Source organism: Algoriphagus antarcticus, assembly GCF_002150685.1.
Taxonomy (GTDB): Bacteria; Bacteroidota; Bacteroidia; order Cytophagales; family Cyclobacteriaceae; genus Algoriphagus; species Algoriphagus antarcticus.
Map to the genome: position 1 here is coordinate 1 of NZ_MSSW01000003.1, position 57,671 is coordinate 57,671.

A 57,671-nucleotide genomic window follows, 5' to 3' on the forward strand; every position below is an offset into this window, starting at 1 on the left:
TGCTCATCGTCATTCTTAACCCCCGGTTATACCGGGGGCTATTCATGGTTTGACCACTTCGTGGTCTGTGGAATAAAAACCAGCTGTATAGAATTTGTAATCTCGAACCTTGATCGAGGGATTTGCAATCCCAACACGATCAACAATTAATCGTTTTGGCGAACCCTCCTTTTCTTGATTGACCTCATTCCTGCCAAAACAAAAAACCAATGCCTTTCTTTTACCCGGGATTGAAACCCCGGGCTACCAATCTAGCGTCCCTACAGGACTTTTAATTCCCCGTCTAGGTGTAGAATGTTATCCTAAGCATAATCCGTACAGTAGTCGGACGTAAAACGCTTTAATATCCTTATATTAATTACAAGGGGAATTTTGCTCCCGGTGTTTTTTTGAAACTAGTGTGATTGGTTTTTTGCACGAATGTGCTTATCAAAGCTCATTCTTGCAAATAAAATCTTATAGCCTGCAAGAAATGTGAAATTCAAGGCTGTTTGATCTCCATACTTTTATTGGCACGATCTCAAGTCAATTATCTAACAGGTTCATTCTGTTGGTCTTGACTGAGGTATTTCAATTAAACATAACCCAAAATAGTATGGTAAAGACCTTTTACACATCCTGCCAAAAATTCCTCTTTGGAATGTTTGTCTGTTCAATGCTGCTAGTTACGAGCAGTTTTATTTCTTTAGAAAGGGACAATATCCCAGCTAAAGTAGGTAATGACAGTATTTTAAAAGAGTCGCTGTCATTGGATTTTTCCGCTTCAATTGCTGATTTTAACAAAGCGGAAATCACAATCACAGGAACCGTCTCAGACGATACCGGTCAGCCAATGCCGGGCACTTCAATTCTTGTTAAAGGAACTACCACAGGGGTTGTGTCAGATTTTGATGGGAAATACACTATTGCTGTGCCCAATGAAAATTCGGTTTTGGTATTTTCATTTATTGGCTATTCCACCCAGGAAAAAGCTGTTGGAAATCTTTCCAAGATTGACGTGACATTAATTGCAGATGCTTCCGATCTGGAAGAAGTTGTTGTGATAGGTTATGGTACTACCAAGAAGTCAGACTTAACGGGGTCAGTAATTTCTGCTCCTCTCAAGAATTTTGAGGAAGCACCAAATACGAATATTCTACAGGCATTAAATGGGACTACGCCTGGTGTAAACATCGGTCAGGTCTCTACTGCTGGCTCTGATCCAAGCATACAAGTGAGAGGGCAAACTTCCCTCAATGGTAATCAAAGCCCACTGATAGTCTTGGATGGAGTATTCTATCGCGGAAGAATATCTGATCTAAATCCAAGGGATATTCAATCCATTGACATTTTGAAAGATGCAAGCAGCAAAGCCATTTATGGAGCTCAGGCTGCAAACGGGGTAATTATCATTACTTCTAAAACTGGTAAAAAATCTCAAAAGCCAGTGATTAGCTATTCTGGTTTTATCGCTTCGCAGAATCCTGCGAATCAACTTACCCCATTAGGAAGAGAGGATTATTTGAAAAGTGCCCGGGATGTAGATTGGCAAAGAGGCTATGTTGCTCCTGACTATTTAACTGAGAATCCTGATTGGACATTGGATAATAATACAGGCTTTTTCCCGCCTTTGATGGATGGATTGCGAAATGGAACTGACTACAGCTGGTACGATGAAGTAACCAGTCCCGGATACATCAATGATCAAAATATCAGCATCCGAGGTAGTTCAGATAACACTTCTTATTTTATTTCAGGAGGCTATACAGATCAAACTGGCTGGATGTTAAATGATAAATTCAGCCGGGTAACCGGAAGAATCAATTTGGATACAGACATTACGAAGTGGTTGAAAATTGGAATAAATACCTTCGGTTCCTTTACAGATTATTCCGGAGATAGTCCTGAATTCAACATCATCCCTACCATGAGTCCGTTGGTTACTTCTCAAAAAGAAAACGGTGAGTATAACATAAATCCATTGGGTGATTTTAGATTGAATCCTTTTCTACAGGCTCAGTCTGATAATCGTGATCTGAGAAATAACATTTCAGCAATACTCTATGCAGATGTTAAGATTCCATTCATTGAAGGATTGAGCTATCGGGTAAATTTCAGCAATAACTATCGCTGGTCTAATTTCAGTACCTCCAATCCTTACGATGGTGGATTGGCAGGTCGAGCACAGAAAAACAATAGCTGGACACACGATTTACTTCTTGATAATATTGTGACTTACACTAAGGAGATCAATTCAAATCACAGATTGACTCTGACTGGCCTATATGGTTTCAATAAGATCGTTTTTGATGAAACCAGAGCGGTAGGTACAGATTTCACCAATCTCACCCTTTCTTACAATAGCTTGCAACAGGCATTGATTCAGCGTATCGGATCAAGTGCATGGGAGGAAAGTTACTTATATCAGATGGGCAGATTCGCATATGATTTTAAGCGCAGATACTTGTTCACTGCCACCATTCGAAGAGATGGATTTAGTGGGTTTTCTGAAAATAATAAGTTTGGGGTTTTCCCTTCTATAGGCTTGGGGTGGGTGATTTCGGAAGAATCCTTTCTTGCCAATGCAAAAAATATTGATTTTCTAAAGTTCAGAGCTTCTTACGGTGTCACTGGAAATCTAACGAGCCGCTATAGCTCGTTGGCGACAGTTTCTTCGGGAACTAACTCACAATATGTTTTTGGTGATGGGGCAAGTGCCGAAAATGGTCAGAGGATTGTTTCTCTGTCAAATCCGGATTTGTCTTGGGAGAGAACGGGCGGAGTAAACTTCGGTTTGGATGCAGATTTATTTGATGGGAGGATCTCAGCTAACCTTGATTACTACGAGTCCACCACTACTGATCTACTATGGAACTTTGTCCTGCCAAATGTCACTGGCTTTTCAAACATTGTCTCAAACGTAGGCGAGATCAATAATAAAGGTCTGGAACTGGTTTTGAATACAAAACTTATTCAAGCGCAAGATTTCTCCTGGGATTTTGGCTTTAATTTCTCCAGAAATACCAATAGAATTGACAAATTGATCGGACTGGATAGAGATGGAGATGGCAAAGAGGATGACCTGATAGCCAATAACCTGTTTATCGGAGAATCGATTGGGACTATTTATGGATTTGTAATAGATGGTATTTGGCAAGTCGAAGACGAGATACCAACAGGCTTTGAAGCCGGATTGTATAAGTTGAAGGATTTGGACGGAGATGGAAATATTACTCCTCAAGGTGATCGACAAATATTGGGAAGGACAGAGCCAGCGTATCGCTTTGGAATCCAAAATACACTCAAATACAAAGAGTTTACGCTTCGGTTTTTCATCAATTCTGTTCAAGGGGGCAGCAATAGCTACTTAGGGCAAAACAATCCTTGGGCAGGTGTGAATTATGGAACTGTGGGAACAGCGCAAAGCAGCAACTGGTATTCTGAAGTAGACTATTGGAGTCCATCAAATCCCGGTGCGACGTACAGAAGACCTGGCCCGGATGCGGGAATTGCAGGACAGAGATATTTTGACAGAAGCTTTGTCAGACTTCAAGACATCTCACTCTCCTACAGTTTCAACAGTACTATGTTGGATAAAATCGGCATGCAGTCTTTTAAGGTGTTTGTCTCAGGTAAAAACCTCCTCACTTTCACCGATTGGGAAGGTTGGGATCCGGAAACAGGTCAGGGATTGGGAGCGGAAGCAGGGCAAAGCTTACCAGTCATGAAAGGATTTTCCCTTGGACTAGATGTATCATTCTAACGCATTAATCTCATTCTTATGAAATCAACTATTAAAAATATACTTGCAATTATCCTCTTTTCAGCAATGACCAGCTCATGCGTAGAGGATGACTTTCTTAAAGAAACGCCTTTGGATTTCTATAGCACAGGCAATTCATTTGTAACCTATGAAAACTATCAGGGGGCGCTTACGGATATTTATGCTCAGGTTAGAAATCTGAAGTTTAACGCCAACGAAAACGGCTACGCTCATCTGTATGGTACCGATATGATGATCAATGCGAGGAGAACGAGTGACGGGTTACGATTTGGTAACTATAGCGTGGCACTAAATCCAACCAGCGGAATACCATTATATCATTGGAACGGATTGTATAAGATCATCACAAGCGCAAATAGTATCATAGATCGATTGGAAGAAAACACTGTCCTTACTGAAGAAGAAAAGAAATCGGTAGCTGCCGAAGCCCACTTTTTCAGGGCTTTTGGTTATCGAAATCTCGTTTACCTTTTTGGAGGTGTACCATTGCTGCTTAATGAAGTAACTGCACCTACCACTGATTTTGTACGAGCAACAAAAGTAGAGGTGATCAATCAAATCGTAAGCGACTTGCTGATTGCGAAAGAAAATCTTCCCGGCATCAATGCAGTGGAGGACGGGAAGCTTTCAAATCTGGTCGCAAATCAACTGATTGCTGAAATCTACTTGGAACAGGAGAAGTGGGATGAGGCAATTGCGGCATCATCAATTGTAATAGATGATCCTAGCACAGCATTGATGACTGAGCGTTTTGGTTCTTTGAAAAATCAGGACGGAGATGTTTTTTATGATCTTTTTCGAGTGGGAAATCAAAATAGAAAAGGTGGAAATACCGAGGCTATTTGGGTAGCTCAATTTGAGGTGGATATACTTGGTGGTGTTTTGTCTTCGACGAATTTGGGAGGAAATGTGTTGGAGCGCGTGCATGCCCCAGCCGTATTTACGCTAACTGATCCGAATGGAAAAAGGGGGTCAGCAGGTTCACTTTCCAACTTAAATGCAGGAGGTCGAGGCGTATCCTTCATGCGACCTACTCAATACATGGAGCAAACCGTATGGGCAGATGACTTTACAGGGGATATTAGAAATTCCAAATACAACTATGTGCGTGATTTCAAATACGATGAGCCAAGCTCAGCATGGTTCGATTCAAGTGCGGTTAAATATCCTGGCCCAAATCTGAAAGCTGAAAGCTGGAGATGGTATCCTTGGATTTCGAAAGTGACTACTCCTGGTCAGCATCCGGATAATCTATACGCCAATAAAGAAACAGGACTGTTGACAAATGGTGCCGGCTCTACTTATTCTGATCAGTATTACATGAGATTAGCGGAGACTTATCTGATCAGAGCAGAAGCTTATTTAGGGCAAGGTAATTTGGCAAAAGCTGCCGATGACATCAATATGCTTAGAAACAGAGCCAAGGCAAAACCTGTAATGCCCTCTGAAGTGACTATCGATTATATTCTGGATGAGCGGGCTAGGGAATTGAGTTTTGAAGAAGACCGAAGATTGACGCTGGCTAGATTGGGAAAAGTGGTAGAAAGAGTGAGAAAATACAATGATCTCAATAGCTCCAATATTTTGGATCATCATGGACTTTGGCCTATTCCTGCCAGAGAGATCGAGGCAAATATCAATGGTAAACTGGAGCAAAATCCAGGGTATTAATTAACTTAGGGTTTACTATAAATTTAAAAAGGGGAGGCTTTTGCCTCCCCTTTTTTTTTGCTCAAATTCAGCTGACCAGGTGTTTTCTTTGATATTGTTGAGGCGTAAGACCCAGCGTGTTTTTAAAAACTCGGTTGAAATAGGAGATGTTTTTGAATCCACACTCGTAGCCAATTCCTGATATATTAAGGTCTTCGCTTAGCAGCAATTTACAGGCGTATCCGATTCGTACTTCATTGAGAAACTGCGTGAAAGTTTTCAGCGTGCTGGATTTGAAATAGCGGCAAAATGCGGTTTCATTCATGTTGGCTACATCCGCAGCTTCTTTGAGTGAGATCTCTTCCATGAAATTGTTCATTACAAAATCATGCACTTTATTGATCCTCGTTGCTCCTTTGGATTGGTAAGAATCCATAAAACCTATACTGGATAGCTTTCTGTATTCCTTAGATTTTGAAATCAGATATAGCATCTGGATGAATTCCATCAACTTTTCTCCGCCTTCCAGCTCATTAAGTCTGACCAACCGAGTTGAAATTAACTCTCGTGTTTTACCAAGAATCTGTAAACCCTGGTTGGCATCATCCAATAATTCCTGGATGCAATTCATCTCTGGTAAGCTGAAAAATTCCTTTCCCACAAAATCCCTAGTGAATTGTGTGAGAGTTAATTCTATCTGAAGTTCAGGAATATCCTCGTAGTAAATTTTGTCAGAACGCCATACATGAGGTAAATGTGACCCAACCAAAACCATATCCCCGCTGGAAAATGCTTCAATGCTATCCCCAATAAATCGAGTGCCACTTCCATTGATTATATGCAAAAACTCCAGTTCAGCATGATTGTGCCAAATGTCATAGGTATGATTTACAAAGACTTTTCCAGTGTAAAATGACTGCTCAAAAGAGCGGGTGTTCTTTTTCAGGAATAGAGGTAACATAGCTTTTCAAATGGTTTTTGGGTTTACTCATTAGAAATATGTTTAATTCTTGCCAATTAGTAAAGAACTAATCGCTGAAATGCTAAAATAGTATTATAGGTAGCAAATTTCAGAGAATAGGGTTTTGCCAATTGCATGTACTTTAGGGTATTATTTAGTATAGGGAAGAGACTTTATGATTGCTTGATCTGGAGTTTTTTTCCAAATACAATAGACCCAAAATACATGAGGAAATTCATATTTAGTGTACTCCTATTCGTAGGGGTTCAAGTAAGTAATGCACAATCCATTGATACCTCAGCAGAAAGAGTTTGGACACCTCTGAAAGTTGAGATGAGGCGAATTGGAACTTTAAAGCCTAAATCCACTTCCGAAATAGTATCATCTAGAATAACAATAGGATGTGAAACGCTGGACAGAGATTTGGCTGTTTGGGATAATTATAAAGCCTACTTAGCGCCTTTAGGAGCAAAGAAAATCAGGCTTCAGGCAGGTTGGGCAAAGTGCGAAAAAGTAAAAGGGGAGTACGATTGGCAGTGGTTGGATGAAATCATTGATTATGCGATAGCAAATGATTTGGAACCTTGGCTTCAGCCATCTTATGGCAATCCCATCTATGAAGGCGGAGGAGGAAAAGGATTACTGAATTCACTGATGTCTTCTGAAGAAGCATATCAGGCATGGGATAACTGGGTTGCAGCATTGGTCAACCGATATCAAGATCGTGTGCAGGAATGGGAAATCTGGAATGAACCTGACCATCCTATGCAGGAAATCAGCCCCGAGACAACAGCGGCATTAAATATCCGCACTGCAGAAATCATTAAAAAAATTCAACCGGAAGCCCAAATAGCGGGATTAGCCTTTGCTTCCAATAGCGATCAGGAGTACTTAGATCGATTTCTTAAAGTGATAGCAGATCAGGATAAATTGAATTTGTTCCACTGGATATCGTATCATAGCTACACTATGCGACCTGAAGACGCGTATTCTGAAAAGCGGGTTTTAGGCCTCAGAAAGATCATTAGCAAATACTCCGACAAGCTACTTCTCAGACAGGGAGAGAATGGTGCGCCATCAACCTACATTCCAAGCTTTGCACTTTCAGAATATTACTGGACAGAATATACACAGGCAAAATATGACATGCGCCGATTGCTTGGGGACTTGGGAAATGATATCGAGACTTCAGTATTCACCATAATAGACATTTATTATAAACCTGTTTTGAATACCAAGGGATTGATTCAATCTGACATAACCATGGCGGCCATCCGTCCTAAAGTGGCCTATTATGCGATTCAAAATTTGACTTCATTGTTTGACGATACCTTGGTACTGGATGGGGATTTAGAGTTTGACACTGATGCCGATTCGTCTCTTTCGGTGTACAAATACCAAAGCAATGGAAAAGTCCCTTCCCCCTTAATTGCTATTTGGCTCGATGGACAAAATGCAACTAACTCATTTGATACGCAGAAGATTACTATAAACTTTTCTGATACAAAATTTCAGGAGCCTGTTTGGGTGGATTTATTGACAGGGAAGGTTTATGAAATAGCGGATGATCAATGGGAACAGAATGGTGAGAAAGTAGAATTTGAAATTCCAGTCTATGATTCCCCTGTGTTGATTGCCGAGAAATCAAGTTTAAATCTCCTGTGATCAGCTCCTAATCCTAAAAAATCAAGGGAAAAGAGATGAACATTTCTTACCTATATTTTGATATTTCTACCTTAACTATCCTTAACCCAAAATACTGACATGGAAAAACTTCAACAGCTGGATTACTACGCATTCATACTTTATATGCTGCTGATGGCTGGAGTAGGTGGTTTTTTCGGATGGTTTGTAAAAGACATCAAGCAGTATTTCAAAGGTGGAAATACAATTCCCTGGGTAATCGGTGCCATCAGTAATTACATGGGATTATTCAGCTCCTTTGTTTTTGTAGCTCATGCCGGGATAGCCTACCAATATGGATTGTTCGGAGTGATTATTCTCTGGAGTACCGTATTTCCCTGTTTGATCGCTGCGAGGTATTTGGGGAAAAGATGGAGAAGATCTGGCATCATTACTCCTGTGGAATACCTGGAAACCCGCTTTAATTCTGGGGTGCGACAAACGTTTAGCTGGATAGGTTTGGTGATCCGTTTTTTGGATAATATGGTGAGACTTTATGCCATTGGAATTTTCATCACGACGGCGACTTCCTTCTCCTTTTATGAAAGTATCCTGATCTCAGGATTTGTCATCACGGCTTTCACTATAGTTGGTGGAGTTTGGGCTGTAGTAGTGATGGACACGTTGCAGTTTGTGATCTTGATTTTCGCCTCCTTGATTTTGGTGCCTTTGTCACTGGAAGCAGCTGGCGGACTGTCTAACTTGATGGATGCGCATCCAGCTCATTTTAATATATTCAACGGGCCAGACGCGACACCACTTTGGATCTTGGTTTATTACGTGTTGATCAGTTTGAAATACAATGCCAATTGGGTTTTTATCCAGCGTTTTTACAGCGTAAAAGATGAAAAATCCTCCAGCAAGCTAGGCTATTTTACTGCCGCCTTATTCTTCGTTTTCCCTATTTTCTTCTTATTGCCCGCCATTGCTGCACAGGAAATTTTACCTGATTTGAGCAATCCTGAAATGGCTTACGTTGGGGTGGCGGTGAAATTACTCCCAACCGGATTGATGGGTTTGATGCTGGCAGCCATTTTTTCAGCCACCATGTCCTCGCTGAATTCTGAATTTAACGTCATGTCTGGTGTATTGACCAATGATATCTATAAGCGACTCTTCAATCCGAATGCTTCTGACATGCACTATATCTGGGTAGCAAGACTTAATATTATTCTGGTTGGAATCGTTGCAACCATCGGAGCATTATTTGTCGGACAGTTGGGTGGGGCTTTTGAAGCGAACAAACTGCTCACCGGCATCTTTTCTATTCCACTGGCAATCCCTTTGATTTTTGGGATAATATTCAAGAAACCCAGACCACTTGGCGCGATTGCTACCGTGATCGTAGGGATTGGATTGGGGCTAGTGTTGAATAGTATTGCTGGTTTGAGTTGGGAAATGGCGACCTTAATTGAAATCGTGGTTTGTTTCCTTATATTTTTCGGCTCAGGAATATTCGTTTCCAAAAGTCTGGAATATAAAACAAGGGTGGAGGAATTTTTCAAGCAGCTGAATACGCCGTTGCGGAAAGATGAAATCCCTGAAATCTCTGAACAATTCCAGAATATGCTATTCATGGTTTTTATCATTGCGCTTGCGATAAGTGGCTTACTTATTTTCGGAATGGCAATGTTTTCAGTAGGAACCCTGGGAAGTAAAATAGCGATCTACGGTGCCATATTTCTTATGTTGTTGGCTGTGATCCTGTTTTTCTATTACAAAAAAATCAAACCTAAAACCTATTGAATTTTATGAAAAACTTTATTGACGATAATTGGCTGATAGGAAATAAAACAGGGGTATCCTTATTTCATGAGGTAGCTTCTTCCTTGCCAATTATAGATTTTCATAACCATATCAATCCTCATAATTTGGCGGAAAATAGGTGCTTTGAAAACCTAGCCCAAATTTGGGTAAATGAAGATCCATACAAGCACCGGGCTATGCGGATCTGTGGAATTGCCGAAGAGGAAATTACCGGAAATGCCAGTGACCTTCAAAAGTTCTATAATTGGGCAGAAACGCTTCCAAAAACAATGGGCAATCCGCTTTTCCATTGGAGTGCATTGGAGCTGAAACGCGTATTTGGAATCGATGACTTATTGAATTCTTCAAATGCCCGGGAAATTTGGGATTCCTGCAATGAAAAGCTTCAACAAAATGAGTTCAGCAGTAGGTCACTTGTCAGCAGCTTCGGAAGTGAAATACTGATTACCTCAGACGATATTTTGGACGATTTGGAGTCTCACCATTCACTGCATTTGTCCCAATTCGAAACCCAAGTGCTTCCATCCTTACGGGCGGATAGTTTGGTTACTTTTTCCAAAACCAACTCCAAAAACTGGATTGAGAAATTGGGAACGGATACGCGAGTGTCCATCAACAGCCTGCAGGATTTTCTGGAGGCAGTCAAAATCCGACTGGATTATTTCGGTGAAAGTGGTTGCCTGTTCGCAGATCATGGCTTGGATGCGGGCTTTTCGTATATGCCTACTTCTGAAGAAGAAGCGTCCAAAATCTTCAAACAACTGATTTCAGAAGACTATCCAATAGAAATGGATCTGATCAGGTTGAAATCGTTTTTACTCCATTTTTTGGGAACCGAATATGGAAAACGAAATTGGATCATGCAGCTTCATATTGGTGCTCAGCGAAAAACCAGTTCCAGATTGCGAAAGTTGGCAGGAGCAGCAGGTGGATTTGCAAGTATTGGGAATGCTTGTGATATCAATTCGTTGACGCTGTTTTTGGATGGATTAGAGCAGGTAGGAGCGTTGCCAGAAACCATCTTGTACACCTTAAATCCAACTGACAATGCAGCATTTGCGAGTTTGACAGGTTCCTACACGGAAGATGGGATTATTGGGAAAATTCAATTTGGGCCTGCATGGTGGTACAACGATCATGAGGCAGGCATCCGAAATCATCTTAGCGATCTGTCTTCTTATGGCGTATTGAATTCATTTATTGGAATGACCACCGATTCCAGAAGCATTCTTTCGCTTTCCCGACATGAATATTTCAGAAGAATTCTTTGTGATCAAATTGGAGCTTGGGCAGAAGCTGGAAAAATTTCCAACGATACTGCCATGCTTACAGATTTGATCTCAAATATCTCATACCAAAACATCAAAACTAAGATTCAAAAAAGACAAGGAGTATGTCAGAAATAGATAAAACAAAACGCGTCGCTGTGGTGACTGGAGCAGGCGGAACACTTTGCTCTGAAATGTCAAAATCATTGGCCTCTCAAGGAATTGCTGTAGCACTTTTGGGAAGAGACCTGCAGAAACTGGAGTTGGTTCTTCGGGAAATAGAAGCTGAGGGCGGAACTGCTATTGCTATCAGCACAGACGTCACTTCCGCCGAGGAGGTAGAAAATGCCAGGTTACAGGTTTCAGAACAATTGGGATTATGCTCAATTCTAATCAATGGAGCTGGCGGGAATCAGGCTGAAGCGGTGACTAATTACTTGAAATACCATGAAGATGAACTGCAGGAAGCTCAGGAAGGAACGCGTGGTTTTTTTAACCTCAATCTTGATTCATTTCAGTCTGTTCTCCACACTAATACCATGGGGACTGTGATTCCCTGCCAGATTTTCGGAAAGGATATGGCGAAAAATGGCGGAGGTGTGATTATCAATATCGCCTCGATGAATTCATTCAAACCGCTGTCACGCGTTGGAGCTTATGGGATGGCCAAGGCTGGAGTTGCGAATTTCACCCAATGGCTCGCGACCTATGTGGCACCGGCGAATATTCGCGTCAATGCCATAGCGCCGGGGTTCTTTGTGAATGAGCGAAGCAAGAAAATCTTATTTAATGCCGATGGTTCAACAAGCCAAAGAGGGGAGAATATTCTTCGACAAACCCCTATTCACCGATTTGGACAGGCAAGTGAATTATTGGGCTGTATGAACTGGCTGATCAGCGAGGAGAATGCAGGTTTTGTGACTGGTACGATCATTCCTATCGATGGTGGGTTTCAGGCAGATTCAGGGATTTAAATAAAGCGACAATGATAAACTTCAAAGTAATATTAGCCAGCTGCCTCATTTTCCTTTTTGGAATCAATGCAATAGCGCAGACTACTGATTCTTACGGTTTGACAAAAATCGGTGAAATTAATCCCAGAAATGCAAATGAAATCGAGGGCTCCAATTGGCTTTTGGGCTGCGAAACATTGGATCGGGATTTCACCGATTACGATGCTTATAAAGAATACTTGAATCCATTAGGCATCAAAAGATTGAGGCTTCAGGGCGGCTGGGCAAAAACTGAAAAAGTCAAAGGGCAATACGATTGGGCTTGGCTGGATCATATTGTAAATGATGCGACTTCTCGAGGCTTGGAGCCGTGGATTCAGTTTTCCTACGGGAATGAAATCTATGAAGGCGGTGGCGGAATCAATCTAGCGGCGGGTGTTCCACATTCAGAAGTAGCATTGGCTGCCTGGGATCGCTGGGTGGCTGCAATGGTGAATAGATATAAAGACAAAGTCATCAACTGGGAAATTTGGAACGAGCCAAATTTTGGAGACAATCTCGAAAATACGGCCGAGAAAGCCGCTGCTTTGAATATTCGCACCATCGAGATCGTAAAGCGAATTCAACCTGAAGCGAAGGTTTCAGGATTGGCTTTCGGACATATTGATTTGGAGTACGCAGCAGAATTTTTCAAAGTAATGCATGACTCCGGTAAATTGGAATTGTTGGATAATATCACTTACCACGACTACGTCTATAATCCCGATTCCCATTATCCTAAGGTGATGGAAATGAAAAAGATTTTGGAGCAATATTCCACTAAAATAACCCTAAGACAGGGAGAAAATGGTGCTCCTTCTATTGGCGGGCCAGGCCGAGGAGCCATCGGAGATCATGATTGGTCAGAGCTTTCTCAGGCTAAGTGGGATACCCGACGTATGCTGGGCGATTTGGGTCATGATATTGAAAGCAGTGTTTTTTCCATTATTGACATGGCCTACAACAGTGGCCCGATCAAAAGACTGAATGTAAAAGGACTGCTCATGTCTGATTCCACTAAGCAAGTCATCCGTCCAAAAATGGCCTACTATGCGGTGCAGAATATCGCAGCAGTTTTTGATAATTCCCTGGAGCGCATCACTGATGTGAAGGATTCACATAATTCGAAATACATCCCAGAAGACCCAAATGAGGTAGTTTTCAATAAAAGTACAGACAGGAGTTTCGCAGTTTATGGCTACAAACACCAAGAAACCGGTCAGCAGGTATTTACTATTTGGGAAAGTGAGAGTATGCCTAATAATTCCACTGAGAAGCGTCTGTTCAATTTCACTTTTGCCAATGCAAAATTTGAGGAACCCGTTTATGTGGATATGATTACGGGAGAAGTGTTTGACATTCCAACTGACCAATGGAGTAAAAATGGCGCACAGTATACCTTCCGCAACATTCCGATTTATGATGGCCCAATTCTACTGGCAGACAAAAGTCTAATACCGATCAAAAAGTAATTATTCACAGAATCTAAATAGAACTAACATGAGTGTAGAAAACTATAAAAAAGAAGTCGGGATGATGAATCTCGAGCGATTGATAGAAGCCAGAGAGGTTGTTCCCAAAGTCACTTTCCCTGTATCGGATGAAGAGCTTTTGAGCCGATTTGAGAAGATTTATACAGGAGCGATTAATGATGTATTGCGGGAGTTTACTTATTTGAATCAAGCTTTGCCGATTCGGATTAAAGCGCTCCGTGAGTATCAAACGGTTGCCGGTTTTGCCTTTACTGTCAAAAGCTCCAGCAGTACCCGAGTAAGTGGGGAAATGGAGTTTAGAACAAAAATGCTGGATGAAATGCACCCAAACGCTTTTGTCATCTATGATACCAGTGGAGATGAAGAATCCACTTCCTGGGGTGGTGTGATGACTGCTACTGCCAAAGGGAAAGGTGTAAAAGCCGCATGCGTGGATGGAGGAATTCGGGATACACATCAGATACTGGAAGCGGATTTTCCTGTTTTCTATAAGTATAAATCGTCCAATGGAAGTCTGGGAAGGTGTTTGATTACAGACTATCAGGTTCCTATTCAGATTGACAAATGCTTTATTAGACCCGGTGATGTGATCATGGGAGATGTAGATGGGGTTTTGGCAGTGCCAAGAGAAGTGGCCTATGAAGTGCTTTTGAGAGCTGAGGAAATCAAGGAGAATGAGAAAAAGATTTTCGGATGGGTGAAAGAAGGGCAGAGCGCCAAGGCAATTTCTGACAAGGGAGGGTATTTTTAAATGTAAAATGTGATTGTACGGAATTATGCCAGTAGCCTTATTTTCTTTGCTTATTGTGACCGAAGACAGAAGACGGAAGACCGAAACACCTAATTATCAACTATGTCCATTTATATTCTTGGCTCTTCTGCCTACTGGCAAAGTGGCCGATAATCATAAAGTTTAATATGATTGTACGGAATGATGCCAGTAGCCTTATTTTCTCTGATTAAAAGGACCGAAGACCCCTGACCGAAAGACAGGCGGGGATGACTGATGACCGATGTGGCGTTCATTGAGAGTTTTTAGCAAATTCTGTTTTCGTATGTCCCTTACTTGCAGAATAGCGGATACACATAAAGTTTAATATGATTGTACGGAATTATGCCAGTAGCCTTATTTTCTCTGATTAAAAGGACCGAAGACCGATGACCAATGTGGCGTTTATTGAGAGTTTTTAGCAAATTCTATTTTTCGCATTTCCCTTACTGGCAGAAAAGCGGATACACATAAAGTTTAATGTGAAAAGTGAGATTGAGGATAGTCGTTTGTTATTTTGATAAAATTATGGAGTTATGAAATTTTCAATGCTGTTGCCGGCGAAATACGATGAGCGAAAGTGGTCTTTGGCAAAGCAAATCGGGGTCAATCACGCCATCACCAAGGCCGCTTCCGATCTTTCGGGACTGGCGGATCCATCCCATTTCGAATCTCTAAGGAAGATCTCCGATCAGTTTAATCAAAAGGGATTCGCCTTGGAAGGTTTGGAAGGGGATCAATTTGATATGCAACCAATCAAACTTGGCTTACCAGACAGGGATCAAACGATCGAAAAATATATTCAGATGCTCCGTAATATGGGGCAACTGGAGATTCCGCTACTTTGCTACAATTTCATGGCGACGATTGGTTGGTTTAGAACCCGAGTAGATATACCAGAAAGAGGCGGAGCGCAGGTAAGCGGTTTTTATCATGAAGATGTACAAAATCAATTGGTCTCCGATGAGCTTCGAGTCACTGAAGAACAGCTTTGGGATAATCTGTTTTACTTTCTTGAAGCCGTCTTGCCAGAAGCAAAAGCTTCGGGAGTGAGCATGGCCTTGCATCCTGATGATCCACCGATAAGTCCGCTAAAAGGAGTTGGTCGAATTTTGACGAGTGCTGCCGCATTTGAAAAAGTTTGGGACCGCTTTCCCATAGAAAGTAACAAAATCACCTTTTGCCAAGCGTCATTTCTGACGATGGGTGAAAACATCCAGCAACTTGCAGCGCTGTGGCTTGAGCAAAAACGGATTTCTTTTCTCCACATTCGGGATGTGGAAGGAGATAAGTACAACTTCCGAGAGACCTTTCATGACAATGGCCCCACGGACATGGTGGAAATGTTTAGAACCTATAAGAAATATGGGTTTGACGGGCCAATACGTCCAGATCATGCACCCGCGATGTATGGTGAAACTCAGGGTACTTTTGGGGGAAGTACTTCAGTTGGCTATGAGATCACCGGTAAAATCTTTGCCATAGGCTATTTGAAGGGGATTTATGAATCGGTATAGTTATGTTTAACTAGAGATCTGTGTTCAGAGTGAAACTAGTTTGACATCTAATGATCACAGTATTTTTCCTTTTTACTCAAAAAAATATCCAATAATGGGCTTCTTTCAGGTTTTCAGATCAACGCTAGTTTTAACAGTGATTATTCTTTTTGGTGCTTGTAATCCAGCTCTTGAAGAAACCAATTCACTCCGTGATGGAAACCTTGTTTATGAGGAATATAATCCTGAGTCGTCAGATTTAGTGATTTCTCGATCAGGGTTCTTATAAAGTGCTTTCTTGGTCCATATTTTCCCTAACCTTGTATAGGTGATCACAGAAAGAATATTTTTATGAACCCAAATACTTTAAATTTCAAAGTAATCCCACTTCGCTTCTTTACAGTCACGTTTTTGTGGTCTTGGCTACTTTGGCTACCCTTTGTATTGGAAGGCTTGGGAGTACTTAAAATAAATGACAACCTGATTAGCTATCTAAGCATGTCGGCCATCATTTTAGGCGCATTTGGTCCTGCCATGGGTGCGCTCTTTTCCATTAGGACCCTGCAAGGAAAGTCAGCCGTCAAACCCTTTCTCAAGTCCTTTCTTTCGGTGGATTTTAGCTGGAAAATTTGGGTTACTATTATTACTGTTCTAGGCCTCGTCAATTTTTTGGCGTGGTACCTTCCCGGATTTTTTGGATATGAAAGATTGCCCATGTTGTTACCAACTATTTATATTTTTCCCATCTATTTGCTCTTGATGATATTTTTGGGTGGAGGTCAAGAAGAAGTGGGTTGGAGAGGATATATCATGCCCTATTTAGAATCCAAGTTTGGGTTATGGTACGGAAATATCCTTTTAGGCATTATTTGGGCATTTTGGCATGTCCCGCTATGGTTCATTTCCGATTCTTTTCAAATTTATATGCCTTTTGCGGCTTTTCTAATCGGTTGCATAGGATTGTCATTTTTTTTGTCCTGGCTGATAAAAGCCTCAAAGCACAAGCCTATGTCCGCTTTGGTGGCACATGGCACCTCCAACGCCTTTATGCCGGTATTTCCCAGCGTGGTCATGGCAAACGATGTTTTCCAATTGAATTTTTGGATACTGGAACTGCTCATATTAGGCATAGGCATAATCGCCTTATTATCGATAAAAACAACCAACGATTTATGATCATTTATCTTAAATTTGGTTTTTTGTGATATGTTGCAGATTCCTCTAGTGCCATCCCTCTTTTTCAGCTCAATTGAAGGTTTAGTCTATCTCAAAAAAGAATTTGTGAAAAAAAGGTGTTTTGGACTATTAAACTAGAAGCCATTATTTAAAAGCTTCCTTTTTGGTTTGCTTTCTGTTTGGTTATTATTTTAACGAGTAAAGGATTTTATACCTCTCTCCTGGCTATGCTTTCAAGCAGATTGAAAAAAGAAATACCCCAAAATTATTTACTCCAAAAGCCCTGGGCTGCTTTTGTGATCATCACTGTTTTCGGGTTTTTGTTTACCTTAATTTACACTCCATTTGACACCGCCCAAGTAGAAAGCCAGCTTTTTATGGGAAAACTGATAATTTATGGACTGATGGTTGGTTCAGCCGCATTTATAGCTACAACCTGGCTAGTTAATCCTTTCATCTGCAAAAAGGCTAGTTTTTGGACCATAGGAAAAGAATTGTTATCCTTTGCTGTCATCCTATTTGCGATGGGTTTGACCGTTTATTTTGTCGCCTTCCTGTTGGAACCTACTGCAGGTCGGTGGAATTTTCATACTTTTTTGGACTCCTTCAAATATGCAGTTTTCATCTGTTTTCTACCCTATATTTTTTTCAGCCTCGTTCATGCCCCTTTTTGGTTCAGTACTTTGCCCATTCAGGAAGAGTTCTTCAATCGGCTGCCAGCAGAAAAGCCCAAGGATGTGCCTCTCTTAAACATCAGTTCCAAACTCAAAAAGGAGTCTCTGGAGTTTTATTTGTCCGAACTCCTGTGCATAAGCTCGGAAGGGAATTATGTGGTATTTTATCTGTCTCAAGAGGGCAAGCTTCACAAAAAAATCATCCGCAACAGCATGAATGAAATTGAAGAACAGCTTAAAATGCATGCCTGTCTTCTGAGGGTACACCGTGCTTTTTTGGTCAATCTCAAGAAAATTAGCCAGAAGAGGGGCAATGCTTTAGGATACCGCTTGCGTCTGAATGGATTGGATTTGGAAGTTCCGGTTTCCCGAAATAAGGTCAGGGAATTCGAGGAAAAATTTGCTGCATTCCGATAAACCATTCATCCCAAATGCTTGCTTTTGGTAACAAGTTGGGAAGGTTTCTTGTCCCTCAACCCAACTATTTGGCATCTGTACCACTTCTTGGGTGCTTTCAAAGACCATTAGTTCCTTTGTTCTGTACAACCAACGGATCAAAAGGCCATGAAGACATCAGTTATTTTCCACAAACAGTTCGCAATGATCCTCACATGCATCGCGTTGACTGTTTCCTTCCTTGCAAATGCCCAGACTACAGAAAAACTGACTGGCACTTTGCTAAATGCGTCCAATGAGGAGCCAGTTCCATTCGCCAATGCGGTCCTGTACCAGCTTCCCGATTCAATATTTATAGCAGGAACGAATACGGACAGCGATGGTAACTTTCATCTGCCCTTTTCAGGAAATAGCCCTTTGTTTTTAAAATTCAGCTACATGGGTTTTGAAAACGTAATTTTGACGCTAGAAGATTCAGGAGAGCTTGATCTCGGAAAGGTATATATCCGGGAGTCGGAAATGGTATTAGAAACCCTGGTGGTAGCAGGTGAAAAGGTAAAAGGAAGTACAGAAGGAGGAAAAGCTGTCTTTTTAATCAATAAACAGCATGTGGCCGCTTCTAATACCGGCATGGATATCCTGAACCAGATTCCTGGAGTTTTTGTGGATTTTAACCAAAGCATCCGTATTAGTGGAAAGAATAAGATCATCATCTTTGTTGACGGTGCTGAAAGGGACCACAGGTATGTGCAGCAGCTTAGGGCAGAGCAAATTGATAAAATTGAGCTGGTGATGAATCCTTCAGCCATGTTTGCAGGTGAAGCAGATGCCGTCATCCATATCCTATTGGCCGAAAAGGAAACCGGCTTCTCGGGAATGGTCTATGCTGAACTGCCCATTTCGCGGAATGAAGTATACAGTTTCCCCACAGCAAGTCTGTCAATTTATACTCCGAAACTACATGCCTATACCAGTTACAATGGAGCTTTTAGCTTTTTTGATGTTACACAGAGTTATGAGCGAAAAATTTTTGGTGAAGGGGAAATTTTGACGGACCAACAAACCCGGCAGAGAAGTCTTTCCCACACCTTGCATCAAGGATTGGAATATGCCTTTGCTCCGAGCACTTTACTTCATGGCTATCTGGCGGCCAGCTGGTTTTCAGAAACCCATAATGGGAACATAACCCTTCAAAAAAACGAAATGGAGCCTTGGATAGCTCAGCGGCAGGAAAAAGACTGGAATAGGTCTGTGACAACAGCCCTCTATCTGCAGCATGAATTTAATAAAGAAAAAGATAAAGGAATTACGGTGGATTGGACACATAGCCGCTTGATGGGAGAAAACAGGTTAACCCTTCTCCATGAAGAGGAAAGTTTTGTCAACGCTACTCGCCCGGAACAAAAAGTTTCAAATTTAAAGGTTGATTTCAGAACAAGGTTAACCTCTGCCATTCGCCTGATGACAGGATTTCAGATACAACAGCAACACTTTGGGAATGGCCATGAAAACAGCTTTGATTTTAAAAGCAGCGTCCAAGCCCTTTACAGTACCATCCGTTGGAAAAAAAATGCGTGGGATATGGAAGCCGGGCTTAGGACAGAGCAAATACACATCCAAACGGCCAATCAGGACAAAAAAAGGAATCATTTGTACGTCTTGCCCAATGTAAGAATGGGATATGTTTGGAATGAGAGACATTCTGCGAGGTTCTTTTTCCGTTCCGCCATGGTATACCCCTTATTTCACCAGCTAAATGATTTTGAGGCCACTCTGGATCCATATACCATATCCTTTGGCAATCAGGACTTACAGCCTTATATCTATTATCAGGCCAATCTGGAACATACCTGGAATACAGGAAACCTCATGCTTATGAATTCTTTGTTCTTTGAAAAAAGAAGCAATGTGATCAACAGTCTAAATAGCATGAATACATCTGGTCTGATGGAGGTCACTTTTGACAATCTGGGAGACCTGTACCAAATAGGCTTACAGTCCAGTGGGTCTCTGAGGCTGAGTAAATCCATTTCATTAAACCATATGATCAGAATTTTCCATAGCAGTGGCGTCGGAAATGAGATAGAAAATTTCCCATCAAGAGACCGTTTGGCCATGGAGACTGGATTTTCGGGAATAATGGCAATTAAAAAGGATATTACCATCACCCTCCGGTTCAGGTACCTATCTCCAGTTTATGATATTCAATCTAATTTGTTTAGCGGTCCTTTGTATTTTGTAGCAGGAGAGAAAAAGCTAGGAGATCAGTGGAAAGTCGGCTTGACATCTGCTCTGCCCTTTTCCCGAAAATTTACCTACTATGGATTGGATACCAAGGGAGATGAATTTTACCAAAGGGCTATCGGACAGATTAATATGTCCAGGATACCATTATGGTTTACTGTGAACTACTCATTTCAAAAAGGCAAGAAAGTAAAAAAAGAAAATAGGAACGTTTCCAGCGGACTACACATCAATAAAAGAGGCTTCTGATTTCAGAAAAAGGTATTCCACACCTGATTTCCCCTGCGAGGTGTATTAATATCTTCACTGTGCGTTGCTTCTATCTATGTTCGATAGAAAGTAACAAAATCACCTTTTGCCAAGCGTCATTTCTGACGATGGGTGAAAACATCCAGCAACTTGCAGCGCTGTGGCTTGAGCAAAAACGGATTTCTTTTCTCCACATTCGGGATGTGGAAGGAGATAAGTACAACTTCCGTGAGACCTTTCATGACAAAGGCCCCACGGACATGGTGGAAATGTTTGAAACCTATAAGAAATATGGGTTTGATGGGCCAATACGTCCAGATCATGCACCCGCGATGTACGGGGAAACTCTGGGTACTTTTGGGGGAAGTACTTCAGTAGGCTATGAGATCACCGGTAAAGTCTTTGCCATAGGCTATTTGAAGGGGATTTATGAATCCATATAGTTATGTTTAACTAGAAATCTGAGTTCAGATTGAAGATAGATTGAGATTTAATGATCACAGTATTTTTCCTTTTTACTAAAAAAAATATCCAATAATGGACTTCTTTCAGATTTTCAGACCAGTACTACTTTTAACAGGTATTATTTTCTTTGGTGCTTGTGATCCAGCTCCTAAAGAAACCAATTCACTCCGTGATGGAAACCTTGTTTATGAGGAATATAGTCCTGAGTCGTCAGATTTAGTGATTTCTCGATCAGCCTATTTGGATAAGCTTTATGGCTTTTGGTTGGGAGAGAGCATCGGCAATTGGACTGGGCTAGTGACCGAAATGGATAAAATTGGAAATATTGGAGAGATCCAGATAGGAGACTTTTACACCAGAAAGGATTGGTGGGGCTCTGATGACGATACGGACATTGAGTACATGTACCAATATTTGCTTTACACCAATCAAACGAGCATACTTACTCCCGTTCAAATTAGAGAGGGTTGGTTAAAGCACATCAAGTCCGAGGAAGAGAATTACCTCTGGGTTTCCAATCAAACTGCCTTCAACTTGATGGAGGAAGGGATGCTTCCACCGTTGACCGGCGATCCCATTAACAACAAGCATTTTGATATGATAGATGCTCAGTTGACTACGGAGATTTTTGGACTTTTTGCTCCAGCTAGACCTGATAAAGCATTGGAACTGGCTAATCTGCCTATTCAAACCACCGCCAGAAATGAAGCTCAAAAGATCGCTGAGTTTTACGTGATCATGCATTCAATGGCTTCTAAAGTGGACAGTAAGCTTCCCATGAAAGATCAATTGATGTGGATGTCCAAAGAGGCGAGAAAGAATTTGCCAGCCGATTCGTATCCAGCAAAGATGTATGATTTTGTGTTCGATCAGTATGAGAATGGTGCTAAATGGGAAAGTACGCGTGACTCCTTATATGTAAAGTACCAGGAGAATCAAGAAGATGGTTACGCCATTACTTCAAAAAACCTGTATTGCAATGGTTGTTTTGCTGCAGGAATAAACTTTGGAGCAAGTATGGTGAGTTTGTTTTATGGAGAAGGAGATTTGAAAGAAACCATTAAAATAGGAGCACTTTCGGGTTGGGATTCTGATAATCCAACAGCGACTTGGGCAGGTTTAATAGGATTTATGCTGGGAGGGGAAGAAGTGCAGAGGCAATTTGGAGGAGGTCTTTCCGAGCAATTTAATATCCACAGAACGAGACAGAATTTCCCAAACAACGGGCTGGATACTTTTGAGAATATGGCTAAAGTGGGCGTTTATATTACAGACCGTGCCGTTCAAGAGGTACTTGGTGGAGGAGTCGATCTGGAAAAGGTTGTTTGGTATGTGCCTGTTGTTAAATAGTGAAAGGCGCTTAATTTCAATTTATTGGGTGGGCGAAGTACGTCTAAAATCTTTCAGATCAGCGTTGATAGTTTTTTCAACAGAGTTAATATAATCGTCCAGAGAGTAAGGCTTCTGGCGTCATTCTGAATAACGGATCATAAATAGACTGAATTTTAGACGATTTGATATCCGTTAGCTCATGAAGTCAACTTTTTGAAAGTAGGGGGAATTGCGGATAATCAGATAAAATCACAACCCTTCCAGGTTGGACTTTCTTTTAGCACTCATTTTTTCGTAAAGGGATGGAGACATACCTGTGACCTTTTTAAATTGATTGGATAGATGACTGATACTGCTGTAATGAAGTCTGTACGAAATCTCCGTCAGGTTCATCTCTCCATAGAGCAGAAGTTCTTTCACCTTTTCGATTTTGTTTAGGATGATGAATTGCTGAATAGTGATCCCTTTTTCTTCGGAAAATATATTGGACAAATAGGTGTAGTCATAGTTCAATTTCTCACTTAAAAAATCAGAATAATTTGTCTTTGGCAATTCGTCAGAATAATGAATCATTTCCACAATTACATTTTTGATTCTTTCTATAAGGATATCCTTTTTGTTTTCAATTACTTCCAGCGCTGATACTTTTAGATTTGCTTTCAATCGGTGGAGCTGTTCCATGGAGACATCTTCCAGAATATCTACTACTCCTAGCTCCACCTTTACTTTTGTAATACCAAGGTTATCAAGTTCTTTTCTCACCAGCATTTTACATCGCTGACTCACCATATATTTAATATAGAGCTTCATAGCATATTCACATTAGGTATCTAGTCTAAATTCAGAAATCATATCGGCCTGATGGTAAATTAAGTTCACTAAAAAGGTATCCCCACTAGGGAGCTATTTTGAAAACCTTGAAATATCCACTACGGACAACAGGCATTTTTTGTCATCGTCGACCACACCTTCTACATAAACAGAGCGTACCAACTCTTGGTCATAGCCAAGTCTTATGTGGCAGGATTCTTTTGAATTACTGGTATATAGCAGGTCAAAAAAACGATTAAACATCTCCAAAGAATCCTGTGAGAGGAATAGTCTAAAGTTACTATCTACTAATGAAAACCGCGGTTCTCCAAGCATTTCTGCTCCTGTGAAGTTGAGTTCCACTATTCCACTGTTCTCGTTAAGGATGAAAAAACCAATAGGTGCCAGATCGTACAGCATGGTGAGCTTTTTCAATGTTGCCTCTACTGAATCGTAAGCAAGGTGAAGCTCTTCGTTCTGCATCTCAAGTTCTATCTGATGTACGTGAAGCTCATGCAATAGCTTTTTGACATCTGCTTCCTCTGTGGGAGCGCTCTTTATTTTCTGATTCTTGATCAGTTTTTCCTCAGCTTTTTTTCGCAAAGTGCCTGGATCCTTAAAATCAAATTCATCTTCAGGTATCATATCATACTTTAGTTATCATCATCATCATTACTTTTGAGGCTTTCAAATTACTACTCAGGAATTGAAAAGTTCCTATCACGAGGGCCTTTTTATTTTCAGCTATCAAAAGCGTCATTTCATATTTCCCCGGCTTTCCTAGTTTTGCCAATTTGTTGATGTCTTTTTCAGTTTTAGCCCATTCTGATTTAGGCACAAACATCTTTACATAATTTCTCCCTATTACTTCCTCTTTGTTTATCCCAAAGAAAAATTCTGCATTGCGGTTGAATTCCTTTATGTCTCCGTTGGCGGATAGGCTAATGAAAATGTCAGACGTGGAATCCAGGCACATACGATGCATTTGCTCATTCTCTTCCAAGCCAACTTCAAGTTGCTTCAAGTCGGAAATGTTGATAAAAGTGATGACGAGACCGTCAATTCTGTCATCATTGGTTCTATAAGGCATAATCCGAATGGAAAACCATCGACCGTCTTTGGCAGGAATCTGTTTTTCAATAAATATCAGCGTTTTGAGTACTTCCAGTGCGTCATCTTCTAGTTCAGGATAGATAAGATTGGTGACCTGATCTGTAAATGGTCTACCTATATCGCTCTTGATAAATTTGAAAATATGGGTAGCCTGGTTGGTAAAACGTCTGATATTTAATTCCTTATCCAGAAAAAGTGTGGCAATGTCCGTGCTGTTAAGCAGGTTTTTCATGTCATTATTTACCCGTGAATAATCATCTGCATTCGCTAGTAACTCGGCGTTTACAGTTTGGAGTTCCTCATTTAGGCTCTGCAATTCTTCCTTCGAACTGGTTAGCTCTTCATTGGTGGATTGTAATTCTTCGTTGGTGGATTGCAGTTCCTCGTTGGCAGATTTCAATTCCTCCTGTGATGTCTGCATTTCTTCGACCGTGTTCTGCATTTCAGATTGCATTTGCACCAATTCCTTTTCCAGTTCTAATTGACGGGGAATTTTACTTCCGGCTTTTGATGAATTACCAACAGGCAAGGGCGTATCTACTTCCTTAAAAATAATCATCACATTCCCCTTTAGCAGGTCTGGCTGCTCAATAGGTTGAATCCTGATGTCTAAAGTTTGAGAATCACCTTTCGTTCCTACTTTAATATTTCGCAGTACAACAGGCACTTTCTTTTGAATGACTTTCCGGAAGGCTAAAGGGAACTTCTGGCGCAATCCTTCCCGTAACATGGCGAAAATATTAAGATTCGCCTTACCCACAGAAGGTTCTAGATATTTCCCCGTACGTCCGCTCGTGTAGATAATGTCGCCGTCTTCGTTGACCAGTACACCCACAGGAGAAAAATACTTAAGCAAGAGTTGATCAGCAAGTGTTTGAATATTCGGTATTGATTCGAGAGGAGATGTTTTTTCATTTTCAACGGGATTCGTCTTGGAAAATGAAGTGGGAAAATCAAATGATTCGGGTGATTGGGTCAAGGCAGTCTTTTGGTAAAATTTAAGTTTGGTGTCTAATGTGCTGAAAAGATTTCCCTGAGATCCAAGGGACTCGGAGCTGCCCAGGAGTAGGAACCCTTCGGGATTGATGCTGTAGTAAAACAACCCAATTATTTTCTTTTGCAACTCATGATCCAAATAGATCAGTAGGTTACGACAGGAGATAAAATCAAGTTTGGTGAAAGGCGGGTGCATCGTGAGATTGTGTTGAGCAAATACCACCATTTCCCTTATTTCTGTTTTCACACAATAGCCTTCCTCCGTTTTTACAAAGAAGCGTTTCAAACGTTCAGGTGACACATCAGAAGCAATACTGGCTCGGAAAACACCTTTTCGTGCCCTTTCGATTGAGTCATTGTCCAGGTCTGTAGCAAATATCTGCATGGAGACGCCCTCCCTATCTGTTTTTTCAAGCGCTTCTTTGAATATAATAGCCAGCGAATAAGCTTCTTCACCAGTAGAGCACCCGGGCACCCACGCTCGTAAAAGTGGGTCGGATTTTGCATTGTTTATAATAGACGGTATAACTGTTTTTTTCAATTTCTCCCAAACATTGGCGTCCCGAAAAAAATTGGTGACCCCAATCATCAGTTCCTTGAATAGAATATCTCCTTCGTTTGGATTTTCGTGCAAAAAATTCACATAGGAAGTGATTTTGTTAAGTTTGTGAACAGCCATACGTCTTTCAATACGTCGGTAAAGCGTGCTTTTTTTGTACAGAGAAAAATCATTGCCGGTATAAGAATGCAAGAGGATAATGATTTTTTCAAGTGAGCTATCATCCTTAACCTCAATCTCCGGATTTGATTTCTTAGCAGGAATATGCTTAAGAAGTTCAATTAGTTTTGCAGGCAGCTCATTTGCTGGGGCCACTGTATCTACAGAAACGGCTTCAATAGCACTTCGTGGCATGCTGTCAAATTTTGCATTTTCTGGGGTTTGTACCATAACTCTGCCGTTGTTTTCTTTTATGGCGCGAATTCCGGCGGATCCATCGGATCCCATGCCTGACAGTATGATGCCGACACCAAGCTCTTTTCGGTCTTCAGCTAGGGATTGCAAGAAAAAATCAATTGGAAGTCGCATTCCTCTTGTTTCCAAGGGGTGGAAAAGGTGAAGTTTTCCTTTCATTATGGACATGCTCTTATTGGGCGGAATCACATAAACGCTATCTGGTTCCACCAGCATGCCATCGGTAACCTCCAATACCTTCAATTTCGTTTTTCGCTGCAGAATCTCAGGGAGCATACCTTTCTGCGTAGGATCCAGGTGCTGGATTATCACATAGCCAAATCCACTGGCTGAGGGAACATTAGTCAAGAATTGTTCTAAGGCCTCAAGACCGCCTGCAGATGCGCCAATACATACAATAGGGAACATTTCAGATTTTAATTTCGGATCAATATTATTTTCACTTACGTCCTGAAAAATAGCCTTTTGTTTTGATTTGGTGGTTGTCAATTCTAAGAATTTATGGTAACATCTGGTTTTGGGAGGACATCTGCAGGGTTGTTGGAATGCCTATGTTCAGAAATGCAAAAGATAAGATATGCGAAATGATAAACGTAAAATAATTCTGGGTAAAAGTTACATATATCACACATTTCAGCTTTTCAGCCAATTCCTATTTGAAGCATCTAGTAGTTGTTTTACGGAGTGTTCTCCAATTATACCAAATTAGGGTGTTTATTCTTCCAGTAAGGAAAATGAAAAAAGCTTACCAACAATGGAAAAAGTAACGATCATAAGTCCATGGCCGTTTATCTCATGATTACCCGGTGCTAGCTTCTTTAATTGCTTTCGAGTAAAATGGATTTATCCTTGATAATAATTTCCAGATTGATTTTTGATTCAACCGACCGGGCAACGTGACACGCATCTTTTGCTTTTTTTAAAATGCGCATCGTTTTACTTCTGTAGAGCTCATGGGGGATTACAACCAAAGGTTTGAGGAGGATTTTGCTCATTATAAATTCCCCCTCAACCAATTCCATCCTACCTTCTGCCTTACAGCTGAAGCTTGTAATTTGCAGCATGGAATTTTTGGCTATAGCAAAAAAGGTAGTCTTTAGGCAGCCACAAATAGCAGCAACAAATAAATGCTCCGGAGACCAAATCCCAGCCGTTATCTGGGGAAATTCTTGAGGTGATACCACCTTAATACAAACACTGTTTTTCTTGTTTAACTCAGGAGAAGACAAGTTGCCCTTGAGAATATGTACTAAATCTATAATTCCGTTATTGCGATAGTGGATTTCCATTTTTTTCTGTTACGAGGTTTTAGTTCTCCCAAAGATTCAATTGGAATCACTTTTACTTTGCTGAAAAAAGTCTGTCTTAGAGTTTTGTTTTTTCTTAGTACTTATTCCAAAAAGATAATAAATCGGGCAAAAGCTAAAAAAGCTCGTAATGATTAATATCCCAATCACAAGTAATGACACCAAAGCTAAACTGGGCGAAATTACCTGAGTAAAGTATAAAGTTGAGATCAGTACGGCTAATGCTATCCTGATCATTTGGTCTGTTGATCCTAGGTTATTTTTCATTGTAGCTAATATTTACATATCGTTCAACCTTTGCAAAGTAGATTAAAACCAGAATCGAACATGTTATACATTTACCTTCAGAACTTACATCTTTCACACTTTTGAGAAGCGTGAGCTAAAAGTTTAGATGATTTCTAGGGTCTTTTTTTTAACCTTACCAGTCAAAATTTTTCGGCTTTATTATATTCTACTTCAGTGATTATGAATTTCGCATAGCTGAAATCACCTTTCTCCAGTCGCCATATCACCTCAAAGGCTGCAGGTATTAATATATTGTTCAATTCCTGATACGTTGACAGTTTGATTACCCAGGTTTCCAGTTTTTTTGCGTCCATAAATCGTTTTGTTTCCATTTCAATAATCTCACCTATCGCGTTGAAAGTGATTTTGAAAAATAAGGTATGTCCCTTGTACTCGAAAGTGAGTTTTGCGGAGTTTGCATCAATAGGAAACCAGTGAAGTCTTTCGCTGGGTAGGAGGTTGGTTGGGTACAAAACACTTTCCCCCAACCATCGAAGGAGTTCACCCTCATCATATTGCTCCCCTGAAGCATTCACTACATTGAACAATGAAAAAAGTGACACAACCAATCTTCCTTTATCGGCGATATACATGTCTCTTGCCACAAACTTAGTTGTTGTTCCTTTCCAGATAAAGCCGGGCTTTTCAGTGGTGGCGTATTGTTCGCCTTTTATGTTGATCCAATCCTTATCTATGCCAGTTTTGAATTGCCCCACATGTTTTATCCTTGCATAGCTGATGCAGGGTTGTCCCTCCTTTAGAATATGATTAAAATATCGCTTGACGGGATCCGGAAGACTATCAAGCTGGGTCTTGTGAAATACTTGGCTTGATCTATTTTTAGATTGAGCAAAAAGTGTTTTTACTTCTTTGTTGAATATAATGGACGCTTGTATTCTTTTGGCAATGAAAATCACCAAAATCATAGCAATAATGGTTATGGCAATGTTCATTAGCTAGGTTTAATTCCAGTTGATTTGCTTATCAACTTTTATCCTCCTCCAGATCATTATGGTCATCTCCTCCCAAACTGTAATAATTGTTTTCCTCATCTTCACTACCCACACTTTCCTGCTGATCATCTAATTCGGAACCGGGCACATCCAAATCATCCCCAGACATATCAGCCTCAAAATCCTTTTCGTTTGATAAACCTTTTACTTCGTTAGGTCTTTTCTTTTTTGAAGGATCCTCGGGATTGAGATTCATTTCTTTTTTCCCTTTGCTATAGATATCTTCTGAAGGTGGGTAAAGTGGATATCCTTCAAAATTTGAGGACTCCGATTCATTTTTTTTCATATGTGTTTTAGAGTATTCCGATACTATCTCGGCTAAGGAATTGTAGTATTCCTTGAATCTCTTAATTCCCATTTCATCAGTATCAATTCCAGAATCATTTTCTGGTATCTCAGTAATGTATTTAGATAATTCGGGGAATTCTCTATGAATTCTCATGGTGACAGTTATAATATCCTGTTCGAGTTCAGCTTTCGTTTTCATGGTTTTTGATTTTAGAGGATACTGTTCTTTTCTATCCTTTTAGCATTGAGTGTTGTAATTTCGTGTTCCAAAGCTTTGATAAGGCTAGTTTGGATTAGTCTATCTCATTCTATGAGAATTTTATTTTGTTCTAAACAAGCTAAGTTATACATCGTTGTCTTGGCAAAATTTCGTAAGGATGTTATTTCAGGCATACGTAAGTTACCGCTGACCAACGGTGAGTATATGAAAAGTAGGCGATTTCTAAGCACCAAAATTTCAGATTTGATCTGAGTTTGATATGAGCCAAAACCCTTGACTTTACAGATATTTCGCCTATTTTTTAAATACGTTGTGTGTGCCTTGAATGATGAATATAGCTCATGAAAATGAGTGTTCCAAAGGGTGCAAGTCCCGTAAGCGAGGGAGTCGTGTCCCTAAGCGAAGCAAGTCGTGCCGATAGCTATCGGCATGATTTGCCGTGAGGCATGCAGTGAAGTAAGCCAGACTGAGGTGTCTGTACTGACAGCCTGTCCCGCAAGGTGGGAGACAGAAACTACATACAGAGGCTATTAGCCCTCGAGCTATCGAGGGGATGAGGTACCACATGCTGCCGAAGTCCAAAGCTCTGATTGATTTATCAACAGGAGAGCTTACCGAAATAGTAGATGTAGCAGGGATACATACAAGGATATTCATCTTACCGAGAGGGCAGTGCGTAAGAAAAATATTCAGTGGATATTTTTAGCACTGGGACAGCTTGTAGGGTGGGAGATAGATGTCGAGTACATTGAAAAGAAGTCAGCAGAAGTCATAGTACCTACGGGCAAACGACCAGTGAAAAGCAGAGACCTCACAAAATTGGGAAGGACTGAACATTTAATTGCTTCCAAATTCGCAAAGGAATCTACGGATAGCTTTTGCTTAAGCGGACAAAGGAAAATTATGATAGAAAAAGTGCTACATCCCCGCAATCTGACAAAATCATACTACCAAGTAGTGCAAAAAAAAGGGAGCGCAGGCATTGACAAGATGAGTGTTTACGAATTGGCCTCTTATAGAGAACCTAAAGGCGAAGCGCTGATTACATCTCTGCTGAACAGGAAGTATGTACCGCAAGCTAACAAAGGAGTAGAAATACCAAAAGGTAACGGTAAAACCCGTTTATTGGGAGTTCCCACGATAGTAAATAGGTGGTTGCAACAAGCAGTAAGCCGTCAGCTAGCAACAAAATTCGTGGTAGAACCATTTTTTCATGACTGAATTTCGAATGGATTCATTAATATATTTAATGTATTCCATAATATATATAAATTATGATTTATGGTTTCGTTTTTAAAGATTTGCAGATCGAAAAAATAAAATATCCATGAATCATACCATTCCCTTAGCAACAGAAAAGATAGTTAAAGCAGAACAAGCTACAAAGATAGCTGTTGCCCATGGTGATGGTATCGGGCCAGAAATAATGAAAGCCACATTAAAAATACTGCTTTCTGCCGGAGCAAAGATTGAAGTTGAACCTATTGAATTAGGAGAGCAAGTCTATTTATCAGGTAATAGTTCTGGTATTACGGAGCAGGCATGGAATACTATCTCAGAGAATAAGATAATTTTAAAAGCTCCTATTACTACTCCTCAAGGAAAAGGATATAAAAGCCTAAATGTTACGCTAAGAAAAACACTTGGATTATTTGCCAACGTTAGACCAGTTAGTGCCTTATCTCCTTTTGTTAAGACTAATTTTCCTACAATGGATATTGTGGTCATTAGGGAAAATGAAGAAGATCTCTATGCAGGTATTGAGCACCGACAAACAGAAGACGTAGTACAATGCCTTAAGCTGATCTCTAGACCAGGTTCTGAGAAGATAGTAAGATACGCTTTCGAATATGCTAAGGCATACAACAGGAAAAAAGTAACCTGCATGGTAAAAGATAATATCATGAAATTAACTGACGGATTGTTCCATAATGTTTTTAAAGAAATTGCTTTAGAATATCCTGAGATTGAAAGTAATTCGCAAATAATAGATATAGGATCTGCAAAAGTTGCTAATTCTCCTGAAAATTTTGATGTCATCGTTACTTCAAATCTTTATGGCGATATCATCTCAGATATAGTTGCTGAAATTGCTGGCTCGGTGGGAATGGCTGGCTCGGCAAATATAGGAAGGAATGTCGCCATGTTTGAAGCTATTCATGGCTCCGCACCTGATATTGCGGGTCAGAAAATCGCTAATCCTTCTGGGTTACTAAATGCTGCCATTATGATGCTAGCCCATATCGGTCAAGCTAAAATTGCTGATAAAATTAAAAACGCTTGGTTGGCAACTTTGGAAGATGGCATTCACACAGCTGATGTTTATCAGGAATCCATAAGTACAAAAAAAGTAAACACAGATGAATTTGCTGATGAAATAATTGAACGCTTGGGTAGTTTACCTAAAAAGCTTCCAATAAGTGATCTATCAAAAGGCTCTGGTACAATATCAATTCCTGAATACAAAAGGAAAAATTCTATCAAAACCTTAGTAGGTGTAGATGTTTTTCTAGATTGGAAGGGCAATGATCCAGAAGAAATAGGGGGTGATTTAAATAATATTCAATTACCTAGTCTGAAGCTAAAAATGATTACCAACAGAGGAGTGAAAGTTTTCCCTAACGGATTAAAAGAAACGTATTGTACAGACCACTGGAGATGTAGATTTGTTTCTCAACAAACTCAAACTAACCCTAAAGAAATTCACTACGAGCAGATAAAATATGAAGAAGTTTTGAATCTATTTTCATCACTTAATAAAAGTGGTTTTGATGTAATCAAAACAGAAAACCTTTATGATTTTGATGGAGCAAGAGGATTCTCTCTAGGGCAGGGAGAGTAGTACTTCCAGTGTTCCATCAAATGGAAAATTTCCCCTTTGATCTTACTCAGGAAATTTCTCCCTCAGTAAGGTTGGTGAGTCAGATGAAATGTGGCAATCCCAGATTTCATCTGACTTCCTCCCAATCCGTAAATTGGGTTAACATTTGCCTTATTGACGAGCATTCTTACAGATACTCACATGATTCAATTTGCTAATAAGGACCAACAGCTTTTTTAATTTAAATTTTTGGCTAATTTCTAGAAGTTCAGGTGATAGATCAGGGGCACAAAATGTCGGGAATATCTGAAGTCAAAATCTCCGTCCACACGGCCAACTATCTCAGGATCTTTGCTTTTAAATACCCATTCATTGGGCTGTTGTGCTTCCCGATATGCCACTAAACTCAAATTAGAATATCGGCAAGCGGAACACTGTGATCCTTTTTGCCTTTTTTACCTTTCATTTTTACCTCCTCCTCTTCATTCTGGCTTTTCGCTAAAATGTCCAGGTGATATTTTCTTAGCGCTTGGCCCTGATCGGTACTTTTGAGATTTCTGACCTCAAAGGATCGAAGTTCACAACTATAAAAATGCCCGATAAATATCACATGCTTCAATAGTTTGGGAGCACTGAGAAGGCGAAGTACTTTTCCCTGACTCCAGGAAGAAAGGCTTCAGCTTCGCTTGATGATGGGCAACTTGATCTGTTTATCCTGCATCAGGCTTAGCGCAACGCATATACGGTGAACTTGGAAGATTTTTGTGAAGGTGCAAGTTGGCTTCTTTTGACCAGATCCAGGTAATCGTTTATCTAATCAGGATTTACTTCAGTGGGAAGTTCATTGAAGTGGATAGCAAGATTAGCCAGATGTCCGGCGTAGTTGGACAGGGTAGTTTTGCTTTTGCATTCGACGACAATTTTTTGCTCCTACTTAGCAAGCAGTTCGGCAAATCCTGATAAAATATAAAACGCTGTCTGGAGGAGATTTTCCTTTCCTCCTTCGGCCAGACAGATCTTTCATGATTATTAGGAGTTAAGCATCGGACGCTTTTGGAAATAGCACATACAACAACAAAAATGCATCCTTAAAGATTAAATGGCCTATTTTAAACACGAATTCTCTCGTCAATGCCTGAGAATCTGTCGAAGTGTTATAAATTAGACTAATTGGATTTGTGGTGCTGTCGAAGGATTTTATGTCACTAACTGATCATGAAAAAGCCATAGTTGGTTCAAGGCAGCTAGAAATTTATACACATCAAATCAGCCATCTAGCTGATAACTTTAAAGACTTTGGTGGTGAAATCTATGGATATATGTAAGATTGGGACGATGATTGATTCAGCTACAATCAATTCGTGGGAGATAAGAAGCTCGAAAACAAAATAAATACACAAACCATAACTGACACAAAAATGGAGGCAGAGCTAAGCGCAAATACCAAGGTAACTATTTTCAAACCCGTGATGGATCATCTGCTACCCGGTAAAAAAATTGGCCTGGCTATCATGCCCTTAAGCTATATTTCTGCTTCTTTTTATACAATTACCCTACGATTCTTCTAGCTAACTAAATAGCTAAACAATCATGAAAAAAAAATATTCCATACTAATAGGAGCTGCACTGATCCTGCTGATTTACTCAGCTTTCCAACATCTACCAGTTGAGGCGCAAGAAGAAGATTGGTTTATTTTTCAACCACAAAATTATTACGAAAGCAATATCCTTGATCTCAGCCATTGGCTAGATGCACCTGCTGGAAAACATGGATTTGTCCAAATGCGAGGCAAAGACCTTGTCTTTGAAAATGGGCAGCAGATCAAATTTTGGGGGGCCAACATCAATGGCAATAATCCCTTTTCATTACCTGAAAAAGCCCGTGAATGGTCACAGTTTTTGGCAAAGTATGGAATCAATGGAGTACGATTTCACAAATTTACCTGGGATGCCACGGATGGTAAACATTCAACACAACTTACCCCCGAAAAATGGGAGAATTTTGATTATTTCAGCAATACCCTCAGAGAAAAGGGAATTTACTATGGCTGGTCAGCTATTTACGGACATCGGGTCATGCCGGCAGATAGTACCCGGCTTTTGGCTTACAGCGAAGTAGCAGATACGGACTTCCCCTGGGCTCACCTCAATGGCTCTACCGCATCATTGGTCAATTTTGCAGAGGATTTGCAAACGCTGAATATAGAGCTTACAGTAAATATGCTCAACCATGTAAATCCGCATACAGGCCTGAAATATGCAGAAGATCCTGCATTGGCATTCGTTGAGTTCCAAAACGAGGACAATATATTTTGGGGTGCCATGGAAAGAACACTGGAACAAACACCGACCTACAGGGCACTGCTTTGCCGAAAATTTTCAGATTGGCTGCAGGCAAAATATCAAACGCAAGTAAAATTGGAAATCGCCTGGAACAAAGAAGGAATCGCCGAAGGGGAACGATTAACCGAAAAGAATTTCTACCCCAACCCGAATCACGGCTTTTTTAGCCATGAATATCAACAGGCAGTGGCAGACGACAGACCCGTAAAGCAACATGTGGTTGATAAGCTAAATTTCCTTTTTGAAGAGCAAGCTAAGTTTTATACTAAATTTCTGGAGGCAGTGAGAGCTACCGGCTACAAAGGCACCATCGTTGGCAGTTGCTGGCAAGCGGGAACAGGCCTTTCGCACTTGTATAATCTGTATGCCGATTACCAGGTGGGAATGATCGATCGACACAATTACTTTGGCGGTGGAAACGGTCATAATCTCAACACAGGAAAAATGACCAATGCCTCCATGTTATCTGAAATTGGTTCCGGTTTATTTGGTACAGGTTTGCAGCAGGTAAGCGACAGGCCATTTGCTATTTCAGAATGGATGAGTCTGATCCCTTCAGAGTGGACTGCTGAAAGTGCGCCTATTATAGCGGTCTATGGCATGGGACTTCATGGCTGGGATGCTTCATTTAGCTTTGCTATCGATCAACCATCGTATACACCCACCATTCAAACACCTCCATGGGGTGGTGTTTACAACGTTACTTCACCTACGCAACTGGCATTGTACCCGGCTCTTGCCATGATGATTTACCGCAATGACATCCAGGAAGGTGAAACGATTGTAGATCGTAGGGTGAATTTTGACGCCTTAGAGTCCGGAGTACGTGTTTTCGATGAGCAGGTGATCCAGGATTACGACAGGAAAGCTTTTAAAAGTAGTTTTCCACTAGAGGCCATGGCCGCCGGCAAAGTCACCCTGACATTTACGGAAGATAATGTGGCAGATGAAATCAGCCTTTTAGATCCTTTCAAAAAAGACAATGGCGTTGTTTCTAACACCGGTCAATTATTTTGGACTGAAGAAGACAATGGCCATTTTACCATCAATAGTGATGGTACAAAAGGCTTGGTAGGTTTTGCCAAAGGCAAAAAGATTGATCTCGATAACTACAGCATAACAACTAGCAATGAATTTGCAATTATTCTGCTGAGCAGTATGGATTCCTCCAAGGGACTAGAAGAAACTGACCGTATGTTAGTCACCACCATGGCCCGTGCAAGGAATTCAGGTATGGAATATAATGACGATAAAACTGAATTGCTGGTGGTGGGCGAGGCTCCGGTGTTGGTTGAGCCAGTAAATCTGGAACTCAAGCTTCCTGAAGGCCGTGAGTTTGACGTATATATTCTCGATCATGTAGGAAATAGAACCGGCAAAACGCTAAAGACCAAAGGCAACACCATACTAATCAACGGGGGAGAAACCAAAGCCATTTATTATGAAGTAGTTTTTAGGTAATCTTTTGAACTAATGTGACATCTCAATCTTTCGCCCAAGTAATCAGTAAAAATAATTTCTGCAGGAACAATTTTTTTCTTTTTCTCAAAATTCATGTTTTCCGGGTAAAGAAGGCTCGCTTGCCGAAAGACAATTGTCGAGTCCGTTTGATTAAGCACTTATCAGTAACAATAAGGCGGAAAATATTTCTCATAGAAAAATATTTACCAGTCATTATGGGGTTCCTAATATTTTAAGTTCTCTCTCTTTACTGCGTAGAAATTTGGTTTTAACCTGAGAATCGAGTGGAAAATATATGAAAGGAGACAAAAAGGTTTCATTCAATCATATTCGATTTAATGATACATTTAAAGAGAATCATCATGGAAACTGGTTGCAATAGTCTTAAAATAAAAAAAATGGGTTCATACACATTACTTCAATATTTTCAAGGGCAAGTCAAAACCAAAACATTTAAACCCAGTATAATTTATTCAACGGCTTCTAATTCTATATTTTTTCTATTGGTGATCAATCTTTTATCCTGTACCACAGAAGCTAATATAAAAACATCGGATGGTGTTGTTGATGCAGAGCCTGGCTCGATTCAGGTGCCGGAGGGATATACCGTTGAAGTGGTTGCCGGTGCTGACCTTGTGGATTACCCTATGTTTGGAACATTGGATGAAACTGGAAGGCTGTTTCTCTTTGAATCCACCGGCGATGTCTATTCTGAAACTGAAGATGCCATTAATAATCCCCAATTCAGGATCAATCTCTTGGAAGATCTAGACGGTGATGGTATCTATGATAAAAGCACCATCTATGCAGACAAGGTAGGTTTTCCGCAGGGAGGTGTTTTTTACAAAGGGAGCTTGTATGCTACCTCTGCACCGGATTTGATCAAATTCACGGATACCAATGGTGATGGCGTGGCAGATCAGCGGGAAGTTTTGCTATCGGGCTGGACGCTGAATGTAAATGCCAACAGTCTAATTGGGCCGTTTATGGCGCCTGACGGCTGGTTGTATATGACGAGTGCCATTGAAGGGTTTGATGTCACTACTCAGGAAGGTCAACGGCTAAAAGGGGGGACCTCCCGCGTATGGCGAGTCCGCCCTGATGGCTCAGACTTGGAATGGGTTTCTGCCGGAGGAATGAACAATCCGGTGGAATTGACCTTTACAGAAGCATCGGAGCCTATCGGTACCATGACTTATTTTACAGATCCAAAGGCCGGACAAAGAGATGCATTGATTTACTGGACAGAAGGTGGCGTATATCCCAAGCCTAATAGTAATATCGCTCGGGACAAACTTTCGCGAACCGGAGATTTATTGCCTGTCATCTCAAAATATTCCAGGGTATCACCGGCAGGAATTTCCAGGTATCGAAACACGGTATTGGGAGATGATTTCAAGGATAATTTATTCAGTGCCCAATTCAATACGCATCGAATCATCCGACATAAACTTATTCGTGAAGGTGCTTCATTTCGAACCGAAGATGAACCTTTCCTTTGGAAAGAGGATGAGGATTTTCATCCAACAGACGTATTGGAAGATGCTGACGGAAGCTTGCTGGTCGTAGAGACAGGGGGCTGGTTTATTAAGGGATGCCCACTTTCACAGGTTTCTAAACCAGAACTTAAGGGTGCTATTTACAGAATTCGGAAAAGTGGTGCAGAAAAGCCTTCTGATCCGTACGGTAACGCTGTAAAATGGGCTAGCTTATCACCAGCCGATCTTGTAAAACTCTTGGAAGATCCGAGGCCTTTTGTAAAAGATCGGGCTGCACAGGGTTTGGTGGATCAGGGGAATTTGGCGGTAAAGCCGCTGACGGATTTGCTAAGAAATTCTCCGTCTGTTGAGGACCGCACCAAAGCTGTTTTTACCTTATATAGAATTGGGACTGACGATGCGCTGGCAGGTGTCCGTCAGGGATTGGATGACGAGGATCCGCAGGTAAAGATTGCGGCAGCCCGGTCAGCTGGCTTGGCAAAAGATGTGCTTGCCCTCGAAAGGCTGATAGCACTTACCCAAAAAGATGAACCTGCTGTGCAACGCCAAGCCGCTACAGCTCTGGGACAAATTGGTGATAAATCGGCGGTGTCTTCCTTGTTGGCTGCTTCTGAAAAAAATAGCGACCGATTTACAGAGCATGCCATCATCAATTCATTGATTCTCATCAATGACCCAACCCAAGTCGTGGAGGCATTGGATCATCAATCAGAAAAAGTGCAGGAGACTGCATTGATAGCACTCGATCAAATGCTTTCATATCAACTAAAAGCTAGTCAACTGACGCCTTTCTTGGAGGACAGTGAGCCTAAATTAATCAAAACGGCACTTTGGCTGGCTTCCCTTCATCCGGAGTGGTCGGGAGAGATGTCAGGATTCATAAGTAAAAGATTTCGAGGCGCTCCGTTATCCGAAGATGAGAAAGCCATGTATGGGGATATTCTGGCGTCCTTTTGTGGGGATGCTATTATGCAGAAGTTTATGGCTGATCAACTGAAAGGTGCACCTTCCGAGCGGAAAATTTTCCTTTTGGTAGTGATGTCTAAATGTAAAGTCGAAGAATTCCCAAACATTTGGGTCGATCAAATCGGTCAGCAGTTGGCCATGAGTGATCCTGCAGTTCAATCCAAAGCATTGCAATTGGTTCGTTTGAGGGAGATTTCATCCTTGTCCAAACCGCTTCAACAAATGGCAGCCAATGATAAAATTGCGCCAAGTTTAAGATTGGAAGCCATGGGGGCGCTATTGATTTCGGAGCCCAAACTTACTGATCAGCAGTTTGAATTTATTTTTGCGCAGCTTCTATCTGATAAGGAACCGCCACTTCGACAGCAGGCAGCTAGTGTTTTGACCCAAGGTGAGCTTTCCGAAAAGCAACTTTTAAAAATATCCATGGATTATTTACCTACGGCTGATGCGTTTATTCTACCACGCCTGTTACCGGTTTTCTACGGAAGCACCAATGGGCAGATAGGCAAAGCCTTGGCCACCACCCTCACAAATTCTCCAAGCTTGGATAGCTTTAGCGAAGAAAACCTCAAAGTCGTTTTTGCAAACTATCCTTCCGAAGTTAATTCACCGGTTGAAGCGCTTATGACGAAACTGAGAAAATCACAGGAGCAGCGTCTCGAAAGGCTACAGGCTATAGAAAAGCAGATTCCAAAAGGCGACTTGGAGCGAGGTAGGACACTGTATTTCGGCAAATCTATATGTTACAGTTGCCATACTTTAGGTGGCGAAGGCGGAAATCTTGGCCCTGATCTCACTTCCATTCAGCGAGACAGATCGGCACACGATCTCTTGGAGGCTATCGTTTATCCAAGCGCTACTTTTGTGCGCGAGTATGAGACCTATCGAATCAAAACCAAGACAAATGAATATTTGGGCATTATACAAGAAAATACCCCTGAAGCTATTGTACTGGCAACTTCACCACAAACCTCTGTCCGGATTCCCAAAATAGACATCTTATCCACCGAAGTATCGGATGTCTCCATGATGCCTCAAGGATTGAATCAATTGCTTACTGATCAAGAGATGGCCGATCTGATGGCTTTTCTTCTGGGGCAAGATCAGGATCCGGAGACTGAAAGTGCTATTTTGAGATAAGATTTCGATTGAATCAAAATAAGACAACATCTACAAAATCAGGTTAACGAACCTAAAAATCAGAGCCGACAGGAGTAGGCTTATTCTTTCAATTGGAAATAACACCTTAAAAAATAACAGCTTATGGAAAGACGAACCTTTTTTAAGAATGGAATGCTAACCGGAGCGGCACTGATATCTGGAGCTACTTTGGCTGACTCTTTCGCTGAATCAGCGTCACCTAAGTTGGCAGAGAAGTTTAATATGAAATTCTCTCCTGAGTTTGGGATATTTTCAGAGCTCTCCGGAAAAGATCCCATAGATCAAATAAAATGGGGCTACGATCAGGGTTTTAGAGCTTGGGAAAGTACAGGTTTGAGGAGCCGACCGGTGGAAGAGCAGGAGCGCATCAGTGCAATTATTCAGCAGAAAGGAATGGAGTTTGGTCAATTTGTAGGAACGATGACTTTTAAGGACGTCACTTTTGCCGGTAGAGATGCCGATCAGCGAGAAAAAGTATTGAGCGATGTGCGATCCTCAGTTGAAGTTGCCAAGCGGATGAATACCAAATTCATCCACAATGTCTTAGGTTGCACAGATATAAGATTGCCTTGGGATTTTCAAATGGCCAATGCCATCGAACTTCTAAAACGAATAGCGGAAATCTACGAGCCGCATGGTATCGTTATGGTCATGGAATCCATGAACCATCGAAGAGATCACCCTGAAATGTTTCTCCACACCATTCCCCAAGCTTATGCCCTGGCCAAAGCAGTTGGAAGTCCCAGCGTAAAGGTCTTGTATGATTTTTATCACGTTCAGATTCAGGAAGGGAACCTACTGCCAACCTTAGATTATGCCTGGGATGAAATTGCCTATATACAGGTGGGCGATACTCCGGGACGTGCGGAACCTACCTCCGGAGAAATCAACTATCCTAATGTCCTCCAACATCTTCACGACAAAGGCTACAGGGGATTTGTAGGCTTGGAACATGGGATAAGCAAACCGGGAAAAGAAGGTACGCTGGCTGCGTTGAATGCTTACAGAGCCATAGATCCAAAATAATAACTGAAGATTTTGTTTTGCTTCAAAGTAGAAACCTTTGAGATAAGCTACTTTTTTTCTTTAGGTGGGGTCATTTTGCATTAAAGCGCCTCTATATGTTAGCTTGTATTGGGTTTTAAATGTGAAAAGAGTCATTCTTATATAGTAAGAATGACTTTTTCTTAATCTGGAAATTTCTCATGCATCAATTTAGGATTGTTTTAGTATCAGTATTTTTATTTCTAGCCTGCTCCATAGATGAAGGAGATTCTATATTCGATCCAATGGATCCCGAAAAGTCAAGCTGGAGTATTAGCGTGTCAAATGGCAACTTGGTTGATTCCGAGGGTAAATTGTTCATTCCCTACGGTTTCAATAGTGTTCATGTCTGGTTGGACGAGGCTCAATCAATAAATGCATTAAAGAACGAAATGCCAAAATCTGGGGCAAACACGGTAAGAATAGTTGCCTCGGGATCTTCCTGGACTTGGAATCAACAATCAAACACAGCGTCTAAACGAAGGAAACTGATTGAAGCGGCAATAGAAGGCAAAATGGTTCCGATGCTGGAATTTCACGATGGTACCTGTATGGAGCTATGCGATTTGCCTGCGAAGGATGGTAAAATGGGTTTGAAGCAGATCGTAGACGAATGGCTAGAACCTGCAAATCTCCAACTGTTAAAAGACTATGAAGGTCAGCTGATGGTAAATATTGCCAATGAATGGGGTCCCGAAGACCGCGGCTTTTTAGATTGCTATAAAGATGCCATCTCCAGATTGAGATCGGCAGGCGTCAAAAATGTATTGGTCATCGATGCAGGTAGATGTGGGCAAAGCGCAAATACTTTATTGGAGTTTGGCGATCAACTATTCGATCATGACCCACTAAAAAACTTGGTGTTGTCCATTCATATGTATGGATTTTGGACTACCGAGGATAAAACTTTTTCCGAATGGACCCCTCCGTTTGATATCGAAACATTCATACCTAGGTTGGCAAACTTGAAAGCTCCCGTGATCGTTGGGGAATTTGGATGGGAAGGTGAGGGGTCGTCTATTAATTATGATCCAAAGAAAGCACTTCAGATTTTTCACGATAACCAGATTGGGTGGCTTTTTTGGGCTTGGTATGACGGTAAGGATAAGCCTTTTTTCAACGCTACCAAAGATGAGTCCTACCGATTCAACAAGGATTCAGACCTGACAGACGCAGGTCGATTTATCATCCATGATCCCAAACTGGGAATGAAAGTAATAGCCAAGAAACCATCGAATATGTAATCGATTCAATCAAAAGAGTAGCCTGCCATTGGTTTTTGCCGAAGAATGGCTGGAAGATTTTCCTGGACCACTCGAAAGTCGTTTTGGTTAAAATCCTTGAAGATCGAAGTACTCACTAACGTAGATTCTACCGGGAAAAGCGGGCCGTAGTCAGAGGTTTCATTCACTAGAGTAGTTTTGCCTACCCAGTTATTTTCAAGAGTGAGATTGGTTTTTCGCAGATTTTCTTCTGAGTTTTCAAACGGTAAGGCCAAGTCAAATCCATAGTTTTCGATGCTTATGTTGTCTTTAACTAGCACGTTTTCAAAGTTTGGAGAGCGTAAATCTATCCCGCCTGTAGGAGCAGACCAGTGATCTTTACTGCCATTTCGGACGATGGTATTATTGCTGATCTCAATGTTTTGTCGCATCAGATTGGTGCCCCAAATACCGAAGTAAATTCCTGAGCCTCGATTATCGTAGATCAAATTGTTGTGAAACTTTACTGCATCCACGACTGAGTTTTCGCCTTCTACAGATATCACAAAGCCCCATTCGTTATTGTAGGCTATATTATCATACAATTCGATGTTGCTCAAGTGGCCAAACCATGCATCCACGTAGTAGGCCTGACGCTTGACATCGTGAACGACATTGCGGTAAACCTTTCCGTTTTTGCTAACTTCTTTTATATCAATTCCTTCCTTATCGCAGTGATGAACTTTGTTGTGATGAATTTTAAAATTTGTGGCTCCGGCAACCGTGAGCGCCTCATGTGGAGCTTCGCTGCCGAGCTTTCTTCCTGGGGTTGCCATCTCCTGACGATTGGCCCGGGTGATTTCGCTTTCATAGACCTTGGATTGATCTGAGTACCAAAGTGCTATTCCCGAACCATACGTATTGTCAACTTTGCATCTGCTTATATCTATGAAGGATGTCTCGGCTCCGCGAACAATAATGCCTTGGGAGCGGCTGTTGATGACTTTTATGCCGTTGAGGCGTAAGTACCTTGCTCCCTGAATCAAGACCACCGCATGATGATCAGAGCTGAGTTGGGCTCCTTTTTCGTCATAGAGATAGTTTTCTCCATTTAAGACGACCTCATGATTTTGGTAATTGCTGATGGTGATCCAAGCAGTGGGCTGACCTTTTACTTGGATTTTGAGACCTTGATCAATAGCATATTGGCCACCCAATAGAAATAGTGTGTCACCTGGGGTGATTTTATCCAATCCTTTTTCGAGGATGCCAAAAGGATCGGAGATTGTTCCGTTTCCTTCTGACTTACCCGAAGAACTGACGAATAGATTTTGAGCTTGACTAATCTCTGCTAGAAGGATAAAAAGAATGATCAACCCCCAATTTGATCTTGGGGTTGATAAGGGTTTTTTCAGGATATCATACATTATTGCAGGTTTTGAGGGATTAGATTTCCTTTGGTGAGGGTTTGGAAAGCAGCAACAACCCCAAGGCCCGCGTTCGAAAATGTATTTTCTTCGAATTTGGACGAGTAGATTACAGATCCTAAATTGGTTTCTTATCCTCCAATTTTGGGTTTATTAGTGAATCTTACACCCAATGAAACCGAGTAATCATCAATAGGTAATTGAGGTCTGAAATACTTAATTTGGTTACTGTCAACATTCCTTACTTCAAAATTTAATTAGTTTTAATAATTGCCCTATTTCTTTCTAGAAGGCAGATGCTATAAAAGATTTATTTGGCACATCCCCATAGTTAGCGGAACGATAAATCTACATTTTGGCCAGCCTCGCCATGGCCAGTCTTCGGTCTTCGGTCCCATTAGTCAAGACAATGTGGCTACTGGTTTAATTCTGACTAACGGCACCCCGTTAGCTTAAAAAGTCAACTTTATCAAAGCAGAGGGATTTGCGAATAATCATATAAGTTTTACAAAATGGATTCAAGCTATTTAGCGCTAGCCAAAAGACTTTTCTGCTTACTCATATTGGCTGGACTGTCATTTCATTGCCAGAGTCCTATGAGTACTGAGCCATTGCTGAGTCAGGATGAGCAACTCCTACATGCACGACGCCTTGCGGAACTCAAATGTGGGTCTTGCCATCTATTTCCTGAACCAAATCTGCTTGACAAAAAGACTTGGTCATCTTCAGTACTTCCTGCAATGAAATCTTTCGTGCTTAACTCAGAAGTACAGAAGGGTTTTTTTGAAAAAATTTTAAGTAAAAATACGCTGCCCAAGTCAGAACTCGAATATCAGCAGATTGTAGAATATTATAGTCATGAAGCACCCGAAATGCTACCAAAGATGGCAGTTGATTTACCAATTTCCGGTATTCCGGGTTTTCAGTTGATCGAGCCTGATTTCCGGATCAATAGATCCACCTTGACCACATTTGTCCAATGGGATTCTATTTCAGGTCATTTGTGGGTTGGTGACCGTCTCAATCAGATTTTTGAGCTTGATCCAAATGACTTTTCGATTCTAAGCAAAATCGAAACTTCGAGTACGCCAGTCCAGGTGCAGCCATTGTCTCTTACAAATCTGGAAATATTGACGATGGGGAAAATGGATCCAGCAGATCTATATCAAGGTCAACTGCTCAATTATTCGAAAGAGTCAAAATCATTCGAGGTGATCATTGACAGCCTAAACAGACCGGTGAATATGATCCGCCTGCCGGCTTCAATTTCGGAAAAAGATATAGCTAACAAATTCATCATTTCTAGTTTTGGAAATTCCATGGGGAGTTTGGATATTTTTTCCAATGCCAAGAAAACGACTCTGAGAAGTGCACCAGGAGCCAGAAGAGCCATTGCTGTGGACTGGGACAATGACGGTTTGATGGATGTGATAGCAGGTTTCGGACAAGCTTTAGAAGGAGTTTTTTGGTTTAAGAATTTTGGTGATGGAAAATTTGAGACTATACCATTGTTAGAGTTTCATCCACTTTATAGATTGAGCGATCTAAGCGTCCAAGATATCAATCAAGATGGTTTTGAGGATCTTATCGTATCAAACGGGGACAATGCGGATCTTTCTCCAATACTTAAACCATACCATGGCATTCGAATTTACTATGGGGATGGAAGTAGAGAGTTAACTGAAGGTTGGTTTTATCCTATGCCCGGAGCGATGTCAATTATTAGTGCCGATTTTGATCAAGACGGATTTATAGAGATAGCTGCGGTATCTTATTTCCCGGACTTCAGCCAAGAGGAAAGATTGGATTGGCTTTATTTTGATAAGGTGGAGGATTCAAAACCTGAAGTTTTCCAGTTGCCACAATCGATCAGAGGCAATTGGTTGACACTTTCCCATGGGGATTTTGACCGAGACGGTGACTTGGATATTTTCACTTCTTCATTTGTATTTCAGAGTGGGACGCCTGATCCAAATACAGATTACGAATATTCCATTCCGTGGCAACCTTTCTTTATCCTCGAAAACAAGCTGAATTATTGAATCTCGGATATTCAACGGGCAATCAGAGCATCTTTTTTCGCTTGATATTGAAAATCAAATTGGTTTCCCAAATCTTCAAAATCATCTATTTGGCTCCATCACGATTTTGATTTTTTTAGTTTCTTGAATTTTCTTCCACGTCAGTCCCACAGAAGATTAATGCAAAAACAATAGATCATGGAGTTAATTTTACCGATTGGATAAATCGAAGTTTCTAATTTGCTTGATCCGGGCTACTATGTGGATTTTTTGATGGATAAATGAAAATTTTAAAATATTATGGGGTCGCCAGTCAAAATTTTCTCTCAGTATAATAAGTGTCACAGGTTAGGATAAAAATTTGATGAACATAGACCCAAAAAAATCAAGTGAAGCAAAGCATATCACCCTGCATAGCCAAGAAATAGTAAGAATTTTCGAAAGCAAGTCAGATTGTGAGATATGGACAGCGTTCGATAAAGGCGATGAAATGGCCTTTAATTACCTCTATAGGATCTATGCACCTATTCTGTACCAGTATGGATTTCAATTTTCAAGAGACTCCTCGCTTATCCAGGATAGCATTCAGAATATTTTTATTTACCTGAGGAGCAAAAGAGGCGAACTCAGTGAAGTGGCTAATATTAAGGGGTACCTATATCGATCAATTCAGCGAGAGATTATCAAAAATCTAAAAGCAACAACCAAAAGAGACCAAATCAATTCTAGTGCTTTGGAGAATTCTTTTAAGATCGAGATCTCGCCCGAGACTTCCTTTATTCAAAGCGAAACAAATTCGCTGCGGAAAACTAAGCTTCAAAATGGCATTGATCAGTTGACATGTAAACAACGGAAAGCTCTTCTTCTCTTTTATCAAGAAGAATTAAGCTACAACGAAATTGCTCAAATTATGGATTTTAAAGAAGTAAAAACGGCTAGAAAACTGATTTATAGAGCAATCACAAGTTTAAAAGAGTTTATCAAACCAGCTAAGTAACCACATGTTTCAAGATAAGGACCACATAAAATTTAAAGATTACCAGCTTGAAGATTTCCTCACAGATGAATTCTTCATTCAATGGGTCAAAAACCCGAATGAGAACACTACTCATTTTTGGGAAAAATGGATTGAAGCTAACGCTCAAAAAAAAGAAATAGTGATGCAGGCAGCTACATTCATCAGGTCAATTGACTATCAGGAAAAACACCTGATGAAGAATGAAATCTATTTGGAAGTTTTTGAAAAGATTATCAGAGTTGATCTCAAGGAGGTTTCTCAAAAAAAAAATTCCATAATCCCCTTTCATTGGAAGTCTATTCTCTCTCTTCGAAATATTGCCGCGATTCTCATTCTAACATTTTGTAGCTGGATTTTTTATTCATTGGCGTTCAAAAGATCGATTGTAAAAGAAGATCCTATCGAATGGATCACTAAGGTCAATAGAGCCGGAATAAAAACGGTTTTAACGCTTGAGGACGGGAGCAGAATTCATCTGAACTCCAGCTCGAAAATCACTTATCCAAACCGATTTTCTGATACAATCCGATCGGTATTGTTAGAGGGAGAAGCATTCTTTGATGTGGCAGAAGAATCAAGACCATTTGTGGTGGACTTGGGAAAAGCTCAAATAGAAGTATTGGGCACCACCTTCAACGCCAAAAAATCATCTGAAAACAAACTTGAAGTGGCTTTGGTCTCAGGAAAGGTAAAGGTAAACGACCGCAAAGGAAATCAAGTAATGCTCATGCCTTCGGAAATGCTGACGATTCAGGCAGATGGAGAATTCCATAAGTCCAAATTTGACTCATTAGAAATAATTGGATGGAAAGACAAAATTTTGGTTTTCAGAGACGATGACTTTATTACTGTAAAAAGTAAAATAGAAAATTGGTATGATGTGGAGGTAAAGCTCTCGGGTAAGTTAAGTACAACCTGGGCATACACGGGTAATTTCCACGATGAAAGCCTAAGAAATGTGCTAGAAGGGATCAAACAAACTTCAAAAATCAAGTATAAAATAAATGGCAAAAAAGTGGAATTATACAATTAACCCAAAACTTAGAAATATGGAAAATTCAAATTGCTCCTAATAAGCAGCCAATTCAAAGTGAATTGGCTGCCCTTAAAAATGCCTGTACTAGCGACAACCATTCCAGGCAAAAGTCCAAGTTTTTCTATTACTTAAACCATAACAATATTATGAAAAAAAATATACGAAGACAACTAATTATGATGTCAAAAAAGGTGTTATACGCGTTCGTTTTTCAGTTGATTTTTTGTACTGTTTTGTTAGCAAACTCAGGCAATGCCCAGCGAAAAAATATCGAACAGGTTCGAGTTGATTTGAGCGAGGAAAATTCCTCCTTGCTCTCAATTTTCAATAAAATCGAACGGCAATCAGGTTTTGAGTTTACTTACAATTCCAGCACAGTAAATCTCAATCAAAAAGTTTCTGTCTTCTCAGATAAAAACACTGTTTATAAAATTCTGCAAGACGTTTCGCTGAGCACTGGACTCCGATTTATACAAGTGAATGATAACATTCATGTCAAGGAGCGGGTAACCTCAGCTGAAGTAGACGTGAGTATCGCCATAAGAGAGAATATCGCTGTGTCAGGTATGGTGACTGACTCAAATGGGAATGGAATGCCCGGAGTGACTATTATTATCAAAGGCACGACAAACGGAACGGTAACTGACCTAGACGGAAAATATCAAATCAATGCTGAAACTACCGATGTGTTGGTTTTCTCATTTATAGGCTACTCCAACCAAGAGATTTTGGTTGGAAATCAAACTATGATAGATGTTTCCCTGACTGAAGATGCAACCAATCTTGAAGAAGTTATTGTGATTGGATATGGTGAGAAAAGTAGAAAGCTAATGACCGAGTCCATCGGAACCGTCAGTTCGGCAGAGATCAACAAATTGCCAATCGCCTCAGCAGATCAAGCTTTGCAGGGGCGTATTTCAGGAGTTCAGGTTACAGCTGTTGATGGTACACCAGGATCTCCGGTTTCGGTAAGAGTGCGAGGAGTAGGTACGGTGGGAAACACACAGCCTTTGTTCGTAGTGGATGGAGTGCCTGTAGGAAATAATTCAAGCGGAATAACCAATCCTCTTTCAACGATTAATCCAGCAGATATTGAAAGTATTTCTGTTTTGAAAGATGCTTCGGCATCAGCGGTATATGGAGTGAGAGCTGCCAATGGTGTAGTTTTGATTACCACCAAAAGAGGAAAGAAGGGAAAACCTACAGTCAATTTGGATTCCTACTACGGTGTTCAAAATATTACTCGGATTCCAGACTACATGAATACGAATCAATGGCTTGGACTGACTCAAGATGCCTATAATGCGGCAAATACCCAGAATGGTTTGGCTCCCACAGATGCTGCTTATCAAGTATTGCATCCGGATCTACGAGAAGGAAGCCCGATTAGAAATAGGAATAATCAGCTTCAATGGCGGGATCAGGCACTCAATCTGAATGCTCCGATTCAGAATCACAACGTAAGCGTATCTGGTGGTGGAGATAATTATAATTATTTTGTTTCAGGCGGATTTTTTGGGCAAGAAGCTACGGTGCAAAAATATGATTTGAAACGCTATAATTTCCGAGCCAATTCAGATTTCAGAGTAAACAAAAGACTGAAAATCGGACAAACATTTACAGTTTCACATCAAGAGATTATTAGAGGCATTAATGGTGGAGGCGATGGTTTTCTGCTACAGAGTGCTTTGACAATGCCTCCATTCTTTAATGTTTTCGAAGACCCATCAAATCCGATCCCCGGCAATCGATATGGCTATGACGGGAATAATGACCTCGGTGGGTTGACGATAGGAAATCAAGTAGGTATAAATCAAATCGTGAATAATAATGATCGACTTACTAGAATGTTAGGAAGCATTTATGCTGAACTGGAGATTTTTAAAGGGTTGACCTATAGGTCTGTTTACTCCATGGATTTTAGTAATAACAGAGATGATTCTTGGAGACCTGAGTATTTGGTTTCAGAAATGGGATTGAATAGACCGGGCAATCAATTCAATGATTCTCGAGGTGAAGGGTATACTCAAGTCTTTACAAACACACTTAATTACTTCAAAGAAATAGGCAAACACTCTGTTGACATACTCGCAGGTATGGAGTATCAAAAAAACAGATCCACTTCACTTTCAGTCCAAGGAAGTGATTTTATAAGTAATTCTAAAGATTTCTATGAAGTGGTCAAGAATGGTAGAGGAGATCCAAATATAGGAGGCGGAGCGGGTCAGTTTGCTTTTGTCGGATATTTAGGACGTATTTCCTATAACTATGATGATAAATATTTGCTTACAGGAACAATCAGAAGAGACGGTACAAGTACTTTCTCGGCTGAAGATAACCGAAGATGGGGGACCTTTCCTTCTTTCTCGGGCGCCTATAGAATTAGCCAAGAGGATTTTTTCCCAAAATCCGGAATTATTTCTGAGATGAAAATCAGAGGAAGCTGGGGTCAACTTGGTAACTCAAATACGGCGGCTTATCCACATATATTCAGGGTGTCAACTACTCCTGATTACGGAAGTGGAAGTACCACTATCCAAGCACCTGTTCCTATCAATTTTGTCAATAAAAATGTAAGATGGGAAACAGTCGAGACGATCGATTTTGGCGTTGACCTGGGACTTTTTAATAACAAAGTTGATCTTTTGGTTACTTATTATAACAGGACTACCAAAGACTTCCTGTATTCTCTACCATTGCCTAATTCTACAGGTTTTGGAAGTACGCCTGTAAATCTTGGCAGAGTGAGCAACAAAGGAATCGAGATAGAGCTTGGCTACAGTAAGACGTTTTCCAATGGAATCCAACTTTCGTTAAACGGTAATTTCACCACAGTACAGAATAGGCTGGAAGAACTTGCGCCTGGAATCGAGGAATTCACATCAGATGCCAACTATCGAACAGCTGTAGGTCAACCAATTGGTTATTTCTTTGGATATAAAACTGACGGTATTTATCAGACCCAGGCAGAAATCGATGCCATTTTCACTGGAGGTTTTGTAGATAAAAATTCTCCCCAAAATCCTAGACCTGGTGATGTCAAGTTTTTGGATATTAATGGTCCGGGTGCTGATGGACAGCAGTTTTCCGGTGAACCAGACGGGGTCATAGATTTCAATGATAGAACCTATCTAGGAAAAACTATCCCGTCTTATTTCTATGGGTTAAATATTGGATTGAATTACAAAGCATTCGATTTGTCCATGCTATGGCAAGGAGTAGGGGATGTCCAAGTATTCAATCAAGTAAGACAGGATAACCTGAATCTGGAAGGTGGCGGAAGAAATATGCTAACCGAAGGCTTGAATAGATGGACTGGTCCGGGTACAAGCAATGATGTTCCCAGGGCTATAAACGGCGACCCAAATCAAAACTTCAGATTTTCTGATAAGTTCGTTGAGGATGCAGGATTTGTCCGATTACGAAATATTCAGATAGGCTACACTGTTCCTAAGACTGTACTTAACAAGTTAGAGGGTTTCTCCAGTGGAAGAATTTACCTGGCTGCATCCAATTTATTGACTATTACGAACTACACGGGTATGGATCCTGAGGTTTTGACGTTTGGCTCCAACTCTAACCAAATAGGTGCTGGAACTGATAGAGGAAATATGCCACAGCCTCGCATCTTTCAAATGGGAATCCAACTTCAATTTTAAAACTTAAAATCTAAACGCATGAAAACTAAAATATTATCAAGTTTGCTGATTCTAAGTTTAGGAATTGGCTTTGGATGTGATGACAAATTAGATCTACCACCGCTGGGTGAATTGAATTCGGAGACCTTCTATAAGACTGTAGAAGATTTTGAAGCGGCATCATTGGGTCCATATAGTACCCTTCTCAATTTCTATTTCGATCAAAATGGACAAGGGCACTACAACGGAATAGAATATCCCTCTGACGATACTCGTCATGGAGGACAAGGTGTGAATAATAACAACGACTTTATCTGGCTTCCAAATAATGGAGACTTTGCATGGTTATATTCTCAGAGTTATAAAGGAATCATGAGAGCTAATGTGATTCTGAACGAAGTGCCAAATGCTGATATGGTTGATCAAGAAAAGGCAAGGTTTGAGGCTGAGGCTAAGTTCCTCAGAGCTTACTTTTACTTTTTGCTTGCAAATAATTGGGGAAATCCACCATTGATTTCTGAATTGACCACCACATTGGAAGGTGCTCAAGTGGGTAATAGTCAGCCTGGTGAAGTTCTCAATCTGGTAGAGACTGATTTGATTTTTGCAAAAGAGAATCTTCCTCGCTCCTGGACAGGTACTGATTTGGGTAGAGCCACTGCCGGTGCGGCACAGGCACTTTTGGGTAAAGTCTATTTATACAGAGAGAAATACTCGCAAGCAGCGGTAGAGTTAAACGCCGTTATCGGCAGCGGCACCTATACTCTTCTGGATAAATTTGGAGATAACTTCAGGGAGTCACTGGAAAACAACCGAGAGTCGCTTTTTGAGATTCAGTTTACCCGTGGTGATTTCAACACATGGCTACCTGCTGATTTCGGATTGGAAGGAAATCAAAATGTAGGGCATGCCGGTACGGGCAGAGCAATCGTATTTAGAGCATCTTGCTTCTTGGGTATTTGCGCTCCAGGCGCCAATGGCCAAGGATATGGTAGAATGCATGCGACCAAGAGTTTGCAAAAAGAGTTTGAGCAGGGTGATCCGCGAATTATCTCAACTATTTATCGTCAAGGTGATCCGTATTTTGGAAGTAGTTTTGATTCACTTTGGTCTATCACCGGTGCGACTCCCTCCAAATATTTGATGGACTATATTTCTTACGATCAACCAAATGCAGGCACAAACAATGAACGAGTGATCCGACTGGCAGATGTATTTCTTATGGCAGCTGAAGCTGAGCTTTTAGGAAATAATAATGTGTCTAAAGCGGCAGAATATGTGAACATAGTCCGAAATCGAGCCGATCCTACAGGAGCTATATTGGCGCCAAGATCAGCGGCAATATCCCCTGATGCGATGTTGAAATTCATCATGCATGAGCGTAGAGTGGAATTGGCCTTTGAGGGACATCGCTACGCAGATCTGGTCAGATGGCACAATGCAAGTATCATAGATATCCCCAATGATATTGATTTTGGAAATCCCGGAAACCAAAATTGGAATGAAACATACTTGCTCAAACCATATCCCCAGCGAGAACTTGATCTTGTGCAAAGTCTTTCTCAAAATCCAGGCTATTGATTTGAAAATAAGTTGAAGAGGTAGGAGAAATCCTACTTCTTCATTAGTAAATATGTGTTGCCGCAAAGCTGCACATAGCCAAATTTGTTATTGATTTGATTTGAAAAATCCCTCCCGATATTCGGGACAGGCTCTTGCCCCCTTTGAAAAATGGGAAATTTGCTCCCTTTCCAATCAAGATTTTGTTTTAATTCCTTAAGTGCACTTATGAGAAGAAACATATTAGTAAATAGTCAATTCGTAAATCGTCTCTGTGAAAAAAACTCTACTTGCCTTTAGTTTTATTTCGATACTGATTAGCTGTAATGATTTGGATAAAGAAGTATTTCGAAAGATTTCTCCTGAAGACTCCGGGATTCATTTTTCTAACGATCTAGTTCTGTCAGACTCCTTCAATGCAATCGAATTTGAATATGTCTACAATGGCGCCGGACTGGGAGTTGCAGATTTTGACCAAGATGGCTGGATGGATGTTTTTTTTGCCGGAAACCAGGTTTCTAATCAGCTCTATCACAATATCAAAGGAAAAAAATTTCAGGATATCACTGATGCTGCTGGACTTGGAGGAAACTCTGACTGGTGTACAGGAGTCAGCATTGTAGATATCAACCAAGACGGATTTCCGGACATTTATGTCAGCGTAGCGGGATTTGAAAAGAATGCAACTCGTAATTTATTGTACATAAATCAAGGTGATCTGACTTTCACGGAAGAGGCAGCTAGCTATGGCATAGATGACTCAGGATATGGAACTCAGGCCGTATTTTTTGATTATGACAAAGATGGCGACTTGGATCTGTATGTATTAAACAATGCATTGGAGACTTATAATAGGGGAAACATCAAACCAAAAGTCGTCGACGGATCAGCTGCAAGTAATGATCGGCTCTACCGAAATGATGGCCTGAAAAGATTTACAGACGTAACCCTATCCGCCGGAATACTGAAAGAAGGTTGGGGATTGGGCGTTTCCGTTTCAGATTTAAATGGTGATGATTGGCCTGATATCTATGTGTCAAATGACTTTCTGTCAAACGACCTGCTCTATATCAATCAACAAGACGGAACCTTCCTAGACGAGATTACCGATCGACTTTCCCATCAAAGCTTGAATGGTATGGGCAATGATGTGGCAGATTACAACAACGATGGATGGCCCGATATCGTGGTGTTGGATATGCTTCCTGCGGATAATTTTCGTGAAAAAATGATGTTACTACCCACCAGTTACAATCAGTTTAAAATGAATCTTCACGAATCTTACCAACCTCAATATGTGCGAAATACCCTTCAGCTAAATCAGGGCGGGAAATTCAGCGAAATTGGTCAATTGGCAGGAATCGCAAAAACCGATTGGAGTTGGGCAAGCTTGTTTGCAGATTTTGATCTGGATGGACAGAAGGATCTTTTTATCACTAATGGCTATCGCAAGGATGTGACCAATCTGGACTACATCGTCTATTCCAATAATACCTCAGCATTTGGTACACCTGAGGCAAAGCGGGAGGAGATTCTCAAGGAAATGAATCTTCTCGAAGGCGTGAATCTCCACAACTTTATTTTTCAAAATCAAGGAGATTTGACATTCAAAGATCAAAGCTTGAACTGGGGAATGGAAGAAGAAACATTCTCCAACGGTGCGGTCTATGTAGATTATGACAATGATGGCGATCTGGATCTGATCGTAAACAATATTGATCAAAAGGCCTCAATCCATGAGAATCGAACGCTGGAAGCAAGGTCTCCCAATTCAAACTATATAACTATCAATCTTAAGGGGTCAAAAGGTAATATTGATGCCTTGGGAGCAAAAGTCTGGCTGGAGACTCAGAGTGGCTTCCAGTTTCTTGAAAAATACCCCGTTCGTGGGTATAAATCATCGGTAGATCCCAGATTGAATTTTGGATGGAAAATAGATGATCCTTTGGTCGCTCTTTGGGTGAAATGGCCAGATGGTAAAATTCAATCTGCATTCAATACCGCTTACAACAAGATCGTTGAAATTGAGTATGCTCCCAACCAAACTGTATTGCCAGAGCATCTAACGGTTAGTTCCAAAAAGATTTTCATCGAAGCAGAAGTGAAAGGGCTGGACTATACTCATGCAGAACCCGATTACAATGATTTTCAAGTGCAGGGGGCCTTGCCAAGAAAGTATTCCTCAGATGGCCCAGTGTCAGAAGTTGGAGACTTGGATGGTGATGGCTTGGATGATCTAATCGTGGGAGGTAGCGTGGGCGAATCCACTTCTATCTTCTTTCATAATGCGGATGATTCATTTACAAGATTGAGTCTGGAGGAGACCATTCCTTTTCATGATTCCGGAATAGCAATTTTAGATGCAGATCGAGATGGAAATATGGACTTGGTTCTGCTATCAGGAGGCAACCGGTTTGAAGTAGGAGACAAGCATTATGAAACAAGACTCTACCTAGGCAAAGGGAACCGCAAGTTTGAGCGGGATGTATCAGCGATTCCTCAATCCCCAAATAATTCGGCAGTAATTAAAGCAAGTGATATTGATCAAGATGGTGATCTGGATTTAGTGATTGGCGGAAGTATTCTGCCTGGCTATTTTCCGATGAGCTCTGATAGTTATGTGCTTATCAACCAGTCTGGGAAGTTTTCCAGAGTCGACTTTCAGTTGGATCAAGGACTTGGCAAAATTGGAATTGTGGGAGATATTGAACTGGTTGATTTGGATCAGGACGGATTTGATGATTTGGTCCTAGTTGAGGAATGGGGTAAGGTAAGAATATTTCAAAACCGAAATGGACAGTTTTTTGAAATCGGAATGGATCTTTCTCACAGACTTGGTGGCGGTTGGTGGAGGAGCGTCACCACAGCTGACTTTGATCAAGATGGGGATATGGATTTGATTTTGGGAAATCTGGGAGATAATCAATTGGATCAGCCCAGACTGGAAAGACCTGTTCGTCTGTACTATGGTGATTTTGATCTCAATGGCACAAGAGACCAGGTTTTGACCTATTTCAATGCTGAAAATGAGGTGGTCAAGTATCCAAGAGATTTATTGATCGCCCAAATTCCAGTAATTAAAAAAAGATTTCCCGATTATAACAGCTATGCAATCGCAGATCTCAAGCGTACTTTTCGAGCCGATGAGCTGGCACTTGCCCGTAGGTATGAGGTGACGAACTCTTCCTCTTATTATTTGGAAAATTTGGGCGACTTCAACTTTGAGCTTACCAAATTACCTATCGAGTCCCAGTTTTCTCCACTACTGGATGCACAGGTGTTGGATGTCAATTCCGATGGATTTGAAGACTTAATCTTTGTCGGCAATGACTACGGCATGGAGATGCAAGCTGGGCAGCAGGATGCCTCACTAGGTGGAGTGCTGTTGTTCAATCCGGAGACAGGATTCCAATCTATTTCAGCAAGGAAAAGCTGTTTTCAGGTGAAAGGAAATACTAAAGCGATAGAAAAAATCCAGCTGGCAAGCGAGAAAGTTTTGCTTTTGGTTCTTCAAAATGGTGGTCAGTCAAAAGTTTTTCAATTCGACTCATCCAGTATTTCTAGTAATTGGCCGTGATGCAAAGTAACTAGAAGATACTTGAAGTTAGTTAAATTAGATAAAATGAAGGGTAAATTAGGTTTATATCAATCGTTTGGATTTTTGTGAGTTATATCGATACACATTTGTTTATTTATTGGTAAAGCTTCAAATCGAGTAGCTTTCCTTGCCGTTTTTTATTTTTAAGATAGAGTCGCTTATATTGGGATTACAGGCAATTGTGGAAATTTTAAGAGTTTCATCCACAAAAAAACCTGTAAAGAATTTCTTTACAGGTTTTGATTTGCTTCTAGTGTAGTAATTTGATTAATTCTCAAAAATTTTGAAAATCAGTCTTTTAATTCATTTAAACTCTTAATTTTTCAGTAATAATTCACTGATTTTTATAATTATCAAGGAGTTTAGATACTTTGCCCTAGGCGGAAACCTAGGGCTTTTGTGCACTCGGAAGGATTCGAACCCTCAACCCTCAGAGCCGAAATCTGATATTCTATCCAGTTGAACTACGAGTGCAATGATGTATTGAGGATTGCTCCTCAATACATTTTATATATTATGCTTCGAGTACAGCCTGTACTTTGTCAGCAGCTTCTTTCAGCGTAATCGCTGAGAATACTTTCAATCCTGAATCATCAATGATTTTTGCACCTTCGGCAGCATTTGTACCCTGTAGTCTTACGATAATAGGAACTCTGATGTCTCCGATTGTTTTGTAAGCTTCTACCACACCGCTAGCGATTCTGTCGCATCTTACGATACCACCGAAAACGTTGATCAAGATAGCTTTTACATTAGGATCCTGAAGGATGATTCTGAAACCAGCCTCCACTGTAGTAGCGTTTGCCCCTCCTCCCACATCCAGGAAGTTAGCAGGTTCGCCACCTACCAACTTGATCATATCCATAGTCGCCATCGCAAGACCAGCGCCATTCACCATGCAGCCTACGTTTCCGTCAAGTTTCACATAATTCAGTCCTGATTCGCCAGCTTCTACTTCTAATGGATCTTCTTCAGCCACATCTCTCAATGCTGCCAACTCTTTTTGTCTATAAAGCGCGTTGTCGTCGATATTCACTTTAGCATCTACTGCCAAGATTTTATCATCAGACGTTTTCAATACTGGGTTGATCTCAAACTGAGAAGAGTCAGTTCCTTCGTATGCATTATAAAGAGCAGTGATGAATTTTACCATTTCCTTATGTGCATTTCCAGAAAGACCAAGTCCGAAAGCTACTTTTCTAGCTTGGAAAGGCTGCAGACCAACTTTAGGATCGATCCACTCTTTCATGATTTTCTCAGGGGAGTTTTCTGCAACTTCCTCGATGTCCATTCCACCTTCGGTAGAGGCCATGATTACATTGCTTCCCGTAGCTCTGTCCAATAGGATGGACAAATAATATTCTTTTGGCTCAGAAGCACCTGGATAATATACATCCTCAGCGATCAAAACCTTATTTACAACTTTTCCTTCTGGGCCAGTCTGGTGAGTTACCAATGTACCGCCAAGGATATTTTTAGCCTTTTCA

36 protein-coding genes and 1 tRNA gene (1 of these 37 running past the window's edge) are annotated in these 57,671 nt (G+C 40.8%); 26 read left to right on the forward strand and 11 right to left on the reverse strand.

The window, feature by feature from the left end; all coding sequences use genetic code 11:
• Positions 1–595 precede the first annotated feature (595 nt).
• Complete coding sequence (locus BVH04_RS02245; protein WP_086539707.1) at positions 596–3,742, forward strand: SusC/RagA family TonB-linked outer membrane protein; 3,147 nt, start codon at positions 596–598, stop codon at positions 3,740–3,742.
• Between the two features lie 18 nt (positions 3,743–3,760).
• Positions 3,761–5,434 carry a RagB/SusD family nutrient uptake outer membrane protein gene (locus tag BVH04_RS02250; protein WP_086539708.1) on the forward strand — a complete coding sequence of 558 codons (1,674 nt, stop codon included), beginning with the start codon at positions 3,761–3,763 and terminating at the stop codon, positions 5,432–5,434.
• 67 nt (positions 5,435–5,501) lie between these two features.
• Here BVH04_RS02250 and BVH04_RS02255 read toward each other — a convergent pair whose 3' ends face one another.
• A complete protein-coding gene (locus tag BVH04_RS02255; RefSeq protein WP_086539709.1) occupies positions 5,502–6,374 on the reverse strand; it encodes an AraC family transcriptional regulator in 873 nt (290 codons plus the stop codon).
• A gap of 225 nt (positions 6,375–6,599) precedes the next feature.
• Here BVH04_RS02255 and BVH04_RS02260 point away from each other — a divergent pair, with 225 nt between their 5' ends.
• The 12 genes from BVH04_RS02260 to BVH04_RS02315 all read left to right on the forward strand — a co-directional run bounded on the left by BVH04_RS02260 (position 6,600) and on the right by BVH04_RS02315 (position 22,396).
• Positions 6,600–8,039, forward strand: coding sequence for a GH39 family glycosyl hydrolase (locus BVH04_RS02260; RefSeq protein ID WP_086539710.1), 1,440 nt, complete (start codon positions 6,600–6,602; stop codon positions 8,037–8,039).
• A 99-nt stretch (positions 8,040–8,138) separates the two neighbouring features.
• Entirely contained in the window at positions 8,139–9,803 is a 1,665-nt protein-coding gene (locus BVH04_RS02265; RefSeq protein WP_240510802.1) for a sodium:solute symporter family transporter, read from the forward strand.
• 5 nt (positions 9,804–9,808) lie between these two features.
• Positions 9,809–11,230 (forward strand): glucuronate isomerase, encoded by a 1,422-nt coding sequence (uxaC, locus tag BVH04_RS02270; protein WP_086539846.1) that lies wholly within the window; start codon positions 9,809–9,811, stop codon positions 11,228–11,230.
• On the forward strand, positions 11,218–12,066 hold the full coding sequence (locus BVH04_RS02275) for an SDR family NAD(P)-dependent oxidoreductase (protein WP_086539711.1): 849 nt from the start codon (positions 11,218–11,220) through the stop codon (positions 12,064–12,066). Before uxaC ends, BVH04_RS02275 begins: the two co-directional genes overlap by 13 nt.
• A gap of 11 nt (positions 12,067–12,077) precedes the next feature.
• Positions 12,078–13,556 (forward strand): glycoside hydrolase family protein, encoded by a 1,479-nt coding sequence (locus BVH04_RS02280; protein WP_086539712.1) that lies wholly within the window; start codon positions 12,078–12,080, stop codon positions 13,554–13,556.
• A gap of 28 nt (positions 13,557–13,584) precedes the next feature.
• The gene (locus BVH04_RS02285) at positions 13,585–14,328 is read left to right on the forward strand and encodes an RraA family protein (RefSeq protein ID WP_086539713.1); all 744 of its coding nucleotides are present in this window, start codon (positions 13,585–13,587) and stop codon (positions 14,326–14,328) included.
• A gap of 554 nt (positions 14,329–14,882) precedes the next feature.
• Positions 14,883–15,863 (forward strand): mannonate dehydratase, encoded by a 981-nt coding sequence (locus tag BVH04_RS02290; RefSeq protein ID WP_086539714.1) that lies wholly within the window; start codon positions 14,883–14,885, stop codon positions 15,861–15,863.
• Positions 15,864–16,340: 477 nt separating this feature from the next.
• Positions 16,341–17,018: a type II CAAX endopeptidase family protein gene (locus BVH04_RS02295; protein ID WP_240510803.1), complete on the forward strand. Its 678-nt coding sequence runs from the start codon at positions 16,341–16,343 to the stop codon at positions 17,016–17,018.
• Positions 17,019–17,395: 377 nt separating this feature from the next.
• Entirely contained in the window at positions 17,396–18,109 is a 714-nt protein-coding gene (locus tag BVH04_RS02300; RefSeq protein WP_240510804.1) for a LytTR family DNA-binding domain-containing protein, read from the forward strand.
• A 183-nt stretch (positions 18,110–18,292) separates the two neighbouring features.
• Positions 18,293–20,581, forward strand: coding sequence for a TonB-dependent receptor domain-containing protein (locus BVH04_RS02305; protein WP_240510805.1), 2,289 nt, complete (start codon positions 18,293–18,295; stop codon positions 20,579–20,581).
• 59 nt (positions 20,582–20,640) lie between these two features.
• Positions 20,641–21,024 (forward strand): mannonate dehydratase, encoded by a 384-nt coding sequence (locus BVH04_RS02310; RefSeq protein WP_169714341.1) that lies wholly within the window; start codon positions 20,641–20,643, stop codon positions 21,022–21,024.
• A gap of 94 nt (positions 21,025–21,118) precedes the next feature.
• Positions 21,119–22,396 carry an ADP-ribosylglycohydrolase family protein gene (locus BVH04_RS02315; RefSeq protein WP_086539719.1) on the forward strand — a complete coding sequence of 426 codons (1,278 nt, stop codon included), beginning with the start codon at positions 21,119–21,121 and terminating at the stop codon, positions 22,394–22,396.
• A gap of 231 nt (positions 22,397–22,627) precedes the next feature.
• On the opposite strand, the gene BVH04_RS02320 is transcribed toward BVH04_RS02315, so the two are convergent.
• The 7 genes from BVH04_RS02320 to BVH04_RS26000 all read right to left on the reverse strand — a co-directional run bounded on the left by BVH04_RS02320 (position 22,628) and on the right by BVH04_RS26000 (position 29,365).
• A complete protein-coding gene (locus BVH04_RS02320; RefSeq protein WP_086539720.1) occupies positions 22,628–23,188 on the reverse strand; it encodes a helix-turn-helix domain-containing protein in 561 nt (186 codons plus the stop codon).
• 93 nt (positions 23,189–23,281) lie between these two features.
• Positions 23,282–23,833 carry a hypothetical protein gene (locus BVH04_RS02325; RefSeq protein WP_086539721.1) on the reverse strand — a complete coding sequence of 184 codons (552 nt, stop codon included), beginning with the start codon at positions 23,831–23,833 and terminating at the stop codon, positions 23,282–23,284.
• Between the two features lies 1 nt (position 23,834).
• Positions 23,835–26,759: a chemotaxis protein CheB gene (locus BVH04_RS02330; RefSeq protein ID WP_205635778.1), complete on the reverse strand. Its 2,925-nt coding sequence runs from the start codon at positions 26,757–26,759 to the stop codon at positions 23,835–23,837.
• 329 nt (positions 26,760–27,088) lie between these two features.
• Complete coding sequence (locus BVH04_RS02335; RefSeq protein WP_086539722.1) at positions 27,089–27,559, reverse strand: OsmC family protein; 471 nt, start codon at positions 27,557–27,559, stop codon at positions 27,089–27,091.
• Positions 27,560–27,595: 36 nt separating this feature from the next.
• Positions 27,596–27,844, reverse strand: a complete 249-nt coding sequence (locus tag BVH04_RS26550) for a YgaP family membrane protein (protein WP_086539723.1) — start codon at positions 27,842–27,844, stop codon at positions 27,596–27,598.
• 161 nt (positions 27,845–28,005) lie between these two features.
• Positions 28,006–28,818 carry a DUF6544 family protein gene (locus tag BVH04_RS02345; protein WP_086539724.1) on the reverse strand — a complete coding sequence of 271 codons (813 nt, stop codon included), beginning with the start codon at positions 28,816–28,818 and terminating at the stop codon, positions 28,006–28,008.
• Positions 28,819–28,849: 31 nt separating this feature from the next.
• On the reverse strand, positions 28,850–29,365 hold the full coding sequence (locus BVH04_RS26000; RefSeq protein WP_240510807.1) for a hypothetical protein: 516 nt from the start codon (positions 29,363–29,365) through the stop codon (positions 28,850–28,852).
• A gap of 693 nt (positions 29,366–30,058) precedes the next feature.
• Between BVH04_RS26000 and BVH04_RS02355 the strand changes: the two genes are divergently transcribed.
• The 6 genes from BVH04_RS02355 (at position 30,059) to BVH04_RS02395 (ending at position 41,928) form a co-directional block, all read left to right on the forward strand.
• Positions 30,059–30,607, forward strand: a complete 549-nt coding sequence (locus tag BVH04_RS02355; protein WP_086539725.1) for a reverse transcriptase family protein — start codon at positions 30,059–30,061, stop codon at positions 30,605–30,607.
• Between the two features lie 106 nt (positions 30,608–30,713).
• Positions 30,714–32,228, forward strand: coding sequence for an NADP-dependent isocitrate dehydrogenase (locus tag BVH04_RS02360; protein ID WP_086539726.1), 1,515 nt, complete (start codon positions 30,714–30,716; stop codon positions 32,226–32,228).
• 1,569 nt (positions 32,229–33,797) lie between these two features.
• A complete protein-coding gene (locus BVH04_RS02380; protein WP_086539730.1) occupies positions 33,798–36,011 on the forward strand; it encodes a hypothetical protein in 2,214 nt (737 codons plus the stop codon).
• A 398-nt stretch (positions 36,012–36,409) separates the two neighbouring features.
• Positions 36,410–39,619: a PVC-type heme-binding CxxCH protein gene (locus tag BVH04_RS02385; RefSeq protein ID WP_169714342.1), complete on the forward strand. Its 3,210-nt coding sequence runs from the start codon at positions 36,410–36,412 to the stop codon at positions 39,617–39,619.
• 123 nt (positions 39,620–39,742) lie between these two features.
• Positions 39,743–40,666 carry a hydroxypyruvate isomerase family protein gene (locus tag BVH04_RS02390; protein WP_086539732.1) on the forward strand — a complete coding sequence of 308 codons (924 nt, stop codon included), beginning with the start codon at positions 39,743–39,745 and terminating at the stop codon, positions 40,664–40,666.
• 179 nt (positions 40,667–40,845) lie between these two features.
• On the forward strand, positions 40,846–41,928 hold the full coding sequence (locus BVH04_RS02395; RefSeq protein WP_086539733.1) for a cellulase family glycosylhydrolase: 1,083 nt from the start codon (positions 40,846–40,848) through the stop codon (positions 41,926–41,928).
• A gap of 5 nt (positions 41,929–41,933) precedes the next feature.
• Here BVH04_RS02395 and BVH04_RS02400 read toward each other — a convergent pair whose 3' ends face one another.
• A complete protein-coding gene (locus tag BVH04_RS02400; protein WP_086539734.1) occupies positions 41,934–43,313 on the reverse strand; it encodes a right-handed parallel beta-helix repeat-containing protein in 1,380 nt (459 codons plus the stop codon).
• A gap of 512 nt (positions 43,314–43,825) precedes the next feature.
• Between BVH04_RS02400 and BVH04_RS02405 the strand changes: the two genes are divergently transcribed.
• The 6 genes from BVH04_RS02405 to BVH04_RS02435 all read left to right on the forward strand — a co-directional run bounded on the left by BVH04_RS02405 (position 43,826) and on the right by BVH04_RS02435 (position 56,163).
• Positions 43,826–45,355 (forward strand): FG-GAP repeat domain-containing protein, encoded by a 1,530-nt coding sequence (locus BVH04_RS02405; RefSeq protein WP_086539735.1) that lies wholly within the window; start codon positions 43,826–43,828, stop codon positions 45,353–45,355.
• 343 nt (positions 45,356–45,698) lie between these two features.
• Positions 45,699–46,331 (forward strand): RNA polymerase sigma factor, encoded by a 633-nt coding sequence (locus tag BVH04_RS02410; RefSeq protein WP_086539736.1) that lies wholly within the window; start codon positions 45,699–45,701, stop codon positions 46,329–46,331.
• Between the two features lie 4 nt (positions 46,332–46,335).
• A complete protein-coding gene (locus BVH04_RS02415; protein WP_240510808.1) occupies positions 46,336–47,385 on the forward strand; it encodes a FecR family protein in 1,050 nt (349 codons plus the stop codon).
• 149 nt (positions 47,386–47,534) lie between these two features.
• Complete coding sequence (locus BVH04_RS02420; protein WP_086539737.1) at positions 47,535–51,047, forward strand: SusC/RagA family TonB-linked outer membrane protein; 3,513 nt, start codon at positions 47,535–47,537, stop codon at positions 51,045–51,047.
• A gap of 18 nt (positions 51,048–51,065) precedes the next feature.
• Entirely contained in the window at positions 51,066–52,607 is a 1,542-nt protein-coding gene (locus BVH04_RS02425) for a RagB/SusD family nutrient uptake outer membrane protein (protein ID WP_086539738.1), read from the forward strand.
• A 253-nt stretch (positions 52,608–52,860) separates the two neighbouring features.
• Positions 52,861–56,163 carry a VCBS repeat-containing protein gene (locus BVH04_RS02435; RefSeq protein WP_140160504.1) on the forward strand — a complete coding sequence of 1,101 codons (3,303 nt, stop codon included), beginning with the start codon at positions 52,861–52,863 and terminating at the stop codon, positions 56,161–56,163.
• 421 nt (positions 56,164–56,584) lie between these two features.
• Here the strand turns inward: BVH04_RS02435 and BVH04_RS02440 are convergent.
• Positions 56,585–56,658, reverse strand: a tRNA-Arg gene (locus BVH04_RS02440).
• Positions 56,659–56,698: 40 nt separating this feature from the next.
• Positions 56,699–57,671 carry the 3' portion of an ADP-forming succinate--CoA ligase subunit beta gene (sucC, locus tag BVH04_RS02445; protein WP_086539741.1) on the reverse strand. Its footprint extends 242 nt past the window's final position, so only the last 973 of its 1,215 coding nucleotides appear in the window; the start codon falls outside the window, past its right edge; it ends in the stop codon at positions 56,699–56,701.

Bases quoted from the DNA above. Each gene is read 5' to 3' on its own strand.
- BVH04_RS02245 (WP_086539707.1), top strand. From the start codon at position 596: ATGGTAAAGACCTTTTACACATCCTGCCAAAAATTCCTCTTTGGAATG.
- BVH04_RS02250 (WP_086539708.1), top strand. From the start codon at position 3,761: ATGAAATCAACTATTAAAAATATACTTGCAATTATCCTCTTTTCAGCA.
- BVH04_RS02255 (WP_086539709.1), bottom strand. From the start codon at position 6,374: ATGTTACCTCTATTCCTGAAAAAGAACACCCGCTCTTTTGAGCAGTCA.
- BVH04_RS02260 (WP_086539710.1), top strand. From the start codon at position 6,600: ATGAGGAAATTCATATTTAGTGTACTCCTATTCGTAGGGGTTCAAGTA.
- BVH04_RS02265 (WP_240510802.1), top strand. From the start codon at position 8,139: ATGGAAAAACTTCAACAGCTGGATTACTACGCATTCATACTTTATATG.
- uxaC (WP_086539846.1), top strand. From the start codon at position 9,809: ATGAAAAACTTTATTGACGATAATTGGCTGATAGGAAATAAAACAGGG.
- BVH04_RS02275 (WP_086539711.1), top strand. From the start codon at position 11,218: ATGTCAGAAATAGATAAAACAAAACGCGTCGCTGTGGTGACTGGAGCA.
- BVH04_RS02280 (WP_086539712.1), top strand. From the start codon at position 12,078: ATGATAAACTTCAAAGTAATATTAGCCAGCTGCCTCATTTTCCTTTTT.
- BVH04_RS02285 (WP_086539713.1), top strand. From the start codon at position 13,585: ATGAGTGTAGAAAACTATAAAAAAGAAGTCGGGATGATGAATCTCGAG.
- BVH04_RS02290 (WP_086539714.1), top strand. From the start codon at position 14,883: ATGAAATTTTCAATGCTGTTGCCGGCGAAATACGATGAGCGAAAGTGG.
- BVH04_RS02295 (WP_240510803.1), top strand. From the start codon at position 16,341: ATGTCGGCCATCATTTTAGGCGCATTTGGTCCTGCCATGGGTGCGCTC.
- BVH04_RS02300 (WP_240510804.1), top strand. From the start codon at position 17,396: ATGGGAAAACTGATAATTTATGGACTGATGGTTGGTTCAGCCGCATTT.
- BVH04_RS02305 (WP_240510805.1), top strand. From the start codon at position 18,293: ATGATCCTCACATGCATCGCGTTGACTGTTTCCTTCCTTGCAAATGCC.
- BVH04_RS02315 (WP_086539719.1), top strand. From the start codon at position 21,119: ATGGACTTCTTTCAGATTTTCAGACCAGTACTACTTTTAACAGGTATT.
- BVH04_RS02320 (WP_086539720.1), bottom strand. From the start codon at position 23,188: ATGAAGCTCTATATTAAATATATGGTGAGTCAGCGATGTAAAATGCTG.
- BVH04_RS02325 (WP_086539721.1), bottom strand. From the start codon at position 23,833: ATGATACCTGAAGATGAATTTGATTTTAAGGATCCAGGCACTTTGCGA.
- BVH04_RS02335 (WP_086539722.1), bottom strand. From the start codon at position 27,559: ATGGAAATCCACTATCGCAATAACGGAATTATAGATTTAGTACATATT.
- BVH04_RS26550 (WP_086539723.1), bottom strand. From the start codon at position 27,844: ATGAAAAATAACCTAGGATCAACAGACCAAATGATCAGGATAGCATTA.
- BVH04_RS02345 (WP_086539724.1), bottom strand. From the start codon at position 28,818: ATGAACATTGCCATAACCATTATTGCTATGATTTTGGTGATTTTCATT.
- BVH04_RS26000 (WP_240510807.1), bottom strand. From the start codon at position 29,365: ATGAAAACGAAAGCTGAACTCGAACAGGATATTATAACTGTCACCATG.
- BVH04_RS02360 (WP_086539726.1), top strand. From the start codon at position 30,714: ATGAATCATACCATTCCCTTAGCAACAGAAAAGATAGTTAAAGCAGAA.
- BVH04_RS02380 (WP_086539730.1), top strand. From the start codon at position 33,798: ATGAAAAAAAAATATTCCATACTAATAGGAGCTGCACTGATCCTGCTG.
- BVH04_RS02385 (WP_169714342.1), top strand. From the start codon at position 36,410: ATGGGTTCATACACATTACTTCAATATTTTCAAGGGCAAGTCAAAACC.
- BVH04_RS02390 (WP_086539732.1), top strand. From the start codon at position 39,743: ATGGAAAGACGAACCTTTTTTAAGAATGGAATGCTAACCGGAGCGGCA.
- BVH04_RS02395 (WP_086539733.1), top strand. From the start codon at position 40,846: ATGCATCAATTTAGGATTGTTTTAGTATCAGTATTTTTATTTCTAGCC.
- BVH04_RS02400 (WP_086539734.1), bottom strand. From the start codon at position 43,313: ATGTATGATATCCTGAAAAAACCCTTATCAACCCCAAGATCAAATTGG.
- BVH04_RS02405 (WP_086539735.1), top strand. From the start codon at position 43,826: ATGGATTCAAGCTATTTAGCGCTAGCCAAAAGACTTTTCTGCTTACTC.
- BVH04_RS02410 (WP_086539736.1), top strand. From the start codon at position 45,699: ATGAACATAGACCCAAAAAAATCAAGTGAAGCAAAGCATATCACCCTG.
- BVH04_RS02415 (WP_240510808.1), top strand. From the start codon at position 46,336: ATGTTTCAAGATAAGGACCACATAAAATTTAAAGATTACCAGCTTGAA.
- BVH04_RS02420 (WP_086539737.1), top strand. From the start codon at position 47,535: ATGAAAAAAAATATACGAAGACAACTAATTATGATGTCAAAAAAGGTG.
- BVH04_RS02425 (WP_086539738.1), top strand. From the start codon at position 51,066: ATGAAAACTAAAATATTATCAAGTTTGCTGATTCTAAGTTTAGGAATT.